The organism is Acidimicrobiia bacterium (assembly GCA_029210695.1).
GTDB lineage: Bacteria > Actinomycetota > Acidimicrobiia > Spongiisociales > JAHEDJ01 > JAHEDJ01.
The window spans coordinates 1-56,665 of the sequence record JARGFH010000002.1 but is presented as its reverse complement, the minus strand read 5'-3'; the positions used below and the strand labels follow the sequence as shown (position 1 = coordinate 56,665).

Here is a 56,665-nt window from a genome sequence, read left to right as displayed (position 1 = left end):
TTCACGGAGATCTTCGTCCGGCGAGGATTGACGGTCGACTTCGGGGGAACCTGGCTGCTGCCCCGGCTGGTCGGACTCCAGAGAGCCAAGGAACTAGTGCTGAGCGGTCGTATCGTCGGGGCACGAGAGGCAAAGGAGATCGGCTTGGTGCTGGAAGTCGTCGATCCGAGCGACCTCGTCGACAGAGCCCGGGAAATCGCGGAATTGCTCGCCTCCTCCGCCCCGATCCCTCAGATGTTCGCCAAGCGAACGATGAACCGCTCCTTCGAGCTCTCATTCGAGGAAGCGCTGGAGGCCGAGCACCAAGGTCAGCTGATCTGCTTCCAGACGGAGGATGTGACCGAAGGAGTCGCGTCGTTTCTCGAGAAGCGCCCGCCGGAGTTCAACGGCAGATGAGAAGCGTCAGGTTATGGCGGGCCGGGGTCGGATGGGCGGCAAGTCGTGTTCAGTCCTCGTCGACGTGGCCGGGGGCCCTGGGGATCTGGGCGAACGCTCGCCGGCGCGCCTCGACGATCTCACTTGCGATTTGATCGAGGCTGTCCATCAGCCATAGGTAAGCCGCTTCGCCCTCGCGATAATCGGCTTTGGCCATCCCCTGGATTCGTCCCTGCTCCTGGAGCCGCTTCACTTGTGGGAAGTTGTTGGCCGGTTCGGTGTTGTAGACCCCGAGGGTCTTGCCGCCGTGCTGGTTGAGGATCGAAAACACCGGAACATCGCTTGGTCCATCGGCTATGTAGATCATGTGGGTGAACGGAACCCGGCGCTGTTCCTCGGACATCCGCGAGTTCACGTCGACCTGCGGGTTTTTGTTGACCCCCTTGTTCACCTCGAAGACCGCCTTCGTCTTGCCGGTGTTGTCGAGGGTGTATCCGAGGCGCGTGATCTGGCTCTCCGTATCGCGAATGTCGAGGCGATCGAGGTAACCGGGCGGTGCCGGGGCCTCGATGAAGTCGTTCGCCCAGATTCCGTCGATGTGTCCTGCAATCGGACAGCCCTCGATCATCGATCGGATCCCGGTCGACACGACATAGTGTTCGACCGTTATCCCTTCCCTGGCAAAGGCGGGGGTTTCGGCTACGTAGGCTCTGGTTGCTTCGAAGAACTCCGGTATGCCGGGCGACACCTCGATGTCCGCACCCAGTTCGTGGAGTTTGGCTCGATTGAGGCCCTGGAAGATGCCGGCGTCAACATAGGTGAGGATGTGGTTCAGGTAGGCAGTGTCTCGGGCGATGCCGATGCCTTTCGACTGATAGTGGTCGACCAGGCCTTCGACCTCTCGCCAGAAGTTTCTGCCGTCGACGCCGAACGCGGCGAAAAGAGAATCCTGTTGATTGCCCGGGATCAGCGTTCTGTCGAAATCCCAGATGAAGGCGATGACGGTCTGAGTGTGGAGGGACGGAGGCATTGCTCAGGGAATCTCTGGCCGCCCGAAGTGCACAAACCCTCCGTCGTACCACCACGGCTGAATCGTGATCGGGGTTCCGCGCAGTCGGCGATGGGCCGTTCCGATCTCCGAACTGTGCACCAGGAGCCGGACCGTCCACTCCTCACCCACCATTCGCAGAAAGCCGGGTAGGTAGTCGGCCGGATCAGCCCGATGGGGCAGAACGCATTCGATCGTACGGGTGGAGCGGACAATGACGGTGGGCGTTCCCGGCGTCTGGTGGATCGACTCACCGAGGAAGAGACGATTCCAGGTCATCAGGTCGGCCACCTCTCCAGTCGAGCGATAGACGTCGAGACACGCCTCTGCCACCGCGTCGATGCCCGTGAGTTCTCTGGTGAGCGTGAGCGCCACAGTCCGTCCTTCATCCGTTGACTTACATCAGTGTAATTCACGGCCAACCTTCGAACGGTTCAATCGACTGTGGCTAGTCAATCGAAGTGCACGCAAACCACCCTTCAGTCTGCTCCGGCGGCGCCGATGAATGACAGTGTTGTCATTCGGAGGTTCGACCGTGCCAGGCAAGCATCGAAAGGAAACCGTCAGGGTCGACTGGTGCGAATGGAAAGCGCACCGGTTCGAAGCAGACGCCGACCGAAGAGGCGCGGTTGGTTGCCAACGATGCGGGCGGAGCTGGCACTCGAGACTGCTCCAGCCGCAACGGCCTCACCTTCAACCCGATCCCTGGACTGCCCGAACTGTGTGAACGCGCCGTCCATCCGCTCTAGTCTCAGGGTTTCTCCTCATGGAAGGCAGGTCATGGAATATCGCCGGCTCGGAAACTCGGGACTGAAGGTCAGCGTTCTGTCGTTTGGGTCCTGGGTCTCGTTCCACACTCAACTGGGATTGGAAACGGCGACAGCCTGCATGCAGGCCGCGTTCGATTCGGGTGTCAACTTCTTCGACAACGCTGAGGTTTACGCCGGAGGAGAGTCGGAGCGGATCATGGGCCAGGCGATTCGGGACCTCGGCTGGGAGCGATCCTCCTACATCCTCTCCACCAAGTTCTATTGGGGAATCACCGACGGTGTGAACACCCGCAACACGCTCAACCGCAAGTACCTCATGCACGCGATCGACGGTTCGCTCGAACGACTCGGGCTTGATTTCGTCGACCTGGTCTATTGCCATCGCGCCGATCCCAACACTCCAATTGAAGAGACCGTATGGGCAATGCACGACATCATCGCGTCCGGAAAAGCCCTGTACTGGGGCACCTCTGAATGGCACGCGGACGAGATTCGCGCCGCCTGGGAGATCGCCGAACGCCACCATTTGCACAAACCGCAGATGGAGCAACCCCAGTACAACCTGTTACACCGCAAGAAGGTCGAGAAAGAGTATTCCCGTCTCTACGCCGACCTCGGACTCGGCACCACCATCTGGAGCCCGCTCGCCTCCGGACTGTTGACCGGAAAGTACCTCGACGGCATCCCCGAAGGCAGTCGCGGGTCACTCGAGGGATACGAGTGGCTTCGCGAGTTCCTAACGGACGAGGCGAATCTGACGAAAGTCCGGAATCTCAAGACGGTCGCCGACGATCTCGGTTGCAGCCTTGCTCAGCTGTCGATCGCCTGGTGTGCGAAGAACCCGCATGTGTCGACCGTGATAACCGGCGCGAGTCGCGCCGAGCAGGTCCACGAGAACATGGTCGCTCTCGAGGTGATGGACCGTCTCGATGACGAGGTGATGGAGCGCATCGACGGAATTGTGATGTAGAGAGCCGCGGCCCTTTCTGTCCCTCCCCGGGCATACGGTGCTCGTATGTTCGCTTCAGTTACCTCCGTTGCCCTGGTTGGGGTTGACCCGCAACCGGTCAGGGTCGAAGTTCATATCAGTGCATCCAAGCCGTGCTTGACCGTTGTCGGGTTGCCCGATACGGCAATCCGGGAAGCCCGCGATCGGGTGCGAGCGGCGCTCGCATCTTCCGGCTATGCCCTACCGGGCCGGCGGGTGACCGTGAACCTGGCTCCGGCTGATCTTCCCAAGGAAGGTTCAGCGTATGACTTGCCGATTGCGCTGGCTGTTCTGGCCGCGGCGGGACAGGTGCCGTCGGGAGTAGGTCGTGTGGTTGCGCTTGGTGAACTGGCGCTGGACGGTGGGGTGCGACCGGCCAGGGGAGGCCTGGCTGCGGGTTTGCTGGCCAAGCACAAGGGACTTCCGTGCGTGGTCGCTTCGGAGTCGGCCGCAGAGGCAGCTCTGGGCGGCTGCCGCCGGGTCTTCGGGGTTGGTTCGCTGGCGGAGGCCGTATCCGCCGCGCTTGGTGAACTCCCGGATCGGCCGTTGTTGGCTTTGCCGGAAGAGGACGTGGTCCCCGAAGTCGACATGGCGGAGATACGGGGGCAGATGCTGGCGAAGCGGGCTCTGGAGGTGGCGGCCGCGGGTGGCCACCACCTTCTGATGTGGGGTCCGCCCGGGTCGGGTAAGACGATGCTGGCGAGAGCATTGCCGGGGATCTTGCCGGATCTCACCGATGGTGAGGCGCTCGATGTTGCGCAGGTGTGGTCGGCGTCCGGTCGCGGACGACCATCCAGGACCAGACCGCCGTTCCGGTCACCGCATCACACAGCGACGGTGGCGGCCATGGTGGGGGGTGGCAGTGGAATCCCGGTGCCCGGCGAAGTGTCCCTGGCCCACCGCGGTGTGCTGTTCCTCGACGAGTTGGGCGAGTTTCCGGCCAACCTCCTCGATGCGCTTCGGCAACCGCTGGAAGACCAGCGCGTCACTGTTGCGCGCAAGGGTGCCACCGTGCAGTTCCCGGCCGCTCTCCAGACTGTGGGGGCTACCAACCCGTGTCCCTGCGGCTTCATGGGCGATCGTCTGGTTGCGTGCCGCTGTTCGGTTTCGCAACTGGATCGGTACCGTCGCCGCCTCTCCGGGCCGATAATCGATCGTTTCGATTTGCGGGTTCCGGTTCCCCGGATTGATCGTCCGTCATTGCTGGGACCCCCCGGCGAGTCGAGCGAAGCAGTGAAGGAGCGGGTAGCCCTGGCGCGACGGCGCCAGGTCGATCGAGGGTCGCTGAATCGCGCTCTCCGGCGCGATCGATTGGACGTCCAGGTTTGGGAGTCCGGTGCCCGACACCTGCTGGAGCGAGCTTTCGATCTTCAGGAGATCTCCGGGCGCGGGTTCGACCGAATTCGGAGGGTGGCTCGCACCGTCGCTGATCTGGCCGGGTCCGAGGTAATCACGGAACCACATGTCGCAGAAGCGCTCTCCTATCGGGGGGAATGGACATGAACGACGAGCGGCTCAGGCTGGCCTTTGTGGGGATGCACCCAACCAGACGGAATTTGCTACTCGAGAAGTACGGGTCGGCCCGACGCGTCCTATCGCGAATCGAACAGGGCGCCGAGAAGGTTCCCGATCACGCCCGCCATGCCGCGCTAGTGCCTGCAAGCGATCGGCGTGAGGAACTGGCGGCGGCCGGAATACAGATCGCCTATCGGGAGGACCTCCCCGACCACCTGGCTTCGCTTCCGGACGCACCAGATGCGCTATTTCTCCGTGGACGGCTTCCTTTCGATCGCGGTGTGGCTGTTGTTGGAACCAGAAGGGCCACCACCTACGGCCTGCGTCTTGCGGAGCAGTTCGGTCACGCACTGGCAGTGGCCGGTTGGCCGGTCGTCAGTGGCCTGGCTAAAGGCGTCGATGGGGCAGCCCACCGGGGAGCGATTGCGGCTGGAGGGGTCACGGTGGCGGTGCTCGGTTGTGGCCCCGACCGATGGTATCCGGCGATGCACCGTCGGCTCGGCGAATCCATCCTGGAGGCGAACGGAGCAGTGGTCTCGGAGTATCCGCCCGGTACGCCCCCATCTGGTTGGCGGTTCCCGCCCCGCAATCGCATCATCTCCGGGCTCTCCGCCGTCACGGTTGTTGTCGAGGCGCGTCGGGACGGAGGAGCGTTGATCACGGCCAGGTCGGCAATCGAGCATGGGCGTGAGGTGCTGGCCGTGCCCGGGGACGTCGACCGGCCAGCCTCTGAGGGGTGCAATCTCCTCATCAGAGACGGAGCCATACCCGTCCTGGGGGCTCAAGACCTGGTTGCCGCGGTCTCGCTCGTGTTGGGGCCGCCGGCCGGCGCGACGGTCCGCAAGTACAGCGATCTCGTTGCATTGATCGGACCGATCGGCCGAACGGTCGACTGGATCGTCGAACAGACCGGCCGCCGGGTAGCCGACGTCCTCGCCGACCTGGCTCGCCTCGAAGCTGCCGGAGAGATCCATCGAACCAACGGCCTGGTGGTTCCGGGTTCCCGGGTCGGTGGATGAACCGGGCTGAGGGCAGGTCGTTGACCCAGGTGCTGCCCGCAGCGAGGATGGGGTGGTGGCAAAGATCCCCCCGATGCCCGGATGGGCAGCAGCCGACGTCGCCGCCTATCTCGAAAGGAAGGCGAGTCAGCGCGGCGCCTCTCCGCACACGATTGATGCATATCGACGCGATCTGACGCAGTTCTTCTCCTTCTGCGATCGCGCCGGCATCTCCGCCCCGTCAGAGGTCGATCGTCGAATCGTGAGGCGATACCTCGCCTATCTGGACACCGTCGGTTATGCCCGGCGATCCATTGCCCGGAAAGCCTCAGCGGTCCGAGCGTTTTTCGCCGACCTGACCCGACGGGGCGCGCTGCCGTTCAATCCGGCCGAGCAAGTGGCGCGACTCAAGCTGCCCAGGACGCTGCCATCGGCCCTTCCGCAACGAGCGATGCTGGGCGTGCTGGACGCGCTCGATGGTGATGATCCGCTCGAGATTCGGGATAAGGCCATTCTGGAGGTGCTGTATGCCTCCGGACTCCGCGTCGCCGAACTGGCCTCACTGCGCGTGAACGACGTCGAGGGGCGTGACATGATTCGAGTCGTCGGCAAAGGCGACCGCCAGCGTATTGTGCCGCTCGGCGATCCTGCAGTTCGCGCCGTCGACCACTACCTGAGATCCGTGCGAGGTCAGCTGGCGGGTAATGGGGCCGGCGAGGCGCTGTGGATCGGTGCTCGCGGCGGCCCGCTCGATGCCCGGGGAATCAGACGAATCGTCCGCCGGCGGGCTGGCACATTCCCTCACGCATTTAGACATTCTTTCGCAACGCACCTCTTAGAGGGTGGCGCTGATCTACGATCAGTGCAGGAATTGTTGGGGCACATTGATCTGTCAACGACCCAGATTTACACTTCGGTAACCAGGGACCACCTCAAGGCGACATATGAACGAAGCCATCCGCGAGCCTGAACAATCCTCAGACGACCACGTAATGGGGTTGTGGCGACGCTTCAAAGAGTCGGGTGAGGACAAGGTCAGAGACGCGCTGATCCTCCATTACTCGCCTCTCGTGAAGTTCGTTGCCGGTCGTGTCGGTGTGGGTCTGCCACGCAACGTTGAGCAGTCCGACCTCATCTCATACGGCATCTTTGGGTTGATCGATGCCATCGACAAGTTCGACCTCGAACGGGGCTTCAAGTTCGAAACCTACGCCATCAACCGAATCCGAGGTGCCATTCTCGATGAGCTCCGGCAACTCGATTGGGTTCCGCGTTCCGTCCGCGCCAGAGCACGCGAGATCGAACGTTCGCTCGTCGAGCTCGAACACCGGTTCAAGCGGACGCCGAGCGAGGAAGAGCTGGCGTCCCACATGGACATGCCTCTCAATGAGTTGCAGGACAACCTCGCTGAGATCTCAACTCTCGGTCTGGTTGCTCTCGACGAGTTGCTGGGCAGGGATCGGGACTCATCCACCGTCGGCGATGTGCTCCCGGACCCGCGCGGCACCAGCCCGGAAGCAGCGTTCCAGATCGAAGAGATGAAACGGGTCCTGGCCGACGCCATCAACCGGCTGCCCGATCGGGAACGCCTGGTCGTGACCCTCTACTACTACGAAGGGCTCACCCTCTCCGAGATCGGAGACGTCCTCGGAGTCACTGAATCCCGTGTGTGTCAGATCCATACGAAGTCGGTGATGAGTCTGCGCAATCGGATGACCGAGCCCAGCTATCGGTGATTAATCAGGTTCTAGGTTTTGGGTTTTAGGTTGGCGGCTGCCGGGCCGATTGCTCATCGCCTGGTCTCTCCTGGTACGCTTTCGCCAACTACGCACGCCTCGTGTGAGCTCCCACGGTCGAAGCCGATGCTTCGCGGGAGCGGTCATCGCCGGGGCGGAGGAACAACCACAAAGGAGCAACTGTGTCAGCAGTGACAATGAAGCAGTTGCTGGAAGCCGGCGTCCACTTCGGTCATCAGACCCAACGGTGGAACCCCAAGATGCAGCCGTACATCTACGGCGAGCGCAACGGGATCCACATCGTGGATTTACGCCAGACCCTCCAGCAAGCCCTGCATGCCCACCAATTCGTGCGCGGAATCGTGCAAGCGGGTGGAACCGTTCTCTTCGTCGGAACGAAGAAGCAAGCCCAATCAGCCGTCGCCGACAACGCCGACCGGGCGGAAATGCCGTACGTCAACTTCCGCTGGCTCGGCGGCATGCTCACCAACTTCCAGACGATCCAGAAGCGGATCGCCTACATGAAGGAACTCGAGCGCATGGACGAGACGGGCGAAATGGATGCCCGTCCCAAAAAAGAGCGTCTGCGGCTGCGGCGCGAGCGCGACAAGCTCGTCCGCAACCTCGGCGGAGTCCGCAATCTGAATGGACTGCCGGATGTTGTGTTCATCGTGGATGTCAACACCGAGGCCACTGCCGTCAAAGAGGCGAGCAGGTTGGGTATCCCGATCGTCGCCCTCGTAGATACGAATTGTGATCCTGATCTCATCGACGTCGTGATCCCCGGAAACGATGACGCGATACGCTCCGCGGACCTGTTTGCTTCGGTGATTGCGGATGCATGCCGGGAGGGACGTGACCTCGTCGGCAAGGATTCGATGCACGACGTTGAGCCGGCGTTTGAGAAAGAGATTGAGCCGGCCTCAGAGGAAGTGGTTACGCCGGCCCTCGAGGATGCAGTTGTCGCGACCGCGACGGAAGAAGGCTAAAGGTGGCCGACTTCACTGCCAAAGACGTACAACAGCTCCGGCAACAGGCGGGAGTGGGAATGATGGACGCCAAGAAGGCTCTCAGCGAGTCCGGAGGCGAACTCGACCGTGCCTTCGAGTTGCTACGCGAGCGCGGGCTAGCCGCCGCGGCCAAGCGGGCAGACCGCGAGGCCTCTGAAGGAGCCATCGGTTCCTACCTTCACATGCAGGATGATCGTCCCATCAGCGGCGTTCTGGTCGAACTCACATCCGAGACGGACTTCGTCGCCAAGACGCCTGAGTTCGTGGCCGTGGCCAAAGACATCGCAATGCACGTTGCCTGGGGCAAACCGTCCTGGACGACCCGGGAAGAGGTTCCCGAAGAGATGATCGCCAAAGAAACCGAGATGATCTCCAAGCAAGCTCTGAACGAGGGCAAACCGGAGCACATCATTCCCAAGATCATTGAGGGCCGCCTCGAGTCCTTCTACAAGGACCACGTACTCTTGGATCAGACCTTTGCGAATTCGACAAAGTTCGAGGGGACGATCGGCGAGATGGTCACCCAGTTGGCCGCCAGGATGGGTGAGAACATCTCGATTCGTAGATTCGCGCGGCTGACCATCGGAGAGGAGTGACATGACGGAGGCAGCACCGCGGCGAGTGGTTCTGAAGTTGTCGGGTGAGTCCTTCGCCGACCCGGTGATCGGATACGGCATCGATCCGGTCACGGTTCGCCGGGTTGCCACGGAGATCTCGGAAGCTCACGCGACCGGCGTCGAAATGGCCGTCGTGGTGGGTGGTGGGAACATCTTCAGAGGCGTGTCCAAGGCCGCCGAAGGCATGGACCCGGCCAGCGCCGACTACATGGGCATGCTGGCAACCGTCATCAACGCTCTGGCGCTCCGAGACGCACTCGAAAAGATCGACGTGCCGACCCGGGTGCAGAGCGCGATCAGCATGCGCCAGCTCAGCGAGCCCTATATCCGGTTGCGCGCTATCCGGCACCTCGAGAAGGGTCGGGTCGTCATCTTTGCGGCAGGTACCGGGAACCCATTCTTCACAACCGACACGACAGCCGCATTGCGGGCGGTGGAGATCGGGGCTGAGGTTGTGCTGAAAGCGACCAACGTCGACGGAGTCTACGACGCCGATCCGAGCACACATCCCGACGCCGCGCTTCTCGATGAAGTGACCTATCTGCGGGTCATCGCAGAAGATCTCCGGGTGATGGACTCGACTGCGATTACCATGTGTAAGGATCACAATTTACCAATCACGGTGTTCAACATTTCCAAACCGGGGAACATCGTTAGGGCGGTCCGGGGAGAACGCTTCGGCACGCTGGTTCACTGAGGAGGCTGAATGATCCGGGAATTGCTGTCCGACGCCGATCGGCGGATGGATCAGGCGGTTGAGCACACGCTCGGCGAGTTCGGCACGGTTCGGACCGGACGTGCGAACCCCGGCATACTTCACAAGGTCATGGTGGATTACTACGGAACACCGACGCCGCTCCAGCAACTCGCGTCGTTCTCCGTTCCGGAGCCACGATTGCTGGTGCTGCAACTCTTCGACAAGAGCGCACTCCACAACATCGAGAAGGCGATCCAAGCTTCCGATCTCGGGTTGAACCCTTCAAATGACGGAAATGTGATCAGGCTGGCCTTTCCCCCTCTGACCGAAGAGCGCCGAAGGGATCTCATCCGGGTGGTGAAGCACATGGCGGAGGACGGCCGGGTGGCCATCCGTCAAATCCGACGCCACACCAAAGACGACATCGAGGCTTTGGAGGGCGAGGTGTCGGAAGATGACATTCGCCGGGGCGAGAAGGAACTCCAGGAACTCACCGATCAGCACACCAGGCGGATCGACGAACTCACGGAGCACAAGGAGCAGGAGCTGCTCGAAGTTTGAGTGATTCTGATGACACCGATCGGGACGATGAGGGTGGCGACGTCCTCCCCTTCCCGACGGATCGAATGCAGCACGAGGACGAAGTGCCAGATGAGCGAGACGACCTGGATTCGTTGACCAACGGCTCGTCGGCCCTCGACGACTTCACTCATGAGGACTACATCGCAGCCACCACCCGGGAATACCAGGGTCTGGCGGAGGCAATCTCCGAAGCAGAACGCGAAGACCATCAGCTTGCTGCCGTATCGGCGAGCATGCCTGGCCTCGAGACCGGAATGGTCGGTTTCGAGGACGTGACCGGCGAGATCGAACCAACAGACCTTCCGGATCAAACTCCGTCAGATCTTCCGAGCAGGGTCATCACCGGTCTGGTTCTGGCGGTCGCCGTCATCGCTTCGCTGTTTGCAGGTGGCGGTTGGTTGATGCTCCTGGTGGGAGCGCTTTCGATCATCGGACTCATCGAGTTCTACACGGCGATGCGCCGGGTTGGGTTCGCCCCATTGTCCCTCTTCGGGATCGTCGGTGCTGTCGGAGCCCTGGTGGGAGCGTGGGTGGCCGGTCCGATTGCTGCCGCAGGGTTCACCGCCGGCACCGCCGTCGCCATCTTGCTGTGGTACTCGCTGCTGGTGCGCAAGAATCCACTCGGAAATGCCGCGATCACCATGCTCGGCGTGCTGTGGATCCCGGTCATGTTCTCGTTCGCGGCGCCCATCGCCCGCCATGCAGATCACCGGCCGTTGATCATCGCAGTCGTAGTCGCCACCGGCATCCTGGACATTGGTTCGTTCTTCGCAGGCAAGCGCTGGGGGCGTCGCAGATTGTCACCTCAACTCTCGCCGAATAAGACGGTTGAAGGTCTGCTCGGAGGAATCCTGCTTGCGACTGCGGTGACCGTGCTTCTCACCTTCATCCCGTGGTTTGAGCCACTCGACTGGAAAGCTGGGTTGGGACTGGCGGCTGTCGTCGCGGTATTCGGCCCGGTGGGGGACCTCGCCGAGTCGCTCATCAAGCGCTCCCTCGGCATCAAGGACATGGGGGCGATCCTTCCCGGTCACGGTGGAGTCCTCGATCGGGTGGACGGGTTCCTGTTCACTATTCCGGTCGCCTACTTCTTCTTTCGATTGGCCGGACTTCTGGCGTGAATCCACCGCTCGTCGTCCTCGGCGCGACCGGGTCGATCGGGCGCCAAACACTCGATGTGGCTTCCCGTCTCGGTATCGACGTCCAGGGCATTGCCGCCCGACGTGGGTCCGACGATCTGGCAGCACTGGCCGGCGATTGGCCTGACGCACGGATTGTGGCGACCGCGCCGACCGGAGAAGAGCGCGAGCGCCTGTCAGGCTTGCTGGGAGACCGGCTGGAAGTCGGGTCGGAGGCTCTTGAGGCATTGGCGTCCCGTCAGGGCGTGACGGTTGTCAACGGCGTTGTTGGAGCCGCCGGGTTGCGGGCCTCGATCGCCGCGCTCGAGGCAGGCAACCGTCTGGCGCTGGCCAACAAGGAGAGCCTGGTGGCCGGTGGCCCCGTTGTCTTGCGGGCGCTCCAACGCGGTGGAGGGAGCTTGTTGCCCGTGGACTCGGAGCATTCTGCTCTGTTTCAGTGCCTCGTCGGCGAGCAGATCACAGCAGTGCGGCGGCTGGTACTCACCGCCTCCGGGGGCCCGTTCCGTGGATATTCGATCGATGACCTCGAAAAGGTCACGCCGGCACAGGCCCTCGCCCATCCGACTTGGAAGATGGGGAAGCGGATCACGGTCGATTCGGCGACGCTGTTCAACAAAGGTTTGGAGGTAATCGAGGCCCACTACCTCTTCGACATGCCCTATGACCGGATCGAGGTTGTTGTGCATCCGCAGAGCATCGTGCATTCACTCGTTGAGTTCGTGGACGGCTCGCTCAAGGCGCATGTCGGGGAGCCCGACATGCGGGTGCCGATCCAATATGCCATCACCTACCCGGATCGTGCTGTGGGAGGGCTGGAGGCGTTCGACTTCTCGGGACGCTCGCTCACGTTTGACCCTCCGGATCGCCGGTCCTTCCCGGCGCTCGATCTCGCATACGCAGCCGGGCGGATCGGACGTTCGGCTCCGGCGGTATTGAATGCAGCAGATGAAGTCGCCGTCCACGCCTTCCTGGATGGCCGGCTCGGGTTCATGGGTATCCCGGAGGTGGTGGAGCGCACGCTCGAACAGGTCCCGGTGGTGGACCTCGTGACGGTCGACGACGTTCTCGAGGTAGATCGGGAAGCGAGAGCGGTTGCCCACAGCCTCCTTGGAGGCTCGTGTTGATCGTTCATCCGTTTTCTCCGCAATACTGTGCATTGTCACGCGCCACTGCATTGCTGAGAAAAATATTAACCCCCCGCTGGGGTACCGTGGTGGTTGACATCAGGGAGTCGAAATGACCGGTGCCGTATCGATGCTGGCCGCGTTCGTGGTCTTCATTCTCGCCCATGAGGCGGGCCACTTCTTCGCGGCCAAGGCGCTCGGGATCAAGGTGAGCGAGTTCTTCGTCGGCTTCGGACCGCGGATCTGGTCGGTCCAGAGGGGCGAAACCGAATATGGCGTGAAAGCCATCCCGGCCGGAGGTTACGTACGCATCGTCGGCATGAGCGTCCTGGAAGACGTGGATCCCGAAGACATGGGACGCACCTACCGCGAGAAGGAGTTCTGGAAGAAGAGCGTCGTCGTCCTATCCGGGATTGCCGCCAACTTTGTGATTGCCTATCTGATCTTTTTCGGCCTGCTGGCGGTCAACGGCAGAGTCGAGATTCAACCTGTAGTCGAAGAGGTCCGGGCTGAGATCGCGGGAAGCAATGAGATTGCCCCCGCCGCATTGATTGGACTCGAGTCCGGCGATGAGTTCGTCTCGATCGACGGCGAGACAGTCGAGTCGTGGGACGAGGTCTCCGCGGTGATTGCCGATCGGCCCGGCGAGCAGGTCGATATCGTAATTCTGCGGGACGGCCTGCAGAAGACCTTGACGGCCACACTCGCGTCGATCGACACGGGTGGATCAGAGCCGAGCGGATATCTCGGCGTCGCTCCGGTCATCGAGCGGGTCGACGTCGGGTTCTTCTCGGCAGCAGGTCTGGCCGGTCGAGAGGTCATCGATATCACCGGCGAGGCCTACAAGACCCTCTGGAACGTTTTCAAGCCGACTTCGATCGCTCAACTCGTCCAGGGCATCTTCGGTGAGCCCGTTCCCGACGAGATCCGCCCCGTCAGCCTGATCGGCGTTGCTCAGGTGGGCTCCCAGGTCGACGTCCTGGGAGCGAGCACACTCATCGCCTTCCTGGCCGTGTTCAACATCATCCTGGGAGCATTCAATGTGCTGCCGCTCCTTCCGCTGGACGGCGGGCACTTCGCCATCGCCCTGTACGAGAAGATCACGCACAAGCAAGCAGACATTCGCAAGTTGATCCCGGTCGCGGCCACAGTGATCCTGCTGATGGTGTTCATCGGGTTTGTCAGCATCCTCCTCGATATCGTCCAACCCATTCGGTTCTGATGATCGAGCGACGCCCGACTCGCCAGATTCAGGTCGGTTCCGTCCCGGTTGGGGGAGGAGCACCGGTGACGGTGCAATCGATGACCACCACCAAGACCGCGGACGTCGACGGCACGCTCGCTCAGGTATATGCACTGACGGGCGCTGGTGCGGATATCGTGCGCATCACCTGCAACGACGTCGACGCTGCGCAGGGACTGGCGGAGATCGTGCCTCGTTCCCCGGTCCCGATCGTCGCCGACGTCCATTTCCAGTACAAGCTGGCGCTTGCTGCTTTGGAAGCCGGCGTGCACGCACTTCGGCTGAATCCCGGCAATATCCGAAACGAAGCGCACATCAAAGAAGTCGCCAGGGCGGCGGGGGAGCGTGGAGTGCCGATTCGTATGGGCGTCAACGGGGGTTCACTCGACAAAGACCTGCTGGCTAAGTACGGGTCGGCAGTCCCGGCGGCCCTCGTCGAATCCGCCGAAACTGAGATCCATTACCTGGAAGATGTCGGTTTCTACGACATCAAGATCTCGGTGAAGCACTCCCACGTGCCGTCGATGGTCGAGTCGTACCGACTGCTCAGCGAGAAAGTCGAATACCCCCTCCATCTCGGTGTTACCGAAGCAGGACCGCCGCCCGGGGGTCTCATCAAGTCCGTCGCCGGAATCGCCACTTTGCTGCTCGAAGGGATCGGCGACACGATCCGCTTCTCGCTCACGGCCGACCCGGTTGAGGAGGCGAAGGCGGGCAGGCAGTTGCTCGAGTATCTCGGCCTGCGTGAGCGGGCCGGATTGGACCTCATCGCCTGCCCATCATGCGGCCGGGCTGAGGTCGATGTCATCGAGGTGGTCAAGGAAGCCCAACGACGACTCGAAGAGGCCGATCTGCCCATCCAGGTAGCGGTGATGGGCTGCGTGGTCAACGGACCCGGCGAAGCGAGAGAGGCCGATATCGGTATCGCGGCGGGGCGTGGCAAAGGACATCTGTTCATCAAGGGAAACGTGGTGCGGGTGGTCCCGGAGGCGGAGATGGTCGACGCCTTGCTCGACGAGGCGCGGAAGCTCGTTGAAGAGGGGGTGGAGGCCCGTCTTGCCGCGGCCGACGGAGTCGCAGAGCAACTTGCTGCCGAGGCGGCCGAGGAGATACTCCAGATCCAGGGTGATGCGAACCACACCGAGGAGCGCCGGGCTCGAGTCGCGGAGGTCGCGAAAAGCAGCCCTTGAAGCCTATTGTCCCTTGCCCTCCCGGCCGGGTGACTAACCTCCCATATCCCAACTCGAGAGAGATATGCGCTGGTCGCAAGCCTTCATTCCCACCCTTCGTGACGATCCCACAGACGCAGAAGCAATCAGTCATCGCCTTCTGGTCCGCGGCGGATACCTGCGCCAACTGATGGCGGGGGCGTACTCACTGCTGCCGTTGATGATTCGGGTTCGTGCGAAGGTGGCGGCGGTGATCCGTGAAGAGATGGATCGGATCGGCGGTCAGGAGTTCCTCCTACCGGCCGTGCATCCTGCCGAGATCTGGCAGAAGAGCGGCCGCTGGGAGATCATGGGCGATGAGATGTTCAGACTGCGAGACCGCAAAGGCGCTGATCTCGCTCTCGGAATGACCCATGAGGAGATCTTCAGCACTCTGGCACTCGAGTTGCGGAGCTATCGGGACCTACCTCAGTTCTGGTATCAGATACAAACGAAGTTCCGTGACGAACCCCGGCCCAAGGGCGGCGTGCTCCGTACCCGTGAGTTCACGATGAAGGACTCCTACTCGTTCGATATGGAATCGGCCGGCCTCGATGCTTCATTCGATCGCCACTTCGAGGCATATGAGCGTATCTTCGCTCGTCTCGGCCTCGATGCCGTGCCGGTGGAGGCTTCCTCCGGAGCCATGGGAGGGAGCGACTCGATCGAGTTCATGGTGCGGAGCAAATCCGGCGAAGACGATGTCGTCTTCTGCGGCGCCTGCGGATATGCCGCCAACATGGAACGGGCAACGTCCAGAATCGACGCAATCGAAGACGGCGCGGTCCATGCCGAGGTTGAGAGGTTCGCAACGCCCGGGGTTCGCACGATTCTCGACCTGGCCACGTTCGAGGGCGGTGCGGCAAAGGAGTCCCAGGTCAAGTCGCTCGTCTACATGATCGGCGGTGAACCTACGCTCGTCTTGCTGCGAGGCGACCATGCATTGGTCGAACAGAAGCTGCAAGATGGCACGGGTGCGATCGACATCCGACCTGCCCATCCCGAGGAGATCCAGGCCGCCCTTGGTGCCAACCCGGGAAGCCTCGGGGCAGTGGGAGTCAAGGGAATCCCGATCCTGGCCGATCAAGCCCTCGCCGGCCGCTTCAACATGGTCACGGGAGCCAATCAAGACGAGTTCCACCTGCGGGGAGTCGATGTCGAACGCGACATCGAGGTCACCACCTGGATGGATATGCGCGAGATCACGGACGGGGAGGCCTGTGTCACTTGTGGCGAGCCCCTGGAAGTCTTCAAAGCGATCGAAGTAGGCCACATCTTCAAGTTGGGGACCAAGTATGCGGAGGCTTTCGGTGTTTCGGTTCTCGATGAAGAGGGAGCGGCGAAGACCGTGATCATGGGCTCCTACGGGATCGGTCTCGAGCGGAATATCGCCGCCGTCGTCGAAACTCACCACGACGAGAAGGGAATCGTCTGGCCGGTTGCCATCGCTCCGTACGTCGTGGTCATTACTGTCCTGCGCGCCGACGTCGCCGAGGTGCTCGAAGCAGGCGAACGCCTCTACCGGGACTACCAGGAGGCCGGTATCGACACGATTCTGGACGATCGGGTAGAACGTCCAGGCGTGAAATTTGCCGACGCGGAACTGATCGGCATCCCGTACCGGGTGACCGTGGGTCCCCGCGGCCTCGAAAACGGCATCGTGGAAATCCAGGACCGGGCCGGCGGCACAGCCGAAGAAGTCGCGGTCGGGGACGCGATTTCCCATGTGATTCGACTGATCGCGCAGTAGCAGCGGTTTTCGGCGTACACGTGGCGCCGGGTGCCGTCGCGTGTCGGGTTATACTTAGTGGGACAAATGAGGACGCTACTGCGGAAGTGGGCGGCCGTGCCCGCTTTCTTTGTGTGTGGAGATTTAGGTGAACGACGTATCCGCGAGCTTGGAAAAGCTCATCGGCGATTATCTAGGAGCGGAACGCCTCGAACTCGATGATCTAGAGATGCTGGGTCAAGAGCGGGGCCGAATTCTGCGCGTCGTTATCGACGGTCCGGATGTCGGCGTGGATCATCTCGCCGAACTCTCAAGAGGGATCTCGCGGTTGCTCGACCACGAGTCCGACCTCGATGGGTCGTACACCCTCGAGGTGACATCGCCGGGACTCGAGCGAAAGCTCCGTCGCCCGGCGCACTTCGCCAAGTCGATCGGAAAAGAAGTCGCGGTCAGGACTCGCATCGAGATCGGCGGCGAACGGAACCACGCCGGCTTCCTCGTCGAGTCGGACGACAACGGCATGGTGATGGATGTCGACGGCGAAAACCGGCGGATCGAATTCGAGCAGGTGAGGTCGGCACGAACGGTGTTCCGCTGGGAGCGGAAGCCGAAGCCCGGGAAGAAGGCCACGAGGAGTTGATGGTATGAAGATCGACGAACAGGTGATGGAAGCGCTCGAACTGCTCGAGCGTGAGCGCGGCGTTCCTGTCGACACCATCCTCGACGCCCTGGCCAACGCGCTCGTATCGGCTTACAAACGGAGCCCGGGAGCGGCCGAAGAGGCTCGCGTGGTGATCGACTCGGGAAGTGGCGACATCGTCGTCTATGCCCAGGAACTCGATGAAGACGGCAACGTAACCAAGGAGTGGGAAGATACTCCAGAAGATTTCGGTCGTATTGCCGCACAGACTGCCAAGCAGGTCATCGCCCAGCGTCTGCGTGAGGCCAAGCGTGATCAGGTGTACGACGTCTATGAGGGCCGCGAAGGCGACCTAGTGACGGGCATCATCCAACAGGTCGACTACCGCTATTCGATTCTGGATCTCGGCGATGCCGAGGCATTGCTTCCCGGCTCCGAACGGATGCCGTATGAGCGGTTGGAGCGCGGCAACAGGGTCAAGGCCTTCGTGCTTGAAGTGCGGAATGAGGCAAAGGGTCCGCAGATCGTCGTTAGCCGCAGCCACCCGGATTTCGTCCGCCGGCTGCTGGAACTCGAGGTCCCCGAATTGCTCGACGGAACTATCGAGATCAAGGCTATCGCCCGTGAGCCGGGCAACCGGACGAAGATCGCGGTTTCGTCGAACGATCCAAACGTCGATCCCAAGGGCGCCTGTGTGGGCGCTCGCGGAGCGCGGGTTCGGCAGGTCGTCAACGAATTGAGGGGCGAGAAGGTCGACGTCGTGGAGTGGCGAGAGGATAAGGCCCAGTTCATCGCCGAGGCGCTTGGTCCGGCCAAGGTTCAGGAAGTACGTATCGACGAGGAGACCGAGACGGCCGTTGTGATCGTGAGTGATCACCAGCTGTCGCTGGCGATTGGAAAAGAGGGTCAGAACGCTCGTCTCGCCGCCCGTTTGTCCGGCTATCGGGTCGATATCCGTTCCGACCTCGAAGAGGCGGGCAAGGTTGCCGACCTGGCTGTGGCGGAGGCGGCGATCATCCCCACCGAAGTCGCCGATGCGAGCGGACCGGATCCTATAGAGGAACCGATCGAATCTGCCGAATCTGCCGAATCTGCAGAGTTGGACGCCGGCGACGAACCGGCGGCGGACGTTGCCCCGGTGGTCGAAGCGGCGGACGTGGAGGCCATCTCCGACGAGGAGAGCGTTGAAGAAGAAACCCCGGAAGAACCCGGTGAGGGCGATGAGTTTGGCGAGATCGCACAAGACGGCGACACTCCCACCGAAGACGAATAGCGCGGAGAGATAGTGGCGAAGATTCGGGTATATGAACTGGCTCGTGAACTGGGCCTCGAGTCGAAGGATGTGCTGGCGCGCGTCCATGAACTAGGCATCGAGGCCAAGACGGCCTCTTCGGGACTTGAACCCGTCGATGCCGGCACGGTGCGGCAGTCCTACGCGTCTACGGAAGAAGTCCAACCGGTGTCGGAGCCCGAGGTGCTTCCGGAGCCGGAACCGGAGCCGGAGGCTGAGACCGCTGCGGAGCCGGAGCCCGAGCCGACGGAGACCGAAGACGAGCCGGAGGCAGAGCAGTCGGTGGGGGTGACGGTTGAATCAGGGGTGACGCCGGAAGGCCTCTCCCCAGTTATCAGTAGGCCGGTGACTGAGATCGTCCAGACGCTCATCCAAATGGGCGAGATGATCGGTGCCGTCACACCTATCCCCGACGATGCGCTCGAGTTGCTCGCGGATCATTTCAACTTCACGATCGAAATCACCCGCCCGGCTCCTTCCGCCAAGACCGGCTCCCGAGTCCGGCCGAAGAAAACCTACGATGACGATCCCGCCACTCTGGTGCAGCGACCGCCGGTCGTCACGGTGATGGGTCACGTGGATCACGGCAAGACAACCCTGCTGGACCACATCCGCCACACCAACGTCGTTGAGGGTGAGCACGGTGGCATCACTCAGCACATCGGCGCGTATCAGGTCGACGTCGGCGGCAACAAGATCACCTTCCTCGACACGCCGGGCCACGAAGCCTTCACCGCCCTGCGCGCCCGCGGCGCCGAGGTCACCGACATCGTCGTGCTAATCGTGGCCGCAGATGACGGGGTCATGCCCCAGACCATTGAAGCGATCAGCCATGCCAAGGCGGCTCGCGTTCCGATCATCATCGCCATCAACAAGATGGACAAGCCGGGGGCAGATCCGACCAATATTCGTGCTCAGTTGACCGAGTACGAGCTTGTCGCGGAAGAGCTCGGTGGCGACATCACCACAGTCGAACTCTCCGCAAAGACCGGCGAGGGTGTCGAGCATCTGCTCGAGATGATCGACCTAGTTGCCCAACTCGAGGAGTTCAAAGGCAATCCCAAGCCGGCAGGGGAGGGTGTCGTGGTCGAGAGCCAGCTCGATATCGGTCGCGGACCGGTGGCGACGGTGATCGTTCAGCGTGGCACCCTTAGACAGGGTGATGCCATCGTGGCCGGACCGGTTTCGGGTCGTGTGAGGTCGATGCTCGACGAGGCAGGTGCGAAGGTCGAGGCGGCTGGGCCGTCGACTCCGGTCCTGGTCATGGGTTGGTCCGACGTTCCGACTGCCGGCGATGCATTCCAGGCAGTCAAGAACGAACGTACTGCGCGCAATATGGCTGCGAAGTCGTCGGAACTGCTCAAGGCCGACGAAATGGTCATCCCGACCGCTCGTGAGCGTCTCGCCCAACTGCTGGAGCAACTCCGGACCCAGGACGAGGCCGACCTCAGGTTGATCATCAGGGCCGATGCCCATGGATCTCTCGAAGCGATTCGTGAGTCGATCGCCAAGATCGGTCGTGAGGGCGGCAAGATCACCACGGTGCAGGGCGCCGTCGGCGGTATCTCGGAGAACGATGTCAGCCTCGCAGAAGTCACCGAATCGGTGATTGTCGGATTCAACGTGCGCCCTGATGCCAAAGCCCGTCGGGCGGCAGAGGACAAGGGCATCGAGATTCGCACCTACCGGGTGATCTACGAGATGCTCGATGAGATCGAACAGATGCTCGTCGGGAGGCTCGCTCCTGATGAGGTCGAAGCGGTTATCGGTTCGGCGGAGGTCCGCGCCTTGTTCAGGACGCCACGGGCGGGGACCATCGCCGGATCGTATATCACCGAGGGCGAGATCACTCGCGGGTCCCGGGCAAGAGTGTTGCGAGGAGGCATCGTCGTCCACGATGGACGCATTGGCTCTCTGCGACGATTCAAGGAAGATGTGCGGCAGGTATCGAGCGGCTACGAATGTGGCATCGGCTTCGAGACGTTCAATGACATCAAGGAAGGCGATGTCATCGAGGTCTACGAAGTCCGTGAGGTCGCTCGCACCTGAGTGCCATGCACGCCGCAGCCCTGCGGATCGAACTCCGTATCCCGGAAGCCAGGTCGCTGAAGGCGAAGCGGCGGGTTCTGCAATCGGCCACTGCAGATTTGCGGAACCGGATGTCGGTGTCGGTTGCCGAGATCGATCATCACGATGTTTGGCAGCGGTCTACCGTGGGAGTAGCACTCGTTGCGACCAATGCGTCTGAGCTGGAACAGCGAATCGCCACGGTGCGACGAATGCTCAGTGAACGAGTCGATCTCGAAGTGATCGGGATCGGCGTGAGTCATCTGGAGGATCGGGAATGAGTCGCGGAGATCGAATGCGGCGGGTCAACTCACTCCTCAAACAAGCGATTGCCGAGCATGTGGCCGACCTCAAGGATCCGCGCCTCGGGTTCGTGACGATCACCGGGGTAGAGACATCACCGGACCTACACAACGCCCGAGTGTTCTTCTCGGTTCTCGGAGCCCCCGAAGAACGAGACGAGTCTCTCGAGGCACTTCGAGCGGCGTCGTCGAAGATCCGTACTCAGGTCGGCCATGAGATTCGCCTCAAGTTCACTCCGCGCCTGGAGTTTGTGGCAGATCAAGCGATCGAACGAGGCGCCCACATTGCCGCCATCCTCCATGAGATCGAAGAGAAGGACGCGGCCGCCGGGGATACCGACGGTGATTGACGGGTTCGTACTCGTCGACAAGGGCGGCGGATGGACGTCTCACGATGTGGTGGCCAAAGTGCGCCGCCTGCTCGGCCAGAAGAAGGTTGGCCATTCCGGCACCCTCGACCCCATGGCGACGGGCCTGGTCGTGCTGGGAGTCGGTCGGGCGACCAGGATGCTTCGATACGTGCAGGAAACGACCAAGACCTATATCGCCACGGCCCAATTCGGAGTGGCGACGGATACGCTCGATGCCGATGGCGCTGTGCTGAGCCGCTCGCCGATGGAGTTCGAGGAAGGCGATCTGGCGATCGTCATTCCGAGGTTCATCGGCACAATCATGCAGGTTCCGCCGATGGTCTCGGCGCTCAAGATCGACGGGCGCCGTCTCTATGACCTGGCCCGGGAGGGCAAGGAAGTGGAGCGTCAGGCGAGACCGGTCACAGTGACTGAAATCGAGGTCCTCGATTTCGCCCCAGGAAGCTATCCCGAAGTGACGATGCGAGTCGAGTGCGGGAGCGGCACCTACATCCGGACCCTCGCCAGCGACATGGGTCGGGCGCTGGGCGGCGACGCCCACTTGATCGCGTTGCGCCGGACCAGGGTGGGTTCATTGCATGTGGAAGACGCCCACACGATCGACGACCTCGAAGATCTGGAATCGGCCGAGGCCGCCGTGCTTTCGATGAATCAGGTGCTCGGAGGCGAGCTGCCGGAGGTCGTGGTGAGCGGGCGTGATGCGCTTGGAGTTCGCAACGGACGATCGTTGTCCCTCGACCTCGTTCCGGCCTCGATGGGGGAAGTCCCGTTCTGCGTGTTCGACGAATACGGGGAGCTACTCGGCGTTTATGCATCGAACGGCGCGGTGGCCCGCGCCGAGGTTGTCCTGGCGTGAGAGTGCTCGACGGCGATCCGCGCGCCTGGCCGGAGCCAACGGCTTCCGGTTTCGCAGTCACGATCGGAAACTACGACGGTGTCCACCTTGGCCATCAAACGGTGCTCGCCGACCTGGCCGAACGCGCCGGCGCGCTGGGCGGTGTCGCCAGAGCCGTCCTGACGTTCGATCCCCATCCGATGGCGTTGATGGCTCCGGACCATGCCCCCCGTTTGCTGACCACGATCGAGCAGCGGATCGAGATCCTCGAGTATCTCGGTGTGGACACTGTTGGTGTTCTTCCCTTCGAACACGTACGAACGATGACACCGCAGGAGTTCGTCTCAAACGTCCTGGCTCGCGGTCTCGGCGCCCGGGTAGTGGCCGTCGGGTCCAACTTCCGATTCGGGCATGACCGGGCCGGCGATGTTGAAAGCCTGCGGACCGGGGGAGCAGCATTCGGGTTTGAGGTAGATGTTGTTCCGCTATTGGAGGGACGTGGCCCGGTGTCATCATCGAGTATCCGGACCATGATCGCTCAAGGTGCCGTCGACGACGCCCGCCAGGCGTTGGGCCGGGCATTCGAACTCCGGGGCGAGGTAATCGGTGGTGATCGCCGCGGCCGGTCGATCGGGTTCCCGACCGCCAACGTGCAACCTCCGTCCGGCATGGCGATTCCGCTACGCGGGGTTTATGCGGCCAGGGTCCGGGTCGGGGCACGGTTGTTTCCGGCGGTGGTGAACATCGGAGTACGCCCCACGTTCGACGGGGAGGAGGAGTTGATCGAAGCGCACCTCCTCGACTTCGAGGATGAGTTGTACGGCAAGGAGATCGGAGTGCTGTTCGAGCGCCGACTGCGGGATGAGCAGAGGTTCGCGGGAATCGACGCATTGGTGGCTCAGATCGGGAGTGACGTGGAGGCGGCCCGTACAGCGCTGGCCTAGGCGCGGATCACGGGTCGCTTGCTCTGCAGTCACACTACGTCCTGCGCGGTACACTGCTGCTCCCGGATTGTGGCGCTACCGCGCGCAGCTGTTACACTCTGGTCTATCCCTTCCAACCTCTGAGCGAAGCGTGAAATGAAGACGACCAAAGAAATAATTTCGGAGTACGGTCAGCACGACAGTGACACCGGCTCACCGGAGGTCCAGGTGGCCCTCCTGAGTGACCGCATCAATCATCTGATCGAACATCTCCGCACCCACAAGCACGATCACCACAGCCGGCGCGGGCTGCTGATGATGGTCGGCCAGCGTCGCAGGCAGCTCAACTACCTGAAGCGCGAAGACGTCGAACGATATCGACAGCTCATCGCACGACTCGGCTTGCGCCGATAGTTCTCGAGGAAGCGGCTCCGGCCGCTCCTCGCCGTTGATCCCACACGGACTCAACGATTCAGTACCGGCTTTCAGCCGGGATCATCTCGAAACACGACGGGGGCGTTGTCCAGTTGTCAGTGGCGACCGCTTCAGTGAAGGAGCGGCCACGACTGACCATTGGAACGCCTCCCATACAAGAGGAGACAGCGTGCCCGAATATTCGGTACGCGGAGTGATCGGTGACAAGGAAGTCACGATCACGACCGGCAAGCTTGCCGGCCAGGCCGATGGTGCAGTCACCATCCGCCTCGGCGACACTGAGGTGCTCGTCACAGCCACTGCCAACAAGAAGATGCGCGAAGGCGTCGACTTCTTCCCACTGACCGTTGACATCGAAGAGCGCATGTACGCGGCAGGAAAGATCCCCGGCTCGTTCTTCCGGCGCGAAGGACGCGCTACGGAAAGGGCCATTCTCACCTGCCGTCTGATCGATCGGCCTCTGCGCCCGTCGTTCAAGGACGGCTTCCGCTGCGAGACCCAGATCGTGGGAACCATCCTGTCGGTCGATAACGTCAATGCGTACGACATCATCTCACTCAACGGTGCTTCGGCGGCGTTGAGTGTTTCGTCGATTCCGTTCGAGGGGCCGATCGGTGCAGTCCGCATGTCGCTCAAAGACGGCGATTGGACCGCGCTACCAACCTACGAGGAACTCGAGGGCTCGGTGTTCGAGCTGACGGTCGCCGGCGGCCGAAATGCCAACGGCGAGATCGACATCATCATGGTCGAGGCTGGAGCCACCGAAGACGGCGTCCGACTGATCAACGACGGTCAGCCTGCCAGTGACGAGGTGACTGTGGCCCGCGGACTGGAAGAGGCGAAGGCCTTTGTGGCCCAGTTCATCGATCTTCAGAACGAGCTGGCCGCCCAGGTGGACATTCCGGAATTCGAGTGGCCGCTCCTCGTCGACTACTCAGATGAAATGGCCGCCCGGGTCGAAGAAGTCGCTCGTCCCAAGTATGCCTCGGTGGTTACGATCGCCGGAAAGCAGGAGCGCAACGCAGCTGAGGACGAGGCCACTGAGGCAATCCTGACGGAACTCGCCATCGAGGACGAAGCCGAACTAGCCACCGCCAAGAAAGCAGCTCGTAGCGTGCTGAAGAGGATGATGCGAGAGCGCGTTGTCAACGAAGGAATCCGACTCGACGGCCGTGGCCTGCGTGATCTCCGTGAGTTGACCGTTGACGTCGGCGTCGTGCCCCGAACCCACGGTTCCGGCCTGTTCCAGCGAGGCGAGACACAGGTGCTCAACCTGGCGACACTGGGCATGTTGAAGATGGAGCAGATGCTGGACACCCTCTCGATCGAGGAATCCAAGCGGTACATGCACCACTACAACTTCCCGCCGTTCTCGACGGGCGAGGCCGGCTTCATGCGCGGTCCGAAGCGTCGCGAGATTGGCCACGGCGCACTTGCCGAAAAGGCCGTGCTGCCGGTGGTGCCGACCGCCGACGAGTTCCCCTATGCGTTGCGGCTCGTTTCCGAGGTGTTGTCGTCGAACGGTTCGAGTTCGATGGCTTCGGTCTGCGCGTCGAGCCTCTCGTTGATGGATGCGGGTGTTCCTATCGTCGCCCCGGTGGCGGGTATCGCCATGGGCCTGATCGCCCACGAGGGCGGCTTCGTCACCCTGACCGACATCCTCGGCGCCGAAGACGCGCTGGGCGACATGGACTTCAAGGTGGCGGGAACGGCCGACATCATCACGGCATTGCAGCTCGACACGAAGATATCGGGTCTGCCCTCTGAGGTACTGGCGGCAGCGCTCGACCAGGCCAAGGAGGCCCGTCTGGCGATCCTCCAGGCCATGAATGATGCCATCGACGGGCCCCGCCCGGAGCTGAACGCCTGGGCGCCCCGCATCGAAGCCGTGAAGATCCCCAAGGACAAGATCGGTGAGATCATCGGCCCGAAGGGCAAGAACATCCGTGAGCTCGAAGAAACCACGGGTGCCACCATCGAGATCGAAGAGGACGGAGCCTTCGGCATCGTTCGCATCGGCACCAACGATGCCGATGCCTTGGCGGCAGCCAAGGAGAAGGTGATGCAGATCGCCTTCCCGCCGGAGGCCGAAGTCGGCGAAACGTACGACGGTGAGGTGGTGAACATCACCAGCTTCGGAGCGTTCGTCAACATCCTGCCCGGGCGTGACGGCCTCATCCACATCTCGAAACTCGACGCAGAGCGCCGGGTGGAGCGAGTTGATGACTACGTGACCCTCGGTGACAAGATCAAGGTGATCGTTCGTGAGATCGACCGGGCCGGCAAGGTCAACCTCGACCTGGCGGCGCCCCTGGAGCCGAAGGAAGGCGCAGGCGAGCGTCCGGCCGCAGTTGAACGGGATCGTGGTGGCCGTGATCGTGATGGCGGCGGTGACAGTCGTGATCGTGGTGGCCGTGACCGCGGCGGCCGTGACCGTGAGCGCGGATCGAGTCGAGGCGGCGAGAGTCGTGACGGACGCGATCGGGATCGCAACCCAAGTCGGGGCGGCGAGAGCCGCGATCGCAACCCGAGCCGTGACCGCGGCAGTGAGAAGCGTGATCAGGCCGGCGCCGACAAGCCGGGCCGTCGGGTGGTCTCTTTCGAAGACCAGTTCGAGTCAGGCCTCGACGACTGAACGAACCAATCATCTGAAGACAAGGGGTCGGCCTCCGGGCCGGCCCCTTTCTGTGTCCTGCCATACTCACGGGATGCCGCACGAGGTCTACACCCACTCCCACGACCAGGTGGTGGTGGATGCGCACGGGCGCCGGACGGCCGAGGAGGCAGCCGACTTCGTTCGTCCTTACATACGGCCGCAGATGCGAATCCTCGACGCCGGGTGTGGACCGGGTTCCATCACTTGTGGTCTCGCTCGTTGGGTCCCCGATGGTGAGGTGGTTGGAATCGACGCCGCGGCTTCGGTGCTCGAGCACGGGCGAAGCCGGGCCAATACGGAAGGCGTGGATAACGTGTCCTTCCAGTTGGGCGACGCCTACGATCTGGCGTTTCCGGATGGTTCATTCGACGTCGTGTATGCCCACCAACTCCTGCAACATCTCGGGCGCCCTGTCGATGCACTGGGGGAATTCCTCCGGGTGCTGAAGCCCGGTGGTCATGTGGCGGTAAGGGACGCCGACTACGGGACGATGACGCACCATCCCGTCGATGCAAGGGTGGTGCGGTTGTTTGAGATCTACGGACAGGTTGCGCGGTGCAATCGGGGAGAGCCCGACGCCGGGCGACGGTTGCTCTCGTGGGTCCAGGCAGCCGGATTCTCCAGTCCCGTATACACCACTTCGAGTTGGCAGTTCGCGACGCAGGAAGGTCGCACCTGGTGGGCCGATCTGTGGGCAGGCCGGACCGGGGTCACGAAGTACGTCGAGCGGGTCGAGGAGCTTGGGTTGAGCACCGCTGAAGAATTGGCGGAACTCGGAACAGGGTTTCAGGACTGGGCGACGAATCCAGGCGGCGTATTCATCTTCATCAACGGCGAGGTCGTGGCGCGGGCGTAGTTGCGTCCGCAGACCCACCCGACGGGCCTTCGGCACGGCTAGCGTCCACTGCGATGCCCGAACTGCCCGACATCGTCGTCTACATCGAGGCACTCGAAACGCGGGTGGTTGGAGAAGTCCTGCGACGTTTTCGAGTGACGGCGCCGCAACTCTTGCGCACTTACGATCCGCCGATGTCTGCAGTCGAGGGACAGAGCGTGCGGGCACTCCGGCGGATAGGGAAGCGCATCGTCTTCGAATTCGACGAAGAACTCTTCCTGGTTGTTCACTTGATGATTTCCGGCCGGCTGGCCTGGGCGAAACCCGGGGCGGTCATTCCCAGGAAGGTGGGGCTCGCCGCCCTGGATTTCGAGGCGGGAACGCTCCTCCTGCGCGAGGCGGCCACCAAGAAGCGGGCCGGTGTGTGGATCGTGAGAGGAGAGGAGGGCCTCGCCGAACACGACAGAGGCGGCGTCGAGCCACTCGATGTTGACCTCGGTGGATTTGCCGATGCCCTCACTCGTGAGAACCGCACGCTCAAGCGAGCGCTGACGGACCCGCGCATCTTTTCGGGCATCGGCAACGCCTACTCCGACGAGATCCTCCACGCCGCCCAACTCTCGCCGGTCAAGAGGACGAGCGGGTTAGCCGGTGATGAGATCGAACGCCTCTTCACCGCAACGCAACGAATGCTCATCGAGTGGACCGATCGGCTGCGTGAGGAATCCGCCGGTGGATTCCCGGACAAGGGAGTCACGGCTTTTCGGGTCGATATGGCCGTCCACGGCAAGTACGGCCAACCGTGTCCTGTGTGCGGGTCGAAAGTCCAGCGCATCGTCTACGCCGCCAACGAGACCAACTACTGCGCGACCTGCCAGACCGGCGGAAAGCTCCTGGCTGATCGGTCGCTGTCGCGGCTCTTGAAAGGCGACTGGCCGAAGACGCTGGAGGAGCTGGAAGAGCGCGAGTAAGGCGCAGTCGCCCACGAGCGGTTGATCGGCGCCGACGGACAGCCGCTAGCCCTTGAACTACTTTCTCCCGAGTGGTGCCCACATCCCGAAGGCTGCACCGAGGATGAGCCCGATGAGTGGCAGACCGAAGACACCGAAGCTGTCTAGTGGTCTGAAGCCAAACTGTTGAAGGTCGAGGGCGACGAATAAGCCGAGAAACAAGCCGGAGACGGCTCCCAGGAATGGACGTCCGGTCATGGGCGCCTCCTTCCTGCCGATAGGACACCGAGTCCGGCGAGGACCGTCCCGGCTGCGGCTCCGGCGCCGACCGGGTTGACGAGCGGGTTGCCCTCGAGCAGCACCATGACGGATCCGTCACAGTCCCCGCCTTCGCCGCGATGGAATCCGGACACTTCGTACAAGCCGACGAGGTTGATGGGAAGAACGTCGCGAGCCTCATCTATGAAGTAAGAACCGCCCGATCCGGTCTCCAGATTGGCGTTTGCACCACTCCAAGAGGCTATGTCGATCGTCGCCGGGCCAACCACCACGCCGAGTTCCCCTGTGTAGTCCGTGATCGGCACTTCTGTCGAGCCTTCCCAGAAGGCGATCAAGCCGTCTTCGTCTGGGATGACGATCGGATCGCCGGCGTTGTCGTTCGCTTCTGAATAGACGACGCCGTCTATCGTCACCGTCCCGCTGCATGGTCCATCAACCGCGGCCCCGGCTCCGAGTCCGACAAGCAGGAGGCCGCCGAGCACCATCAACGTCATGACCGTCCGTGTGACACTGCGCCTGTATCTCATGTGTGCGAAGCTAGTCGATCGGGGTGCAGTGGGGCGGATCATTCCAACACGAAGATGTTCCTCGCAACCCCGAGTTCTTTGAGGACGTCGGGCCACACGGTGACGCTGACCTCGCCGAGATGAGCCTTGCGCAGAAGATACATGTACGTGCGCGACTGGCCGATGCCACCACCTATCGAGAGAGGAATCTCATCGTTGAGGATGGCCTGGTGATAGGGGAGCTTCAGGAAATCGAGTTGACCGGTGATCTCGAGTTGCCGGCGGAGTGTCTCCTTCGTCACCCGCACGCCCATCGAGGTCAGTTCGTGACGCCGGTTGGTGATCGGATTCCAGACCAGGATGTCGCCGTTGAGACCGTGCATTGGACGCCCATCGGCCGACACCGTTTCAGTTACCCAGTCGTCGTAGTCGGCGGCTCGCATCTCGTGGGGATAGCCATCGGCGAGGGTATATCCGATTCCGTATATGAACACGGCCGGATACTGTTGCAGCACGGCCGTTTCACGCTTTTTGCGGGGGAGATCCGGGAACATCTCGAGGATCTCTTCAGCATGAAGGAACGTGAGTTCCTCCGGAATCCTCGGATACCCGTCCTTCAGTTGGGGGAACATGTCGGCAACGAGTTCGCCGGCTTCGTAGAGAACCTTCCAGATCTTGCTCACGACGCCGGTGAGGTAGTCGAGGGTGCGGTCCTCGGCGGTGATTGTCTTCTCCCAATCCCATTGGTCCACGTAGGCGCTGTGGTCGTGATCGAGGAAGTAGTCCTTCCGCACCGCCTTCATGTCGGTGCAGATCCCCTCACCGGGCGCCATGTCGAACTGCTGCAGCGCCATTCGCTTCCATTTCGTGGCCGCCTGGACTACCTGGGCGGTGATAGGTCGGTCGAGACCGAGCCCGCACGGGAATTCGATTGGTGTGCGGGATCCGTCGCGGTCCAGGTAGTCGTTGACACCGCTGGCCGCGTCGACGATCAAGGGAACCTGCACCATCGTGAGATTCAACTCGCGGCAAAGACCGTCCTCAATGGAGCGCTTGGCGGCGAACAGTGCTTCCATCGTCTCCCGGGGGGTGAGATCCGACTGGTATGAGTCGGGGAGTTCTCTGGCGAGATCGGCGTAGTTGCCGATGCCGGGGCCGGCGAGATCCGCCGTCTTATCGGCGTCCATCACGTCCTCCTTGTGGTCGACGTTCAAGGTCCACCCCACCTCGAACCTACACGACCTCAGGACCGCCGTTTACGAGTCTTGCGAGCATTCTCAACGTCGGTGGTGAAGGTATCGACATCGACGGCCCCAATCGTCTTGCCGATCAAGTCGAGGGGTAGATCTTCGAGTTTGCGGAACCGCACACACGACTTGCCCATGTCGTAGCGCTTGCCGGTTGCCAGGTAGGCGGCTTCGAACTCCTCGGCCTTGCCCGGCAGTGCGTAGACGCTGGTCAGGTAGACGGCCATGTGGTTTTTCTGCGAGGCCAGAGCTGCATACATCAATGGCTTGCCGTTGTACGTGTCGGGGAAGGTGTCGAGCGGCACCTGGTAGGTGATCATGCCCCAGTTCATTGTTTCTTCGTAGCCGGCGGGAAGGTTCTCGAGAATGGTGTTTCGAACGGTCTCGATAGCAATGCGGCGTTCTTCGGGCAGGCCGGCCAGATAATCGTCGATCGTGGTGGCTTCTGATTGCATAGGTCCCTCCGTGCGAAATCTTACGTCGCCGGAAACCAATGTGGCGAAAAGCCATAGACCATAGGCTGTAGGCCGTAGGTAGCACGCTTGCCTATTGCCTATTGCCTATTGCCTATTGCCTACTGCCTACTGCCTACTGCTGAGCTTCGGTCTTGATGTTCGGTCGGCGCGCTCGCGACCTCTTCCGCCAGAACCATACGATGCCAAACAGCGGGATCCCGATCGCCAGAAGGATCGGAAGTATCCCCAGAGCAACCCAGATGAGGCCGTCAACGATGGACTGGAAGGCATCGACCGTGGCGCGGAGCGCATCGCGGACCACGTCACCCGGCTGCCAACCTTCGTCGACGATCGGCGCACCTTCGTATTCAGGGAATAGGGAGACGTCGATCGTGGCGAGGCTGATCAGGTCGTCCAGCAGGCGCTGCCGGCCTTCGAGGCGCTCGATTTCGTCGCGTACCTGCCGGATCCGTTCGAAGACGCTGAGTAGTTCGTCGGCCTTGGATGTTGAGCTCTCGCGCACCTCGGTGAGGATCACGAGCAACTCATCCTCGTAGGCGGTCAGGTTTCTGAGCTGTGCCTCGATATCGGAGTATTCCTCCGTGACATCCTGGCTACCGATGGTTTTGGCAGTCACTTCATCGGCGAGGTCCTCGATGGACGACAGGGTCGACGTCATCTCGTCTGCCGGAATACGAATGGTCAGGTTGATGAATGGCCCACGGCCCTCGTCGTCCGAGCGGGTGAGTTCGGCAGATGCCACAAAGCCACCGGATCGCTCGACCAGCATCGTGATTCGACTGAACAGGCCTTCGGTGTCGTCATCGGTCAGTTCCAGTGTGGCCTGTTGAATGATCTTGCGGTTCTCGAGAACATCCCGCTGATAGGCGAGGAGCTGCTCATCCCGTGGGGCCTCCGCATCCACCGACTCACCGCCTACGTCGCCCATGTCGTTCATGGCGGGGGCTCCGGTGGCTCCATCGGACACCTCCAGATCGCTCGTGTCCTGCCCGGAGCAAGCACTGAGGAACAGGGTCATGGCCATGAGCGTGATGATGATGGTTCGCATAATGTGTTCCCTCCTGAGCATAGGACGCAACCAGATACCTCCAGGTTCCCGTTTGCCGATCGAACGTATGTTCGATACAATGCCGAGTCCTTTCCGAGGACGGCGCGGGTGGAGAAAACGGCGACGGCGCGGATGGCAACGAAGCCCGGAGATACCAGATGGGATCTCCGGGCGGAGCCCGGCCGAACCATCGGGCTGCTGGGAACCGCCGGTGGCGGCCTGACCAGGATCGGTCTCTCACTACTGGCCGAGCCTTCGCAGCGGGCTCCTGTTGCCGTTGTCGATGTGCGTGGCTGGCTTTCGCCGCTGGCTGCCTTCGAGGTCGGCATCGATCCCGGGCACCTGGTGATCGTGCGGAGTGCCGAGAGGCAGCAGTGGTCACAGGTGGTGGCAGCCCTACTCGAAGGGATCCAGGTGGTCTATGCCGAGGTGCCGGCTGGTATAGCCGATACCCACTTGCGGCGGCTATCGGCTCTTGCCAGAGCAAGGCGAGGAGCGTTGTTGCTGCGGCCGCTCGACGGCCGGCTTCCTCCCGGTGTGACCCATCTCACCCTGCAATCCGAACGGGTGGTGTGGGAGGGCGTAGATGCGGGTCACGGACGTCTCCGGCACCGGCACCTTCAGATGCGTGCCTGGGGCAAAGGGATGGGTGGAGCCGAGCGGTTATTCGAGGTGGAGGACGATGGCGAGAACACTATGCGTGTGGTGGCCGGAATGGTCGCTTCGTCGACAGGACGCGCCGCCGTATAGCCCCTCTTTTGTCGTGCAGCCGGGAGCCGGCGGTTTCCGCGTGGTCACGGCCGATACCGCAGCACGCAGCTCCGGTATCGCTCAGGGCATGACCCGTCGGGAGGCAGAAGGGCTATGTCCCGGTGCCGTGGTACTCGAACGAGATCTCGGAGCGGAGACCATTGATTTCGAACCGGTCGTGGTTGCCATCGAGGATCTGGTACCGAAGGTCGAGGTGGTCGAACCCGGCCTGGTCTTCGTTCCCATTCAGGGGGCGCTTCGCTACTACGGTGGCGAACCGCAGCTCATCGAACGGATAGTGGAACGTCTGGGGGCGTGGCCGGGCGGGCAGTTGGGCGTTGCCCGTGGTCCGTTCGCAGCCAGGAGAGCAGCCGCCCTGGCCATCGAATCACCGTTGTGCGTTGACGACGACGCTGCCTTCCTTGCTGCGCTTCCCGTTGATGTCCTTCCAGAAGAAGGCCTGGTGGCGACGTTTAGATGGCTGGGGATCGGGACACTCGGAGAGCTGTCGCAGCTGCCGAGAGGGGCAATGGCCTCGAGGTTCGGCGAATCAGGACTGGCTGCCCACCGGCTGGCGAGCGGAGAAGACCGGATGCTGGCTCCCCGCGGGATCAACGACGACGGTTCCGTCGAGCAGCGTTACGAGGAGCCGCTTCACGCGCTCGATCGGGTCGGGTTTGCCGCCAGGGCGCTTTCCGGACGGCTGATCGCAGCACTGGGGGAACGTGGAGCGGCTCCGTATCGCGTCGAGGTTTCGGCGTGGGCGGCCGACGGCTCAGAACGGGTCAGAGTCTGGAGAAGCGCCGAGCCCTTCACCGAGCATGCTCTCACCGAGCGGGTCTGGTGGCAGCTGCGGGCCTGGGTGGAGACGGCCGGGGTGCCGGGCGGAATTGTCAGACTCCGCCTCCAGCCTGCAGACCTATCAGACGCTGGCCGGCAGCTCGCACTCGAGGACGATTCGGCGTCGCAGCTCGAGGCAGCCAGGGCTTTCGCCCGCGCCCAGACCCTGGTTGGACCCGATGCGGTGCTGCAAGCCCGTGTGCAGGGTGGACGGAGGCCTTCTGAACAGGTGAGTTGGTTCCGGTGGGGTGAAGGACCACCCTCGCCACAACGGAGTCCCGACGCGCCGTGGCCGGGGGCTGTGCCGTCGCCGACACCGGTGCTGGTCCCACCCGAACCGCAAACCATCGAGGTCGAGTGGGATGGAGGAATGCCCATGCGGGTTCGTTTGCGAAGCCGGTGGGAGATGGTGACGGCCTGGGCGGGGCCGTGGCACCTGGCCGGGCGATGGTGGGAGGGAGAGGCATCGGTTGAGCGCTATCAGGTCGTGACGTCTGCCGCCGCGTTGCTGTGTGAGGTGCGAGACGGGAGGACCTACGTCGTTGGTGTTTACGATTGATCGCCCTTTGCGGATAATCTTTCTAGAATCGCCGTGCAGAGCCGGACCAGGGAGTGGTGTGTACGAGATCAAACCGGATGAATTCCGGTTATGGAGAGCATTTCTCGCCGCACAGGTAGCCATTGTTACCGGGATCGAATCCGAACTGGGCGGCCTCACCGATGTGTCTCTGGGGGATCTCGAGGTCCTCGCCTCAATCAACGAGAGCGGCGGGAGGATGCGGATGGCGGAGCTCGCCCACAGTATCAGTGCCAGTCGCAGCGGTCTCACCAGACGGGTCGATCGACTCAAGAGCCAGGGACTCGTCGAGCGCGCATCAGTTCCAAGCGACAAGCGGGGCGCCTACGCGGTTATCACGAGCGCCGGCCGACGCCACCTAGAGGACGTCATGCCGGGCTATCAATCCCTGGTAGCACGACGGTTCTTGTCCGTCCTCGAGTCCGAAGAGAGAGAAACGCTGCTGCGGCTGCTCGAACGGCTGAACACCGCCGCCGCATTCGACACGGAACAGGCGAACCGCCTCTAGCCGACCGCGCGGATCATCCGCTCGATCTCGTCCTTAGTCTGATCTCGTAGCATCGGTACGTCCTTGTGGACGAGCGCAGAGGTCTCGATTGGCTTCGAGATCATCACCGTGATCGGTCCACCGAGGATCGGATGGCGCTTCGGCCAGGCGAGGTGACCGCCGTTCACCACGACAGGAAGAATAGGCAGGCCGGAGGCGATGGCGATCGAGAATGCCCCCCGTTTGAACTGCCGGACCTGCCCATCGAGATAACGAGTGCCTTCGGCAAACACGAGGATCGAATGGCCACGTCGCATCACTTCGGCTGCTTGCGAATTGATTTGTTGGTGGACCACTGCCCCTGCGTGCCGGTCGACTTCGACGATGCCGATGGCTCGAAGGGCCGTGCCGAAGATAGGAATTCTGAAGAGCTCCTTCTTGGCGAAGAATCTGATCGGCATCGGCAGGGCGAGGAAGTGGGCGGGGATGTCGAAGGAAGACTGGTGATTCGAGACGATGACGTACGAACGTCCGGGTTCGATGTTCTCCACCCCGCGGACCGTCAGTGAAACGCCGGCAACAGCCAGGATGATGGTGCTCCATCGATTGATGACTCCTTCGATGAACGGCGACCCTGGATTCCGCCAGGCGACAACTGTGACCGTCCAGGCAGCCGTCCAGGTCGCCAGGAGGGCGACCGCAACGGCAACCACGGTTCGGAACGGCGAAAGCAAACGGCGGAGCATCATGGCAGCGTAGCGGCCGGGGTTCGGGCGAATACGTTCCGGTGACGCAGGAACACGGCGGCCGGGGCAACCAGCAGGGCCGCGCCCAGGGCGTTCAGGATGGGGTATCCGGCGATGGCCAGGATGAATCCTGAAGACAGGCTGGCGCCCGCCCCCGACAACCAGACGGAGGCATCGACTGCCCCCTGCAGGCGCAACCGCTCATCGATGGCCAGGCCCTCTGTCAGGATGGCGCTGCCTCCGATGAATGCGAAATTCCATCCGAGGCCGAGCAGGAAAAGCGCAAGAATGAGTGTTGCCGTGGCATCCGCCGGCGCCAGGCCGGCCAGGGTGACCGACACCAGCACGATCACCATCCCGGCGGCGGCCACCTGCGGACGACCGAAGCGGTCGCCCAGAATCCCTGTGATGGGGGAGAGGGCGAACATGCCGAGCGTGTGGGCAGAAATGACGATGCCGACGATCCCTAGCTTGGCGCCACCGTTCCGCAAGAAGATCGGTGTCATCGCCATGATCAGCACCATCACGAAGTGACTCGTCACCATGGAGACGACGGCAACTTGCACCCGGGGCCTCGCCAGCAACGTCGCCAGCGGAAGTGCTGGGGCGGTGAATTCTTCATCGGTGGAGACGACCATCCGGAGTGGATCGGGTCGGAGGAAGATCACGTAGAAGACCGCCGCGCTCAGGAAGGCGATGGCAGCCACCAGGTATGGACCTGCAAATGCTGCCAGTCCAGCCCCCTCAGCCGCATCTGCCGACACTCCCAGCAGATTGGGGCCCGCCACCGACCCGACGGTGCTTGCCCAAACGATCCAACCGATCGCGGCGGTCCGGCGGCTCGGCTGATGGAGGTCGGCAGCCGCGTAGCGCGTGAGATGGCTGGCACTGTTCCCGAAACCAAGTGCGAACATGGCGAAGATCAGCAGTGCGAACGAGGCCGATCCGATGGCTGCAGCAGCCACAGCTGCGGCCGTTCCGGCGAGCACGTAGGCGCCGATCAGAACCGATCGCCTGCCCAGCCGCACCGTCACTGCGGCGAGGACGGCCGAGCCGAGCGCCGTGCCGATCGTGGAGGCTGCGGCCGGGATGCCGGCAAGGCTCGATGAACCGGTCAGGTCCTCCGCGGCCAAACCGGCCACGGTGATGGCGGCGATGAATCCGGTGCTGGTGAGCCCCACCCCGCCGAAGAGCACGCCGGTGAGTTTTCGGCGGACGCGATCGGGACGATCGAAGCGGTTGGGCATCGGGCGAGTGTAGGAGGTCAGTGTCCGGGTGGTGAGCAGAGATCGAGTGCGGCGAGCACAGTGGGCAGAGCTGCATCTGCCCACACCCGGTGGCCGCGGCGGTTGGGATGGAAGCGATCGCCCGAAAAGAGGTCTTTGTCCGACCGGAACGTGGGGGTGGTCAACTCCCACATCGGGATGTGGAGGATGCGGTCATTTGAGGCTGCAGCCCGTGCATGGGTGACATCGGTCGCTCTAGCTCTGGTGGTGGCCATCGCATCAAGCGGAAAAGGCAATCGCGGCGCGGTACCGATGTCGCCGGCCCCGGCGAGCACGATTACGTCTGCTTGCTCGAGTGCACCGGCACAGATGGTGCTCAGCAGCGAACGCATCTGAAGCTGAGTCATGCCGCGCAGAGCGTCGTTCGAACCCGCCGAGATGAAGGCCACGTCGTATCGCCCGGTCAGCTGCGGGAGCTGGCGGGCCAGGACGTCTCGTAGACGGGCGCCGCCGAACGCGAAGTTGTCGATCTGGACGCGGTAGCGTTCTGTGAGTCGCGGCACCATCTGCCGTATCCAGATGTCTTCGGCAGTCTCCAGACCCGGTCCGGTGATGGTGCTGTCTCCGAGTAGAGCGATAGATCGCAGAGGGAGGGCTGGATCGCCGAAGAGCCCGGACGGGTCGAGATCTGGAAACGAAGGGAAGTCGTGGTGAGCCGCCCACTGCTGCTCCATCCACAGAACCACGAACAGCGCCGCTCCCGCATTGCGGAAGGTCCGTGTGAGTCTGCGCTCCGGCGTCATCATGTTCCACTTCCCGTGCACAACGTACCATGGACGCCGCGGAGGTGATGTATTGCGATTAGGACTCAACCTGGGTTATGCGGGCGTTGGTTCGATCGAACTAGTGGTCGAGGCTGAGCAACTGGGCTATGACTCGGTGTGGGCGGCAGAAGCGTGGGGCTACGACGCGGTAACGGTCCTGGCCTGGCTGGCAGCCAGGACCGAGCGAATCCACCTCGGCTCGGCTGTCCTGCAAATGCCGGCCAGGACTCCGGCCATGACTGCCATGACGGCCTATACGCTCGATGAGCTGTCGGGTGGGCGCTTTCGACTCGGTCTTGGACTATCCGGCCCGCAGGTAGTCGAAGGGTGGCATGGGGTTCCGTACGGAAAGCCGCTCGGAAAGACCCGCGAGTATGTCTCGATCGTCCGTCGGGTCCTTCAGCGTCGCAGGCGCCTCGAGCATGACGGCGAGCACTACCAGATCCCGTATAGAGGTCCGGACGCCACCGGGCTTGGGAAGCCCTTGATGCTCATCGGCCGTCCGCTCCGGCCGGACCTGCCGATCTATCTCGCTTCCATTGGCCCGAGGAATGTGGCGCTCACGGCCGAGATCGCAGACGGATGGCTTCCGGTCTTTTTTTCGCCCGATCATGCCCGCCGGGTGTTCTGGCCGAATCTCGAAGACGGATTTCGGAGGTCGGGGAATGCGCAGCGGTCATCATCGTTCGACGTGGCACCGACCGTCTCGGCGATCATCACCGATGACCTCGACTACGGACGCGCCCAGGTCAAACCGTTGCTGGCCCTCTACATCGGGGGTATGGGAGCCAGGAGCCGGAACTTCTACAACGATCTGGCGGGACGTTACGGATTCGAGCGGGAGGCCGTTGAGATCCAGGATCTGTACCTCGCCGGCAAGAAGAAAGAGGCAATTGCCCGCGTTCCTGATGCGCTCGTAGACCTGACCAGTTTGGTTGGGCCCCGGGAGAGAGTGCGGGACCGGCTCGAGGCATGGAGGGAGTCGGGGGTGACCTCGCTTCTGGTCGGAACGACGGATTTCGTGACCCTTCGAACTCTGGCGGAGCTTCTTCTGTGAGCGCGCCGCCGGCCCTCCTCCCGGAGGGCCGGCGGCTCCCGAGGAGGGACGGTTACTTGGCTTCGAGCACGGTGAAGGTGAAGGTCTTGGAATGGCCTTCAGAGTCGCCGATCGTCACGTTGAAGGCCGGGCCGGGGAGTGCACCCTCAAAGATGACCTTGAGGTCCCATTTCCCGAGATCGCCGGCGATCGTGCTGACGGCCCCGTACGGGGACTCCGCCCAGATCGTGGCTCCGGGCGTCGCCGTCCCGTAGAAGACGTCGTACGGCGGGTTCTCGCTGCACGACGCGTACTTCTGGGTGACGCTGAACTCGATCGGAGCCGGCGCATACATGAATGTGAACTCCCTGCGGTCACCTGCAGATGTTTCGACCACGATGTCGATCGTCTGCCCGGGCTTCAATCCCTCGAAGTGCACCTTGAGGTAGAACTCTCCGCCCTCGGCGACGGTCTCTGCCGAGCCGAAGTCCGAATAGGCTCCGATGACCGTGCCGGGCGCGGCCGTTCCGGTGAACTTCTCCCACGGGTCGGTGTTCTGATGGTACTTCTGCGTTATGGTGAACTCGTAGGTGGCGCCCGGGTTGTACTTGCTCTTGAACTCAAACGTCTTTGTGTGTCCGTCGGAGTCGGCGATTTCAACTGCAAACCACTCGTAATACGGGGCCGTCGGGAAGGTGACCTTCATCTCCCATTTCCCTTTTTCGTTGACCGTGGTCGAACCCGAACCGAAGTCCGACGTAGCCGTGATCGTGGCACCCGGTCGTCCCGTCCCGTAGAAGACGTCGTAGGGCGGGTTGGACGCAGACGTCTTGTATTGCTGGGAGGCAGAGAACGCATGCTCGCCCTCCGGTGCTTCGTAGAAGACCTTCACGGTTGCCTCGGAAACGTTGCCGGCCTCGTCGAATGCTTTGATCGTGGCGAGGTTTCCTCCCGGTTCGAGCATGAGGACGATCGACCAGAAACCATCGGGGGTGACCTCCGCCCGGTATCCGGCCGCCTTGACTGTTGCGCCGGGTTCAACGCTGCCTGAGAACTTCAGCTCTCTTGTTTTGACTACTGCTTCGTTGGCCGGCGAGGTGATGACGAGGTCGGGAGGATCGGTGTCGGTCACTTCTTCCTTCACGGGGGTTTCAGCGGCCTGCTTCTCCGGTGCCGGTGTCTCTTCGGCGGCCGAAGCTTCGTCCTCGACTTTCGTCGTCTCGGTTATATCCGGCTTCTCGGCCGGCGCCTCTGTGGTCGGGGAGTCCGGTTGGGTGTCGCCCGTATAGAAGATGCTGCCCGGGTCAATGGCGCCAACTCCGGCCGGGGCATCGTCGGCAGATGGTAGGTACTCGCCCATCTGGGCAAAGGCGATGCCGCCGGCGATCACGACGACGAAGGTGATGGCGAAGATGCCGAATCTGCGAAACACGTTGCTCCTCCTGGTGAGTGGGTTGTCACACATAGTGGCCATAAGGTCACATACGGTGGTTACTCGCAACAGGGCGAAGAAAGGTTTACCCACCGTCGGTGCCTTAGAGAGGTCTTGGCGTCTCGGACGCCTTGCCGTTTGTGACCGCAATCTACCGCTAGCCGATCGAACGTATGTTCGATATGATGACCGGGCGATTCAACCCATGTCATCCTCATACGCAGAACTTCACAGTCATACGAACTTCAGCTTCCTCGATGGAGTGTCACACCCGGAGGCTCTGGTCGAGCGGGCTGCCGCCCTCGATTATCGGGCGCTGGCGGTCACCGATCACGACGGCATGTATGGGGCTGTACGGTTCGCCAGAGCGGCCAAGGAAGTCGGCCTTCCAGCGGTGTACGGGGTAGAGATCGGTCTGAGTCGCGAGTCGCGAGTTGCTGGTCGCGAGTCAGAACCGATCGCTTTGGCGTCGCAGCGGGACATCGAGAGGCTCGCGACTCGCGGCGAGCTACCGGCGGCCCGTAGGGGTCGGACCCGGAAGATGCACGGCACCAAACCCGTCGATCCGCCGCCCACCGATCATCTCGTCCTGCTGGCCCCCTCGCCGGCGGGTTATGCAGCGATCAGTCACCTCGTCACCAGAGCCCAGTTCCGGGGCGAGAAGGATCGGCCCGTCTACTCCTGGGCAGATCTCGACGAAGCCGCCCGGGTCGGCCACCTGGTGGCGCTCACCGGGTGCTGGCAAGGTGCGGTCCCGGCCGCGGCGAGAAGGGGCGACCTCGACGCCGCCCTGGCGGCAGCACGGCCCCTCCGTGAGATCTTTGGCAACCGTCTGCACCTCGAACTCTGGCATCACCGCCTGCCAGAGGATGATGTCCGCAACGACGTGTTGTGGGAAGTAGGGCGACGGTTACGGCTTCCGATGGTGGCGACCAACAATGTTCACTACCACGATCGGGGCGAGGCAGCCCTGGCGGATGTTGCTGCAGCCATTGCCGGACGGCGGTCGCTCACCGAACAAGACGGCTATCGACCGGCCACCGACGAACGCCATCTCAAGCGTCCGGTCGAGATGATCGAACGCTTCTCCGCCTACCCCGGTGTGGTGGAACGTTCTGTGCGGTTGGGAGAATCGCTGGCCTTCGACCTCAACCTGGTGGCGCCGCAACTACCGGACTTTCCGATGCCGGGCCACTTCCGTTCCGAGATGGAATACCTCCGGCACCTGACCTTCGAAGGCGCCAGGGAGGTCTATCCGGACGGGGCGGGAGGAGTTGATCCCCGGGCAGTGCAGCGACTCGAACATGAACTGGCGGTGATAGGCAAGCTCAACTTCCCCGGATACTTCCTGGTCGTCTGGGACATCGTGCAGTTCGCCAGGAGCCAGGATATCTACTGTCAGATCCGGGGTTCGGGAGCCGACTCGGCAGTGTGTCGATGTATCGGTTTGACCAGGGTTGATCCGATACGGCTCGGACTTCCATTCGAGCGATTTCTCACTGAGGAACGCGGACGACCACCCGACATCGACCTCGACCTGGAGGCGGACCGCCGGGAAGAGGTGATCCAGTACTGCTATCGACGCTACGGGCGGGAGCGGGCGGCGATGGTCGCCAACGTCATCACCTACCGGGCCCGGTCGGTTTTGCGTGATGTCGGCAAGGCCTTCGGATTCACCCAGGCGCAGGTCGATGGACTTTCGAAGTACGTCGATACGCGAAACCCGGCAAAGCTGCGCCTCGAAGCTCCGCTTCCGGAAGGGATGACGGCTGAGTTCGTCTACGACGTCTGCCACCGCATGGATGGGTTCCCCCGTCATCTAGGGATTCACTCCGGTGGAATGGTGATCGCCGATCGGCCGTTGTGGCAGGTCGTGCCGGTGGAGTGGGGACGGATGGAAGGCCGATCGGTTATTCAATGGGATAAGGACGATTGTGCCTCGATCGGGATCGTCAAGTTCGATCTGCTGGGATTGGGGATGCTCAATGCTCTGCACCTCACCGCAGACATGATCCAGTCGGCCCACGGTTTGTCGATCGATCTGGCCACGATCCCGCAAGAACCGGCCGTTTACCGGATGTTGACCAAAGCGGACACCGTCGGCGTGTTTCAGGTCGAGTCCAGAGCGCAGATGGCGACGCTGCCGAAGATGAAGCCGAAGACGTTCTACGATCTGGCCGTCGAGGTAGCTCTGATTCGGCCGGGGCCGATCCAGGGGCAGTCGGTACATCCGTACCTACGACGTCGAAACGGTGAGGAGGAGATCCGATTTCCTCACCCGCTCACAGAACCGGTGCTGCGCAAGACACTGGGCGTTCCCATCTTTCAGGAGCAATTGATGGAACTCGCCAGGGTGTGTGCAGGTTTCGACGGCAATCAGTCAGATCGACTGCGCTCTGCCATGACCCACAAGCGGTCAGACGAGGCGATGGGACGTCTGCGTGACGAGGTGTTCGATGGGATGGCGTCCAACGGGATCATCGGGCCGGCAGCCGATGAGATCTGGGAGAAGCTCCAGGGGTTTGCCTCGTTCGGGTTTCCTGAGAGTCACTCGGTGAGTTTCGCATACATCGTCTACATGTCTGCCTGGTTGAAGTATCACTGGCCGGCAGAGTTCCTGGCCGGCCTGCTCAACGCATACCCGATGGGCTTCTACAGCCCGAATAGCCTGGTACAGGACGCCGCCCGCCATGGGGTGGTAGTTCGCAGTCCCGATGTGAACGCCTCCTGGCACGACTGCACGATCGAACCGCACGATGCGGACCCCGACGACCTGGCCGAGTACTACGGGCAGGCGTGGCGGCGGGGGAGGGGACCGGTTGAAGATCCGCTGCGGCCTTCCGTCGCCGTGCGACTCGGCTTGCGATATGTCCGTAACCTCGGAGAGGCCGAGATCACCAGGGTGGAGGCAGCCCGGCAGGCCGGCGGCCGGTTCCAATCACCGCAGGACCTCGCTCATCGAACGGGGTTGAGGGTAGATGCACTGGAAGGACTAGCGGCTGCCGGGGCGCTCGAGTCGTTGGGTTTGACCAGGCGGGAGGGTTTGTGGGCGGCGGGGGCTCTCGCCGAGATCAGTCCAGACCGATTGCCGCTCTCGCCGGGAGCAGAGGCGCCCCAACTCCCGGGGATGAGCGAAGAGAATGAGGCAGAGGCCGACCTGTGGGCAACCGGGATCTCGGTTCGACATCCGGTTGAATTCGTGCGGGACCGCCTCGACCGGTTGGGATGTCGCACGGTCGCTCAGGCATTGGCGACCGAACGCAACGGTGTTCGCGCTCGGATTGGAGGCATCGTTACCCACCGGCAACGTCCGTCTACGGCCAATGGGGTGATCTTCTTCAACCTCGAAGACGAGACCGGCTTGCTCAATGTGATCGTGCTGCCCGATATCTGGACGGCCAATCGTGACGTCGCCAGAAGGAATCCCGGTCTGGTTATTGAAGGTGTCCTCGAGTTTCGGGACGGTGTCACGAACTTCGTTGCCAGATCGTTTACCCCGTGGCCGGCCATGGGGGTCACGTCACGGGATTTCCGGTGACATTCCCGCTGGAGAGTGTGCCGAACCACTCCAGCTGCCCGCCGGCGAGACGACTGCAGAGCTAGCGGCTCGATGTCTGCAGTCGAGGTGCAGGCCGCAATTCGAAACCCTTCCCCCTGATCGACCAGGCGGGTATGCTGACATACCATGAAGCGAACTACGGTCAAACTCCCCGACGAGCTCGACGCCAAGCTCCGCCACGAGGCTGAGCGACGCGGAATAACCGTCTCCAACCTGACCCGTGAAGCCATCGAACACCACCTCGGCAGCCGACCACGTCACCTGCGAGCAGCCGGTGCGGGTCGCAGTGGCCGCGAGGACATCTCCGAGCGCATTGAAGAGATCCTGGCCGCCGAGGTGGCGAGATAGCCACTCTGGTCGACGCCGGACCGCTCTACGCCTACGTCGACGCCGACGACCGCCACCACGGCCAATCTCTTGAGCTTCTGCTCACCCACCCTGGGCCGCTGATCATCCCGACGCTCGTCATCACTGAGGTCGTCTACCTGATCGGAAGTCGTCTGGGCGCAGACGCTGAAGTCCGGTTCCTCGGCGACCTCGCTGCGGGGGAGTTCACTGTCGAGCCGGTGAGGGCCGGCGACTGGCTCCGAATCGCCGAGTTTGTGCACCAGTACCGGGATCTTCCCCTTGGATCCGTTGACGCATCGGTGGTTGCAGCGGCCGAGCGCCTCGACGTAACCGAAATCGCAACCCTCGACCGGAAACACTTCTCAATCGTCCGCCCCGCTCACGTCCACAGCTTCGAGCTTCTCCCCTAGAGCAACACCGCCGTGCTGGAAATCCCCCTCCATCGGCGGCGGGCTGGGAGCATGGACCTGTGATCGGAACACTCAACGAGGGGTCGCTACACGCCCAACTCAAGGAATGGTATGCCGTCGATGGAGACATCTTTGAGCAACCCGTCGATGGCTATGTCATCGACTTGGTCCGTGGGGAGCTGCTCATCGAGGTCCAGACAGGTGGATTCGCCTCCCTCCGCACGAAGCTGAGCAACCTGCTTGAGTCACATCCAGTCCGGCTGGTGGCTCCCATTGCCACCGACCGTCGCATCGTGAAACTCGGCACCGGTGGCGAGATCTTGTCTGCCCGTCAGTCCCCCAAGCACGGCCGGCTCGAGGACATCTTCAGCCGGCTGGTGAGCATCCCGGGCCTCATACAGAAAGACCGGTTCGAACTCGAGGTGTTGATTACTTCCGAAGACGAGTACCGGGTGCACGAACCTGGCAAGGCATGGAGGCGTAAAGGCTGGGTCGTTGTAGGTCGGGCGCTGCACAAGGTCGATGAGTCGGTGCTGATCAGATCTGTAGAGGACCTGGCCGGGTTCCTGCCGGCCGACCTGATCGAGCCGTTCACGACCTCGGATTTGGCGGAGAAACTCAACGTCTCCCGGCGCCTGGCGCAACAGATGACCTACTGCCTGCGGGAGCTGTCTGTGCTGGACATGGCGGGAAAAGACGGCAACTCGGTCCGGTACGTCCGACGCTGACGATCAGCCCCCGAGTTGCCCGTCGGCCCACGCATCGCACCACGGCCACGGGCTCCACCCGCTGGACGACCAGAGCAGATATGCGGCCGCTGTGTTGGCTTCAGCATCGAAAATGCTGGCTCCGGGGTAACCGGCTGCCGCAGCTCTGGAGTCCCAGGCTGCCTCCAGGTGCTGATAGAGCCCTCCGTATGGTCCGCTCGGGTTGTACGCGCTCGGATTCAGTCCAGATTCACACTCGGCGATCAGCACGGCCTTGTCGACTTCTTCGGCGGGGAAGAACCCGGCGGCGAGCTCACGCATCTCCGCTTCAGTCAAAGGTCCGGTCGGCGGGAGGGTGGTGGTGGTCGTCGTCGTGTCCGGGAGGGTCGTTGTCGTCGTTGTGGGGGCCACCGTCGTCGTGGTCGACTCCGCCACCGTGGTGGTGGTCGTGGTCTCGGGCAGTGTTGTTGTGGTCACAGGTGGTGCGGTAGTGGTCGTCGAAGTTGTCGAGGAGGGGGGGGGTGGTGGTGGAGGAGGAGGACGAGGAGGACGAGGAGGACCTGGGGATAGTCGTGGTTGCTGCTTCGAGGATCTCCACGCGATTGCCCGGTACCGGCGACGCAGCCATGAGGCTGCCGCCGCCGGACTGTATCTCGACGCTCGATGCCACGGCCGTGAACGACATGCTGGCCAGGCGTCCCGCCGCCAGACCTCGCCCGTCTGGAAGGTCTATCTGGACTGGGATTTCGGGCGCGTCGACGGCAACCGGTGCAAAGACTGCGAAACCGGCGAATGACAAGGCAACGAGTGTGATGCCTGCGAAGATGAGGTAAGCGGCACGGCGCATGAAGGAGAAACTCCCGGCCGGATGGTCCAGCCCGGAGCAGGGTATGCCGATTGATGGGCTAGGACAAGTCTCGACCTGGCAGATAGTGGTAGGGGGCGGAGTACCGGGCAGCGCCCGGGCTGTTTCCCGACCGGAGTCTCACCGACCCGCCTGCGCGTCGGTGATCCCAATCGAGGCTTTCAGGTGTTGAACTCGACCGCATAGTCCCGCGTGATCACGATGTCTGCTCGTTCGACCTGTGGGCCGATGATGGCGTGCTCGATCTCCAGCACTTGTTCGATGAACGGATCCATGGCTTCACGTCCCCGATTCTGCCTGGCGGCCAGGGTCTCGAGACGGTTGCGAGCGATGAAGATCCGCGTGTCGACGTTGGCGAGCAGGCTCGTGTAGGTGCCTTCGGCGATTACAACCTCCAGTCCGGCGAGCGACATCACTTCGGTAGTGATCGAATCGTCTTCATAGATCACCAACGGCTTCTCGAGTGAGGTCGCTCCTGCGCGGGCGGAGGCCAGGTGTTCATCGAGAAGATCGAGGTGAACCTCATTGGCACCCACCCAGGAGATATCCTCTACCCGGGCCTCGTGGTTGGTGCGTGGCGGATACACGAAGTAGTCGTCCTGTTGCAGGATGCCGGCGTTGACACCGTGCCGGCCGAGTTCCTCTTCGAGCGCTTTGGCCGTTTCGGACTTGCCGCTTCCCGATTCGCCCGCCACGGTGATGGTGTAGCGGTCGTGTCGCGCACGAATCGCCGGGAGGAGATGGGCGACGATGTCCGCGGCGGCGGCCCGGTGGTGCTCTTCCACAATGATGATGTCACCGCGCATGTTCGCGCTCCTTTTGTCGTCGACGGCCGCCAGGGTAACCGGGCGGAATGCAGCCGGATTCCAGAATCGAACGGCCGGATATCATGGATACCGTTCGCCAGATCCAGGAGACGACAACATGCCGATCAGCACGAAACTCGAAGCCGCCTTCAACGACCAGATCAATCTGGAGTTGGCTTCCTCCTACGCATACCTCCAAATGGCCGCCTTCCTGGACGAGGAGAATTTGCCGGGTATGTCCGCCTGGATGCGACTCCAGGCTGAGGAAGAGCGAGTTCATGCGATGAAGTTCTTCGATTTCGTGCTCGACCGGGAGGGCCATATCGAACTGGAAGCGATCGCCGCCCCGGGGCTCTCTCTGACCACCGCCCGGTCGGCATTCGAAGCGTCGCTCGGGCATGAGCAGAAGGTCACGGCCGCCATCAACAACCTGTACGCACTGGCCACCGACGATCGGGACTTCGCCAGCTATCCATTGCTCAACTGGTTCGTAGAGGAGCAGATCGAAGAAGAGGCAAACGTCGGCTTGATAGTGGAGCAACTCAAGATGATCGGTGACGATCGAACGGCGCTGCTGATGCTCGATCGTGAGCTCGGAGCCCGCCAGCCGTCGGCCGAAGGCGAATAATCAGGTCCCGGCCGTCCAGGCCAGCACCAATTGGGCGGCGTAATACAGCGGCAGGCCCCACACCCGATTTGTGATCGATTCGACTACGAGATTACGAGCGACGGCCAGATCTGATAGGAAGAACCCAACCGCACCGACCAGGATCAAGCCCGTGGCGCCACCTTCGACTGCGAAGAACGCAGTCAACACCATGACCGTGATGACGAGCACGTACGCCAACACCGGGCTGCGCATATCGTCCGATAGGTGCGGCTTCAGCCATCTGAACACCACGTAGGAGACGGCGGCGATCGGCAAGCTCACCGCCGCCGTCCAGATGAAGTCGATGTCTGTGCCGTGCCGTAGCCCAAGGGTCGAAAAGGCAACCCCATACGCCACGTGACCGAGCAGGAAGCTGACCAGGCCGGCCAGGAACATCCGGCGAGTCGAGCCGAGCAGGAGAACGTCGCCGATTGCAGCCAGCACCAGGCCGAGTAGCAGGATCCTCCCGTACGTCGAATCGAAGGCTCCCCGTTGGAGTGCGGCGGCAACGAAGCCGGCGGAGGCGAGTGGCTTGGCGATCAACCGGATCTTCGAGTGCTTCCATTCAGCCCAGACCAGCACCGCCATGGCCACTGCGGTAGTCGCCGCCAACGCTGGGAACATCAGAGCGTGGCTAGTCGCTCGACTACCGCAGCCCAGGCAGGTCCTGTCGGTGCGATCGGATCGAAGTGGTCGGCACCGTTGATCTCGATGAGCTCCACTTTGGTGCCCGGCCGGCGAGCCGCCTCGACGTAGGAGTGCGCGAACGAGATCGGCACCCGGTCGTCTTTCGTGCCGTGAACGATCAGGTGCGGCCGGTCCGCGGGCAGCGAATGGAGCGGGGAAGCCACCCGGTACGCTTCGTCACGCGGCGCCTTGCCCAGGAAACCGTCCACCGCCCCGTCACCAAGGTTCGTTGTTTCGGCGGCCTCAAGGTCTGTGACTCCGGCCAGCGAGACTGCCGCTTCGGGCAGCACCCGCGGCCCGGCACCCGGATCATCCTCTTTGAGGCGGTGGCGGTTGGCCGCCCAAAGAGCGAGCTGACCACCTGCCGAATGGCCGAGCACGACGACGCGTTGCAGATCGAGGTGATACTCAGCCGCCAGCTCATCGAGATGATCGATGGCGGCCGCCACGTCCTGCAGGGTGGCCGGATACCCGCCACCCATGCCGACGCGACGGTATTCGATGTTCCACGTTGCGAATCCCCTGGCGGCAAGATCGACTGCGAGAGCGTCCAGGGTGTCGCGGGTCCAATGGTGCCGCCAGAATCCACCATGAATGAGAACGGCGACAGGGTGCGGGCCCTCGCCATCCGGCAGGCGAAGGTCACCGACGTGGCTGTCGCCGGTCGCGTATTCCAGTGCTCTGGGCGGTCGCGTCTCCCGGTGGACGAGATGGTCGATCGCCCAGCGGTAGCCGTCGACCCCGCGACCGTAGATGGTGTGGACGCAAGCCGGCGTGACCACCGAATGGGCGCGCCATGACTCTCTTTCCTTGATATTCGAGATGTGGACCTCAACGACCGGTAGTCCAATCGCCTCGATTGCATCGTGCAAAGCGTAGGAGTAGTGCGTGAGCGCTCCGGGATTGAGAACGATCCCGTCGATGTCTTCGCGAGCCTGGTGCAACCGGTCGATCAGAACACCCTCGTGATTCGACTGAAACGTTTCGACGTCGAGACCGTGAAGTGCACCCCACTCGGTGCACAACCGATCGAGCTCACCGAGTGTGGTGGATCCGTACATTTCGGGTTTCCGGGTCCCAAGGAGATTCAAGTTTGGGCCGTTGAGGATGAGGATGCGACGCATGGTGAGAACAGGCTACCGGCCGTTGCAGGTGAAGGCTGCCGTGCGGACCTCGGGAGGTCATCCCCAGCGGAACCCGGGGACCCCGAGATCGGCGTCTCCGGGTACGCCGTACCTGATCAGGGTAAAGCACAGCAGCGCGGTTGCGAGCGGTATCGGGTGGCTGGCATACATGGAGTGCGAGCCGAACCTGCCGAGTTCGGTTTCGTGCTCCCGGAGCGACCATCTGCGCAAACCGGCTTGGCTAGCCGGGTAGATGTTGTAGGCATAGGCGCGGCCGTTTATGCCGTAGGACCGTTTCCCGTGAGGTGCGGCCACCGCCAGCTTGCCGCCCGAGCACGTCACCATGGGCACTATGCAGGAACCGGCTCCAGTCGCCGTCACCCGCCAGGCAGTCCCGTCGGGGAGCTCAACCCGGCGGCCCCTGCCGAAGAACACCTTGAACCATCCGCCCCGGCCAAGGCGGGCGAGCACGTGCCCATCCTCACCCTCGACAATTGAGACCGGGAATCGCAACACTCCCACGCGCCGCACCGATGCCGCGCCGAGAACAAACTCCATGGGCGAATGGTACGCCGACTCAGAACCTGCGGAAAAACGGGTGGCTAGAACGGTGAGCGCCTGCCGGGCCGGTCAATTCCGTTAGGTAAACCTTTCTCGACGCCGATACGAGTTAAGGGTGTCACGACCCGTAGGGAAGTAATGCGACGAGAGAGAGGCGTACCGCGTGGTGCGGCACGTGAACGACATGCAGGTCATTGCACGGCCGGAACGGTTCGACGTGTTTTATCAGCGTGAGTTCAGGGCCGTTGTCGGACTCGCCTACGCCCTGTCCGGGAGTCGGCTGGCGGCGGAGGATCTGGCGCAGGATGCTTTCATGACGGCACACCAGCAATGGGAGAAGGTCGGGCGTTATGAAGCTCCCGGTGCCTGGGTGCGCCGAGTCGTTTCGAACAAATCCGTGTCTCTCTACCGTCGGAAGGCGGCGGAAGCACGAGCATTGGCGCGAGTGGCGTTGGACCGCCAGATCCCGCTGCCGGAGCTCGAGCCGGCCGACGCGGACTTCTGGCGGGCCGTCCGATCATTGCCGAAGCGGCAGGCCCAGGCCATTGCATTGCACTATCTCGAGGACCGGCCCGTGGCCGAAGTTGCGGAGATTCTCGGCTGTACGGCCAGCACCGCCAAGGTCCACCTCCACAAAGGTAGGAAGAACCTCGCCGACCGACTGGTGGTGCCGGAATGAACCTAGATCAGAGAGCGGGGCGGGCGGCGGACGGACTCAAGTCGAGCATATCCGGTCATCCGCTGCTCATGATGACCTCGTCGCCCGGGCCGCTTCCGCTGTTCCCCAAGGTTTTGTCGTTCGCAGGCGCCTTCGGTCTGGTCATCATCGTTGGTCTGACGGTGTTCCAGACCAACATGTTTGCATCTGATGAGGCGGAAACCGCTGAAACGACGCCGACCACGGTGGCGAGCACGTCGACGACCGAGCCGGCCACTGTGACCACAGTGGCCGCCATCCCATCCGTTCCACCCGAAGGTGGAGAGCCGGGGCCAATCGAGCAGAGCGGTGAGATCCCGCCGGTCGCACCGCCGGACACCGTACCTCCCGAACTCGTGGTGACCTCACCGGCCGACGGAGAGCACCTGAAGGACACGGCCGTCGCCTTCGCGGGGCGCACCGAACCGGGCGCCATCGTGATGGCCGGCCCGTACGAGGCGACCGTTTCTGAGGATGGCGAGTGGTCGATTGTCCTGATCCTGGGAGCGGGCGGCAACAAAGCCTCATTCTCTGCCACCGATGCCGCGGGCAATACGTCCGAGGCTGCCATCGTCGTCTTCTACGACCCGCCCGAGACGACGACCACCACCAAGCCGGAGGCTCCGCCGTCTGAGTGGGTCTTCACGGCCTACGCCACATACGGTGAATGCGCCGAGATCCCTCCCTACGACGAGTACTCCGGCACTGCTGCACCCGGCACGACCATTCTCGTTCTTTCCGACTACGGCTCAGGCTCGACCGTAGCCAATGCCGAGGGGGCATATTGGGTCAGAGTCGAGTTCCCGACGGCGCCGGCCGGCAAAGCATTTGTCGTCAAGGTCAAGAACGAGACGACGTACGAGAAATACACGTTCGAGTTCGTGAGCGTTGCCAAGTAGGCCTATTGCCTATTGCCTACTGCATGCGCCGGCTCTAACCCTTTGGCTCGGGCCAGCACCGCAGCCGGGATGGCCGCCGGGGCAATGTCGGCGATCTCCGCGAATGATCCCAGCACTGCCTCGTGAACCTGTGGCCAGGTGAGACCGGGGACACCGGAAGCCAGGTCACCGGATGTGCCGGGGTCCCACTCGAGGCCGAGATCGCGATAGACCGGGACGAGAACCTCCGCGATCCGGTCACCTCGATCGACGACGATCACGCCGCCAAGGTGTGCCGCTCCGGCGATCAGTCGTTGACCGACACCCATGACCTTGGACCTACCGCCGAGGTTGATGCTGAATTCGCCCGGGCAGTACTCGCCGGGGACCTCGCCGATTCGGGCGTCGGCCCCGAGCGCTCGGAAGGCGCCCAGCAGGAGATCCGACAAGCGCTCGAACCGCTCGTTGATGCCGGCGCGAGGCGATGGTGCGGGCATGGTCCAGGCGAAGGCAACTGTGTCGCGATGGAAGACGGCAGCCCGCCCGCCGGCCAACCGGATGATCGAATCGAAACCCGCCTTCCCCGCCGACTCAACTGCCTGGAGGAATCCGTGGGTTACCACGTCTCGCTTGCCGAAGGCGACGACATCATCTGGTCGATACAAGCGCAGAGATTCACCGCAGTCGCCGTCGGCCACCATTCGCAGCAAAGCATGTGAGACGGCAGTGTCGAGTGACGGGGAGAAGGACTCGGCGTAGACGGACAACATGGGAACTTCTCGCAATCCGGGAGCGTCTGTACTGTAGACGACCGGGTATATCCTCCAGGTGGAGGGGGGTCATGACGAGTCGAGGGATATTCATGTTGCTCGTCGCCTGCGCGATGTTTGCCACCGCGTGCTCTGAGAACCCGTTATCCAACGTCGGCGAGGCGACCAACCACTGGATCGGTGAGCGAACCGCCGGCGAGGGCAAGACGACGGTGTCAACGGAACCGGCACCCACGCTGCGGCCGGTCTCAGAGGTGGCCTGGTCCAACGACTTCCTTGCCCCCGACCCGGTTGCTCCCGAAGAAACGATTCAGGCTGTGTGGAAACGCAGGGAGGCCGGGGACAAGTTCGTGCAGGCGGCCCGCACCGAAATCGTCGGCGCACTACCCGGGATTGCCTTTCCCGAGTTTCTTCCCGACGACATCGAATTCGTCTCTTCACAACTCCTCTTCGACGGGGATGGGAGCCTGTCCGACGATTTCATCGCGGCATTCGGTATGTGGACGGCGGAGCCATACACGATCAGCCGGACGGTCGGTCAGTACGGCGTGCTCTGGGTGACCTATCCGGATCCCGAGAAGTCCGGATGCGAGCGATTCGACAACCGGGATTTTGATTCCTGCGAAACCGTCGCGTTCGCCGGCTTGGTAGCCTGGCGGCTCATGTCCGGCGGTGACGAGACTCTGGCCTGGATTCCCGGTGATTACCAGTATGAGCTGTTTCATCGATCGCAGGTCGACTCCAAGATGGCTCTCGAGATGGCCTCGGCGATGATTCCGCTCGCCACCGTGACCACGTCCACCGGCGCCGACTCTCTGCTGCCGGCTGACGGCCAGGCTGCGCCTGCCGCCGCCGAAGGATAGGTAGACGGAGGTGCCGGCCTAGTCTCTATGCCGAGCAACCAGGGAGATAGGCATTTTCCACTCCGGGGGCTGGTACGCCCGGCTGACCTACGACGAAAACCAGGACCGCCCGCAGGTCGATCGCGCCCTTCTGCGCAGAGTCTTCGCATACGGGCGTCCCTATCAGACCTGGATCGTTGGTGTACTCGGCACGATCGTGGTGATCTCGGCGCTGAGTGTCGTTCCGCCGATCCTCATTCGGTTTCTCGTCGACGATGCGATACCGAACCGGGACCTGGCACTGCTGTCGTGGCTCGGCGCCGGGATGATCGCGGTGCCTCTGGTCAATGCAGTCCTCGGCACCCTGCAGCGCTGGCTCAGTGCCAGAGCAGGGGAGGGGATCATCTTCGACCTGCGGCGGGAACTGTTCGCACACATCCAGGGGATGTCGTTGCGCTTCTTCACGGCCACCCGCACCGGTGAGCTGATCTCTCGCATCAACAACGACGTAGTCGGAGCGCAGCAGGCAGTGACCGGCACGTTCATCACGATCGCCTCGAATGTGATCTCTGTGGTGTTCATCCTCGTCGTCATGCTGCAAGCCGAGTGGCGTCTGACGCTATTGGCCATCGCCGCACTTCCGCTGTTCGTGCTGCCGGCGCGGGGCGTGGCCAAGATCCTTCGACGCGTGGCGGAAGCTCAGATGGAACACAACGCCTCGATGTCGGCCATCTTGCAGGAGACGTTCAACGTGAGCGGAGCGCTACTCGTCAAGCTCTTCAATCGGAGTGACGACGAGCAGGTCCGCTTCAACACGGAAGCTGCCGCAGTGCGAGATCTCGGAGTTCGGCGGGCCTTGATCGGAAGATGGTTCTTCGCCGCCCTTGGGCTGGTCGGCGCGGTCGGGACGGCGGCAGTGTTCTGGGTGGGAGGCTGGCTCGTCATCAACGGCGATCTGAAAATCGGTGTGGTCGTGATGTTCTCGGCGCTCCTGGCCCAGCTATACGGTCCGCTCTCCGCGCTGTCCAACGCCCGGGTCGAGTTCGCCACGTCGCTGGTCTCATTCGAACGGGTATTCGAGGTGATCGACCTACCCCAGGAAATCCGGCAGGCAGACGGAGCCGTTCACCTTGACCACGTCGAAGGTGCCATCCGGTTCAACGACGTGTCGTTTCGTTATCAATCCGACGGACCGGAGGGTCTGACCCAGGTGAAGCGATTTGGCCGGGGTGCTACCTTCGAGCAGTCGATTCCTGAGACCGCAATGGTGGCCACCAGAGAGTGGGCGATCGAGCGGATCTCGTTTGACGTTGCTCCCGGGGAACTCGTGGCGCTGGTCGGGCGGAGCGGAGCCGGCAAAACGACCATGAGCTACCTGCTGCCCCGCATCTACGATGTGACGACGGGAGCGATCGAGATCGATGGGCACGACATCCGGAACCTGACGCTCGACACGCTCGCAGATGCCATTGGAGTTGTCACCCAGGAGTCCTACCTGTTCCACGACTCGATCGCCGCCAATCTGGCTTACGCCCGTCCGGAAGCTACTGCGACCGAAATCGAAGCCGCCACCAGGGCTGCCAACATCTATGACTTCATCGCCGATCTCCCGGATGGGTTCGAGACCGTCGTCGGTGAGCGCGGCTACCGGTTGTCGGGAGGTGAGAAGCAACGCCTGGCGCTGGCCAGAGTGATCCTCAAGGACCCGCGGATCCTCATTCTCGACGAAGCGACCTCGCACCTCGACTCACAATCCGAAGCACTGATCCAGGAGGCGCTAGAACGGGTGATGAAGGGCAGGACATCCGTGGTGATCGCACATCGTCTGTCTACGATCCTGGCCGCCGACCGCATCCTCGTGATCGATGGTGGGCGGCTGGTCGAACAGGGCAACCATCGAGCGCTCCTAGAGAAGGGCGGTCTCTACGCCGACCTGTTCGAGACACAGTTCCGAGGCGAGGAATCCCAGCTCAGTCGCGGAAGTTGATGAACTGAAGCGGTATCCGGTAGTCGAGATCTTTCAAGGCGGTGATGGCTTCCTGAAGGTCGTCCCGCTTCTTTCCTGAGATCCGCAACCGATCTCCTTGGATTTGCACCTGGACCTTTAGTTTCAGGCCCTTCACGTGCTTGTTGAGCTCGCGAGCCGCATCCTGGGCGATACCCTGATTCACAGTGAAAACGGAGCGATACCGGCCGCCGCCCACCTCCTTGGGCTCGCCACCTCCGAGTGATTTGAGTGACACGGTCCTTCGAATGAGCTTCTCTTTGAGGACCTCGACCGCGGCCCGCAGTCGATCTTCGGTCGACGATTCGGTGACTATCTCATCGCCCTGTAGAACAACAGTGGTGGCAGTGCCTTTGAAGTCGTACCGGGTGGCCGTCTCACGAGCGGCTTGATCAACAGCATTGCGAACCTCCTGGAGGTCCACTTCAGAGACAACGTCGAAAGTAGGCATACCGAGAGCTTAGCCTGGATCCACCGGTCTGATCGGTGTCTGACGGTTGGGATTGACATAGAAAATGCCTTCTGACCTGGGAGAATGACGCTGTCAGAGGCAGTCAGATACCCAGATTCGGAAGGCACTTTCAGTGAGCACCACGATAGCAAACCTCGATCGTGTCGAAACGGTTTTTGATGACCCGAATCTGGTGGCGAACGCCGGGTTGTTTCCGGTAGCGACCCTGGTATCGCGGCTGGGTTTGAAGTCTTTGATCGACCAGACGGTCAAATTGACGGGCCGGGTCGGTGGCGCCAATCCAGCATCGAAGTTTCTCACACTGGTCTTGGCGTTGATCGCCGGGGGTTCTCATATCGATCATGTCGAGATGTTGCGGACCGGGGATACCGCCCGGGTTCTCCCGTTTGGAGTGTGTCGCCCGCCAGCGGGATGGGACCACCTTGAGATGAGTTTCGCCAGGGGGATGGGACCACCTGCTCGCCAGTGATGGGACCACCTTCCGGGGTCCGCCGGATCCGGTGCTGTTGATGCTGTGCTGGCCGCCGTTCGTATTGACAGGACCATTAGGAGGCGGCATGGCGTTCCGGGAGGTTCCCGTGTTTGAAGTTCGTGAGATTCTGCGGTTGTGGCTGGGTGGTGAGGGGCTGCGCTCGATCAGCCGCCTGGTGAGCGTGGATCGTAAGACGGTCCGCCGCTACGTCGAGGCCGGCGAAGGCCTGGGCTTGGATCGTGACGGCGGTGAGGACCAGTTGACCGACGAGTTCGTCGGCCAGGTGCTGGAGCGGGTCCGTCTGAACCGCCCTGGGTTTGATGGAGACTCGGTTGTTTGGTTTCCAAGTCATCCGGTAGTGGTCAGTTGAGCGTAGTGAGCCTCCTCATGCTCGATGGGTGGAACGTCGCCGAGGGCCCCGTGGAGCCGAGTCCGATTGAACCAGGTCACCCATTCGAGGGTGGCGAGTTCGAGTTCGTCGACGTCGCGCCACGGCCCCTTGTTGCGGACCAGTTCGTCCTTGTACAAAGAGTTGGTCGCCTCGGCCATCGCGTTGTCGAGTGAGTCCGCGACCGAGCCGATCGAGGGGACGGCGCCGAGCTCGGTGAGCCGCTCCCCGTAACGAATCGACGTATATTGACTGCCGGCGTCCGAGTGGCATACCAGCCCTTCGAGCCGGGTGCCCCGGGACCATCGTGCCATCTCCAATGCGTCGAGGACCATGCTGGTTCTCATGTGGGTAGCGACCCGCCAGCCCACGATCATGCGGCTGAACACGTCGGTGATGAAACACACGTACGCCATCCCCGACCAGGTCGCCACATACGTCAAGTCCGTCACCCACAGAGCGTTCGGCCGGTCAGCAACGAAGTGACGGTCGACCAGGTCGGGCGGTCGGGCCGCTTGGGGATCCGAGCGGGTGGTCCTGGGTTTCCTGCCTTTCCGCACGCCCCGGATACCCAGTTCTGCCATGAGACGGGCGGTCTGGTCCCGACCGATGTCGTGGCCGGCCCGCAGCATTGCCTTCCACAGCTTGCGGGCCCCGTACACCTCGAAGTTGACCTGCCACAGGGCCAGGATGATCGGCATCAACACTTGATCCCGCAGCGTTCTCGCCGAGGGGACCCGGGCCTTGGCGGCGTAGTAGGTGGAAGGGGCGAACTGCAATGCCTTGCAGATGACGCCGCTCGCTGAAATTCCCCAGGGTTGCTCATCGAAATTCCTCACCTTGGGTTGGGTTTGGATGCTAGTTGTT

At 62.5% G+C, this 56,665-nt stretch carries 61 protein-coding genes (1 of these 61 cut by a window edge); 41 read left to right on the top strand and 20 right to left on the bottom strand.

Features of this window, described 5'->3' with window-relative positions; all coding sequences use genetic code 11:
• Positions 1-396 carry the 3' portion of an enoyl-CoA hydratase/isomerase family protein gene (locus P1T08_00985; GenBank protein ID MDF1594658.1) on the top strand. The gene continues 372 nt to the left of window position 1, outside the view, so the window shows 396 of its 768 coding nt (coding positions 373-768); the start codon falls outside the window, past its left edge; it ends in the stop codon at positions 394-396.
• Positions 397-445: 49 nt separating this feature from the next.
• On the opposite strand, the gene P1T08_00980 is transcribed toward P1T08_00985, so the two are convergent.
• The gene (locus P1T08_00980; GenBank protein MDF1594657.1) at positions 446-1,405 is read right to left on the bottom strand and encodes an HAD family hydrolase; all 960 of its coding nucleotides are present in this window, start codon (positions 1,403-1,405) and stop codon (positions 446-448) included.
• Positions 1,406-1,408: 3 nt separating this feature from the next.
• Complete coding sequence (locus tag P1T08_00975; GenBank protein ID MDF1594656.1) at positions 1,409-1,798, bottom strand: hypothetical protein; 390 nt, start codon at positions 1,796-1,798, stop codon at positions 1,409-1,411.
• Between the two features lie 405 nt (positions 1,799-2,203).
• Between P1T08_00975 and P1T08_00970 the strand changes: the two genes are divergently transcribed.
• The 25 genes from P1T08_00970 (at position 2,204) to P1T08_00850 (ending at position 28,105) form a co-directional block, all read left to right on the top strand.
• Entirely contained in the window at positions 2,204-3,163 is a 960-nt protein-coding gene (locus P1T08_00970; protein ID MDF1594655.1) for an aldo/keto reductase, read from the top strand.
• A 45-nt stretch (positions 3,164-3,208) separates the two neighbouring features.
• Positions 3,209-4,684, top strand: coding sequence for a YifB family Mg chelatase-like AAA ATPase (locus tag P1T08_00965; protein ID MDF1594654.1), 1,476 nt, complete (start codon positions 3,209-3,211; stop codon positions 4,682-4,684).
• Entirely contained in the window at positions 4,681-5,715 is a 1,035-nt protein-coding gene (gene dprA / locus P1T08_00960) for a DNA-processing protein DprA (GenBank protein MDF1594653.1), read from the top strand. Before P1T08_00965 ends, dprA begins: the two co-directional genes overlap by 4 nt.
• 55 nt (positions 5,716-5,770) lie before the next feature.
• Entirely contained in the window at positions 5,771-6,664 is an 894-nt protein-coding gene (locus tag P1T08_00955) for a tyrosine-type recombinase/integrase (protein ID MDF1594652.1), read from the top strand.
• Entirely contained in the window at positions 6,639-7,430 is a 792-nt protein-coding gene (whiG, locus tag P1T08_00950) for an RNA polymerase sigma factor WhiG (GenBank protein MDF1594651.1), read from the top strand. The genes P1T08_00955 and whiG overlap by 26 nt, the downstream gene beginning before the upstream one ends.
• A gap of 182 nt (positions 7,431-7,612) precedes the next feature.
• Positions 7,613-8,419, top strand: a complete 807-nt coding sequence (rpsB, locus tag P1T08_00945; GenBank protein ID MDF1594650.1) for a 30S ribosomal protein S2 — start codon at positions 7,613-7,615, stop codon at positions 8,417-8,419.
• A gap of 2 nt (positions 8,420-8,421) precedes the next feature.
• On the top strand, positions 8,422-9,036 hold the full coding sequence (locus tag P1T08_00940) for a translation elongation factor Ts (GenBank protein ID MDF1594649.1): 615 nt from the start codon (positions 8,422-8,424) through the stop codon (positions 9,034-9,036).
• 1 nt (position 9,037) lies between these two features.
• Positions 9,038-9,754, top strand: a complete 717-nt coding sequence (gene pyrH / locus P1T08_00935) for a UMP kinase (protein MDF1594648.1) — start codon at positions 9,038-9,040, stop codon at positions 9,752-9,754.
• 9 nt (positions 9,755-9,763) lie between these two features.
• Positions 9,764-10,315 (top strand): ribosome recycling factor, encoded by a 552-nt coding sequence (gene frr, locus P1T08_00930; protein ID MDF1594647.1) that lies wholly within the window; start codon positions 9,764-9,766, stop codon positions 10,313-10,315.
• Positions 10,312-11,457 carry a phosphatidate cytidylyltransferase gene (locus P1T08_00925; protein ID MDF1594646.1) on the top strand — a complete coding sequence of 382 codons (1,146 nt, stop codon included), beginning with the start codon at positions 10,312-10,314 and terminating at the stop codon, positions 11,455-11,457. The genes frr and P1T08_00925 overlap by 4 nt, the downstream gene beginning before the upstream one ends.
• Entirely contained in the window at positions 11,454-12,599 is a 1,146-nt protein-coding gene (gene dxr / locus P1T08_00920) for a 1-deoxy-D-xylulose-5-phosphate reductoisomerase (GenBank protein MDF1594645.1), read from the top strand. The genes P1T08_00925 and dxr overlap by 4 nt, the downstream gene beginning before the upstream one ends.
• 112 nt (positions 12,600-12,711) lie before the next feature.
• Positions 12,712-13,821, top strand: a complete 1,110-nt coding sequence (locus P1T08_00915; protein ID MDF1594644.1) for a M50 family metallopeptidase — start codon at positions 12,712-12,714, stop codon at positions 13,819-13,821.
• On the top strand, positions 13,821-15,032 hold the full coding sequence (gene ispG / locus P1T08_00910) for a flavodoxin-dependent (E)-4-hydroxy-3-methylbut-2-enyl-diphosphate synthase (protein ID MDF1594643.1): 1,212 nt from the start codon (positions 13,821-13,823) through the stop codon (positions 15,030-15,032). The genes P1T08_00915 and ispG overlap by 1 nt, the downstream gene beginning before the upstream one ends.
• A 64-nt stretch (positions 15,033-15,096) precedes the next feature.
• Positions 15,097-16,800, top strand: coding sequence for a proline--tRNA ligase (locus P1T08_00905; protein MDF1594642.1), 1,704 nt, complete (start codon positions 15,097-15,099; stop codon positions 16,798-16,800).
• Positions 16,801-16,927: 127 nt separating this feature from the next.
• Positions 16,928-17,419 carry a ribosome maturation factor RimP gene (locus tag P1T08_00900; protein ID MDF1594641.1) on the top strand — a complete coding sequence of 164 codons (492 nt, stop codon included), beginning with the start codon at positions 16,928-16,930 and terminating at the stop codon, positions 17,417-17,419.
• A gap of 4 nt (positions 17,420-17,423) precedes the next feature.
• On the top strand, positions 17,424-18,692 hold the full coding sequence (nusA, locus tag P1T08_00895) for a transcription termination factor NusA (protein MDF1594640.1): 1,269 nt from the start codon (positions 17,424-17,426) through the stop codon (positions 18,690-18,692).
• A 12-nt stretch (positions 18,693-18,704) separates the two neighbouring features.
• Positions 18,705-20,759: a translation initiation factor IF-2 gene (infB, locus tag P1T08_00890; GenBank protein ID MDF1594639.1), complete on the top strand. Its 2,055-nt coding sequence runs from the start codon at positions 18,705-18,707 to the stop codon at positions 20,757-20,759.
• Positions 20,760-20,764: 5 nt separating this feature from the next.
• Positions 20,765-21,058: a DUF503 domain-containing protein gene (locus tag P1T08_00885; protein MDF1594638.1), complete on the top strand. Its 294-nt coding sequence runs from the start codon at positions 20,765-20,767 to the stop codon at positions 21,056-21,058.
• Positions 21,055-21,429, top strand: coding sequence for a 30S ribosome-binding factor RbfA (rbfA, locus tag P1T08_00880; GenBank protein MDF1594637.1), 375 nt, complete (start codon positions 21,055-21,057; stop codon positions 21,427-21,429). Before P1T08_00885 ends, rbfA begins: the two co-directional genes overlap by 4 nt.
• Positions 21,422-22,306 carry a tRNA pseudouridine(55) synthase TruB gene (gene truB / locus P1T08_00875; GenBank protein ID MDF1594636.1) on the top strand — a complete coding sequence of 295 codons (885 nt, stop codon included), beginning with the start codon at positions 21,422-21,424 and terminating at the stop codon, positions 22,304-22,306. Before rbfA ends, truB begins: the two co-directional genes overlap by 8 nt.
• Positions 22,303-23,229, top strand: coding sequence for a bifunctional riboflavin kinase/FAD synthetase (locus P1T08_00870; GenBank protein MDF1594635.1), 927 nt, complete (start codon positions 22,303-22,305; stop codon positions 23,227-23,229). The genes truB and P1T08_00870 overlap by 4 nt, the downstream gene beginning before the upstream one ends.
• Before the next feature lie 135 nt (positions 23,230-23,364).
• Positions 23,365-23,622, top strand: coding sequence for a 30S ribosomal protein S15 (gene rpsO / locus P1T08_00865; protein ID MDF1594634.1), 258 nt, complete (start codon positions 23,365-23,367; stop codon positions 23,620-23,622).
• A gap of 190 nt (positions 23,623-23,812) precedes the next feature.
• On the top strand, positions 23,813-26,278 hold the full coding sequence (locus P1T08_00860; GenBank protein MDF1594633.1) for a polyribonucleotide nucleotidyltransferase: 2,466 nt from the start codon (positions 23,813-23,815) through the stop codon (positions 26,276-26,278).
• Positions 26,279-26,351: 73 nt separating this feature from the next.
• Positions 26,352-27,155, top strand: coding sequence for a methyltransferase domain-containing protein (locus P1T08_00855; GenBank protein MDF1594632.1), 804 nt, complete (start codon positions 26,352-26,354; stop codon positions 27,153-27,155).
• Positions 27,156-27,208: 53 nt separating this feature from the next.
• Positions 27,209-28,105, top strand: a complete 897-nt coding sequence (locus P1T08_00850; protein MDF1594631.1) for a formamidopyrimidine-DNA glycosylase — start codon at positions 27,209-27,211, stop codon at positions 28,103-28,105.
• 57 nt (positions 28,106-28,162) lie between these two features.
• Here the strand turns inward: P1T08_00850 and P1T08_00845 are convergent, their stop codons facing one another.
• The 5 genes from P1T08_00845 to P1T08_00825 form a co-directional block, all read right to left on the bottom strand.
• Entirely contained in the window at positions 28,163-28,342 is a 180-nt protein-coding gene (locus P1T08_00845; GenBank protein MDF1594630.1) for a hypothetical protein, read from the bottom strand.
• Positions 28,339-28,890, bottom strand: a complete 552-nt coding sequence (locus P1T08_00840) for a hypothetical protein (protein MDF1594629.1) — start codon at positions 28,888-28,890, stop codon at positions 28,339-28,341. The genes P1T08_00845 and P1T08_00840 overlap by 4 nt, the downstream gene beginning before the upstream one ends.
• Positions 28,891-28,928: 38 nt before the next feature.
• Positions 28,929-30,056: an aspartate--ammonia ligase gene (locus tag P1T08_00835; GenBank protein MDF1594628.1), complete on the bottom strand. Its 1,128-nt coding sequence runs from the start codon at positions 30,054-30,056 to the stop codon at positions 28,929-28,931.
• Between the two features lie 56 nt (positions 30,057-30,112).
• The gene (locus P1T08_00830; GenBank protein MDF1594627.1) at positions 30,113-30,571 is read right to left on the bottom strand and encodes a DUF1801 domain-containing protein; all 459 of its coding nucleotides are present in this window, start codon (positions 30,569-30,571) and stop codon (positions 30,113-30,115) included.
• Between the two features lie 133 nt (positions 30,572-30,704).
• On the bottom strand, positions 30,705-31,640 hold the full coding sequence (locus P1T08_00825) for a DUF4349 domain-containing protein (protein MDF1594626.1): 936 nt from the start codon (positions 31,638-31,640) through the stop codon (positions 30,705-30,707).
• A gap of 108 nt (positions 31,641-31,748) precedes the next feature.
• Here P1T08_00825 and P1T08_00820 point away from each other — a divergent pair, with 108 nt between their 5' ends.
• The 3 genes from P1T08_00820 to P1T08_00810 are packed head-to-tail and all read left to right on the top strand — an operon-like array spanning position 31,749 to position 34,315.
• Positions 31,749-32,390, top strand: a complete 642-nt coding sequence (locus tag P1T08_00820) for a hypothetical protein (protein ID MDF1594625.1) — start codon at positions 31,749-31,751, stop codon at positions 32,388-32,390.
• The gene (locus P1T08_00815) at positions 32,323-33,789 is read left to right on the top strand and encodes a DNA polymerase Y family protein (GenBank protein ID MDF1594624.1); all 1,467 of its coding nucleotides are present in this window, start codon (positions 32,323-32,325) and stop codon (positions 33,787-33,789) included. Before P1T08_00820 ends, P1T08_00815 begins: the two co-directional genes overlap by 68 nt.
• A 58-nt stretch (positions 33,790-33,847) precedes the next feature.
• The gene (locus P1T08_00810; GenBank protein MDF1594623.1) at positions 33,848-34,315 is read left to right on the top strand and encodes a MarR family transcriptional regulator; all 468 of its coding nucleotides are present in this window, start codon (positions 33,848-33,850) and stop codon (positions 34,313-34,315) included.
• Here P1T08_00810 and P1T08_00805 read toward each other — a convergent pair.
• Genes P1T08_00805 through P1T08_00795 form a run of 3 tightly spaced genes read right to left on the bottom strand, consistent with a single transcriptional unit; the run spans position 34,312 to position 37,072 of the window.
• Complete coding sequence (locus P1T08_00805; GenBank protein ID MDF1594622.1) at positions 34,312-35,043, bottom strand: lysophospholipid acyltransferase family protein; 732 nt, start codon at positions 35,041-35,043, stop codon at positions 34,312-34,314. The genes P1T08_00810 and P1T08_00805 overlap by 4 nt on opposite strands.
• Complete coding sequence (locus tag P1T08_00800; protein ID MDF1594621.1) at positions 35,040-36,287, bottom strand: MFS transporter; 1,248 nt, start codon at positions 36,285-36,287, stop codon at positions 35,040-35,042. The genes P1T08_00805 and P1T08_00800 overlap by 4 nt, the downstream gene beginning before the upstream one ends.
• Before the next feature lie 17 nt (positions 36,288-36,304).
• Complete coding sequence (locus P1T08_00795; protein MDF1594620.1) at positions 36,305-37,072, bottom strand: GDSL-type esterase/lipase family protein; 768 nt, start codon at positions 37,070-37,072, stop codon at positions 36,305-36,307.
• Between the two features lie 49 nt (positions 37,073-37,121).
• Between P1T08_00795 and P1T08_00790 the strand changes: the two genes are divergently transcribed.
• Positions 37,122-38,147 (top strand): LLM class F420-dependent oxidoreductase, encoded by a 1,026-nt coding sequence (locus P1T08_00790; protein ID MDF1594619.1) that lies wholly within the window; start codon positions 37,122-37,124, stop codon positions 38,145-38,147.
• Between the two features lie 52 nt (positions 38,148-38,199).
• On the opposite strand, the gene P1T08_00785 is transcribed toward P1T08_00790, so the two are convergent.
• Positions 38,200-39,558: a hypothetical protein gene (locus tag P1T08_00785; protein ID MDF1594618.1), complete on the bottom strand. Its 1,359-nt coding sequence runs from the start codon at positions 39,556-39,558 to the stop codon at positions 38,200-38,202.
• A 205-nt stretch (positions 39,559-39,763) separates the two neighbouring features.
• On the opposite strand from P1T08_00785, the gene P1T08_00780 reads away from it, so the two are divergent.
• The 4 genes from P1T08_00780 (at position 39,764) to P1T08_00765 (ending at position 44,603) form a co-directional block, all read left to right on the top strand.
• Positions 39,764-43,096: an error-prone DNA polymerase gene (locus tag P1T08_00780; GenBank protein MDF1594617.1), complete on the top strand. Its 3,333-nt coding sequence runs from the start codon at positions 39,764-39,766 to the stop codon at positions 43,094-43,096.
• A 147-nt stretch (positions 43,097-43,243) separates the two neighbouring features.
• Positions 43,244-43,465 carry a ribbon-helix-helix domain-containing protein gene (locus P1T08_00775; protein MDF1594616.1) on the top strand — a complete coding sequence of 74 codons (222 nt, stop codon included), beginning with the start codon at positions 43,244-43,246 and terminating at the stop codon, positions 43,463-43,465.
• Between the two features lie 5 nt (positions 43,466-43,470).
• Positions 43,471-43,875: a PIN domain-containing protein gene (locus P1T08_00770; protein MDF1594615.1), complete on the top strand. Its 405-nt coding sequence runs from the start codon at positions 43,471-43,473 to the stop codon at positions 43,873-43,875.
• A 59-nt stretch (positions 43,876-43,934) separates the two neighbouring features.
• Positions 43,935-44,603: a hypothetical protein gene (locus tag P1T08_00765; GenBank protein ID MDF1594614.1), complete on the top strand. Its 669-nt coding sequence runs from the start codon at positions 43,935-43,937 to the stop codon at positions 44,601-44,603.
• A gap of 3 nt (positions 44,604-44,606) precedes the next feature.
• Here P1T08_00765 and P1T08_00760 read toward each other — a convergent pair whose 3' ends face one another.
• The 3 genes from P1T08_00760 to P1T08_00750 form a co-directional block, all read right to left on the bottom strand.
• Positions 44,607-44,903 carry a transglycosylase family protein gene (locus tag P1T08_00760; protein MDF1594613.1) on the bottom strand — a complete coding sequence of 99 codons (297 nt, stop codon included), beginning with the start codon at positions 44,901-44,903 and terminating at the stop codon, positions 44,607-44,609.
• A gap of 7 nt (positions 44,904-44,910) precedes the next feature.
• On the bottom strand, positions 44,911-45,429 hold the full coding sequence (locus tag P1T08_00755) for a hypothetical protein (protein MDF1594612.1): 519 nt from the start codon (positions 45,427-45,429) through the stop codon (positions 44,911-44,913).
• Positions 45,430-45,608: 179 nt separating this feature from the next.
• The gene (locus tag P1T08_00750; GenBank protein MDF1594611.1) at positions 45,609-46,253 is read right to left on the bottom strand and encodes a hypothetical protein; all 645 of its coding nucleotides are present in this window, start codon (positions 46,251-46,253) and stop codon (positions 45,609-45,611) included.
• Positions 46,254-46,371: 118 nt separating this feature from the next.
• Here P1T08_00750 and P1T08_00745 point away from each other — a divergent pair, with 118 nt between their 5' ends.
• Complete coding sequence (locus P1T08_00745; protein ID MDF1594610.1) at positions 46,372-46,881, top strand: ferritin; 510 nt, start codon at positions 46,372-46,374, stop codon at positions 46,879-46,881.
• Here P1T08_00745 and P1T08_00740 read toward each other — a convergent pair whose 3' ends face one another.
• Genes P1T08_00740 through P1T08_00730 form a run of 3 tightly spaced genes read right to left on the bottom strand, consistent with a single transcriptional unit; the run spans position 46,882 to position 49,271 of the window.
• Positions 46,882-47,526: a lysoplasmalogenase gene (locus tag P1T08_00740; protein MDF1594609.1), complete on the bottom strand. Its 645-nt coding sequence runs from the start codon at positions 47,524-47,526 to the stop codon at positions 46,882-46,884. It abuts the gene before it with no gap.
• The gene (aroQ, locus tag P1T08_00735; protein MDF1594608.1) at positions 47,526-48,713 is read right to left on the bottom strand and encodes a type II 3-dehydroquinate dehydratase; all 1,188 of its coding nucleotides are present in this window, start codon (positions 48,711-48,713) and stop codon (positions 47,526-47,528) included. The genes P1T08_00740 and aroQ overlap by 1 nt, the downstream gene beginning before the upstream one ends.
• 57 nt (positions 48,714-48,770) lie before the next feature.
• Entirely contained in the window at positions 48,771-49,271 is a 501-nt protein-coding gene (locus tag P1T08_00730) for a hypothetical protein (GenBank protein MDF1594607.1), read from the bottom strand.
• Positions 49,272-49,458: 187 nt separating this feature from the next.
• On the opposite strand from P1T08_00730, the gene P1T08_00725 reads away from it, so the two are divergent.
• Both P1T08_00725 and P1T08_00720 read left to right on the top strand, forming a co-directional pair.
• Positions 49,459-49,953: a sigma-70 family RNA polymerase sigma factor gene (locus P1T08_00725; GenBank protein ID MDF1594606.1), complete on the top strand. Its 495-nt coding sequence runs from the start codon at positions 49,459-49,461 to the stop codon at positions 49,951-49,953.
• Positions 49,950-50,870: a hypothetical protein gene (locus P1T08_00720; GenBank protein MDF1594605.1), complete on the top strand. Its 921-nt coding sequence runs from the start codon at positions 49,950-49,952 to the stop codon at positions 50,868-50,870. Before P1T08_00725 ends, P1T08_00720 begins: the two co-directional genes overlap by 4 nt.
• 2 nt (positions 50,871-50,872) lie before the next feature.
• Here the strand turns inward: P1T08_00720 and P1T08_00715 are convergent, their stop codons facing one another.
• Entirely contained in the window at positions 50,873-51,619 is a 747-nt protein-coding gene (locus tag P1T08_00715; GenBank protein MDF1594604.1) for a lipoate--protein ligase family protein, read from the bottom strand.
• A gap of 71 nt (positions 51,620-51,690) precedes the next feature.
• Between P1T08_00715 and P1T08_00710 the strand changes: the two genes are divergently transcribed.
• Positions 51,691-52,482 carry a hypothetical protein gene (locus tag P1T08_00710; protein MDF1594603.1) on the top strand — a complete coding sequence of 264 codons (792 nt, stop codon included), beginning with the start codon at positions 51,691-51,693 and terminating at the stop codon, positions 52,480-52,482.
• Positions 52,483-52,678: 196 nt separating this feature from the next.
• Positions 52,679-54,448: an ABC transporter ATP-binding protein gene (locus P1T08_00705; GenBank protein MDF1594602.1), complete on the top strand. Its 1,770-nt coding sequence runs from the start codon at positions 52,679-52,681 to the stop codon at positions 54,446-54,448.
• Here P1T08_00705 and P1T08_00700 read toward each other — a convergent pair.
• Positions 54,432-54,917, bottom strand: a complete 486-nt coding sequence (locus P1T08_00700; GenBank protein ID MDF1594601.1) for a YajQ family cyclic di-GMP-binding protein — start codon at positions 54,915-54,917, stop codon at positions 54,432-54,434. The two genes, P1T08_00705 and P1T08_00700, sit on opposite strands and share 17 nt — an antisense overlap.
• A gap of 133 nt (positions 54,918-55,050) precedes the next feature.
• On the opposite strand from P1T08_00700, the gene P1T08_00695 reads away from it, so the two are divergent.
• A complete protein-coding gene (locus tag P1T08_00695) occupies positions 55,051-55,407 on the top strand; it encodes a hypothetical protein (GenBank protein MDF1594600.1) in 357 nt (118 codons plus the stop codon).
• An 88-nt stretch (positions 55,408-55,495) separates the two neighbouring features.
• Entirely contained in the window at positions 55,496-55,780 is a 285-nt protein-coding gene (locus P1T08_00690; protein ID MDF1594599.1) for a hypothetical protein, read from the top strand.
• On the opposite strand, the gene P1T08_00685 is transcribed toward P1T08_00690, so the two are convergent.
• On the bottom strand, positions 55,759-56,665 hold a 907-nt coding region (locus tag P1T08_00685; GenBank protein MDF1594598.1), incomplete at its 5' end, for an IS3 family transposase. The two genes, P1T08_00690 and P1T08_00685, sit on opposite strands and share 22 nt — an antisense overlap.

Excerpts from the sequence above, each read along its gene's own strand:
- P1T08_00980 (MDF1594657.1), bottom strand. The coding sequence starts at position 1,405 with ATGCCTCCGTCCCTCCACACTCAGACCGTCATCGCCTTCATCTGGGAT.
- P1T08_00970 (MDF1594655.1), top strand. The coding sequence starts at position 2,204 with ATGGAATATCGCCGGCTCGGAAACTCGGGACTGAAGGTCAGCGTTCTG.
- P1T08_00965 (MDF1594654.1), top strand. The coding sequence starts at position 3,209 with ATGTTCGCTTCAGTTACCTCCGTTGCCCTGGTTGGGGTTGACCCGCAA.
- dprA (MDF1594653.1), top strand. The coding sequence starts at position 4,681 with ATGAACGACGAGCGGCTCAGGCTGGCCTTTGTGGGGATGCACCCAACC.
- whiG (MDF1594651.1), top strand. The coding sequence starts at position 6,639 with ATGAACGAAGCCATCCGCGAGCCTGAACAATCCTCAGACGACCACGTA.
- pyrH (MDF1594648.1), top strand. The coding sequence starts at position 9,038 with ATGACGGAGGCAGCACCGCGGCGAGTGGTTCTGAAGTTGTCGGGTGAG.
- frr (MDF1594647.1), top strand. The coding sequence starts at position 9,764 with ATGATCCGGGAATTGCTGTCCGACGCCGATCGGCGGATGGATCAGGCG.
- P1T08_00915 (MDF1594644.1), top strand. The coding sequence starts at position 12,712 with ATGACCGGTGCCGTATCGATGCTGGCCGCGTTCGTGGTCTTCATTCTC.
- ispG (MDF1594643.1), top strand. The coding sequence starts at position 13,821 with ATGATCGAGCGACGCCCGACTCGCCAGATTCAGGTCGGTTCCGTCCCG.
- P1T08_00905 (MDF1594642.1), top strand. The coding sequence starts at position 15,097 with ATGCGCTGGTCGCAAGCCTTCATTCCCACCCTTCGTGACGATCCCACA.
- nusA (MDF1594640.1), top strand. The coding sequence starts at position 17,424 with ATGAAGATCGACGAACAGGTGATGGAAGCGCTCGAACTGCTCGAGCGT.
- P1T08_00885 (MDF1594638.1), top strand. The coding sequence starts at position 20,765 with ATGCACGCCGCAGCCCTGCGGATCGAACTCCGTATCCCGGAAGCCAGG.
- rbfA (MDF1594637.1), top strand. The coding sequence starts at position 21,055 with ATGAGTCGCGGAGATCGAATGCGGCGGGTCAACTCACTCCTCAAACAA.
- rpsO (MDF1594634.1), top strand. The coding sequence starts at position 23,365 with ATGAAGACGACCAAAGAAATAATTTCGGAGTACGGTCAGCACGACAGT.
- P1T08_00855 (MDF1594632.1), top strand. The coding sequence starts at position 26,352 with ATGCCGCACGAGGTCTACACCCACTCCCACGACCAGGTGGTGGTGGAT.
- P1T08_00850 (MDF1594631.1), top strand. The coding sequence starts at position 27,209 with ATGCCCGAACTGCCCGACATCGTCGTCTACATCGAGGCACTCGAAACG.
- P1T08_00845 (MDF1594630.1), bottom strand. The coding sequence starts at position 28,342 with ATGACCGGACGTCCATTCCTGGGAGCCGTCTCCGGCTTGTTTCTCGGC.
- P1T08_00840 (MDF1594629.1), bottom strand. The coding sequence starts at position 28,890 with ATGAGATACAGGCGCAGTGTCACACGGACGGTCATGACGTTGATGGTG.
- P1T08_00835 (MDF1594628.1), bottom strand. The coding sequence starts at position 30,056 with ATGGACGCCGATAAGACGGCGGATCTCGCCGGCCCCGGCATCGGCAAC.
- P1T08_00830 (MDF1594627.1), bottom strand. The coding sequence starts at position 30,571 with ATGCAATCAGAAGCCACCACGATCGACGATTATCTGGCCGGCCTGCCC.
- P1T08_00825 (MDF1594626.1), bottom strand. The coding sequence starts at position 31,640 with ATGCGAACCATCATCATCACGCTCATGGCCATGACCCTGTTCCTCAGT.
- P1T08_00815 (MDF1594624.1), top strand. The coding sequence starts at position 32,323 with ATGGCGAGAACACTATGCGTGTGGTGGCCGGAATGGTCGCTTCGTCGA.
- P1T08_00805 (MDF1594622.1), bottom strand. The coding sequence starts at position 35,043 with ATGATGCTCCGCCGTTTGCTTTCGCCGTTCCGAACCGTGGTTGCCGTT.
- P1T08_00800 (MDF1594621.1), bottom strand. The coding sequence starts at position 36,287 with ATGCCCAACCGCTTCGATCGTCCCGATCGCGTCCGCCGAAAACTCACC.
- P1T08_00795 (MDF1594620.1), bottom strand. The coding sequence starts at position 37,072 with ATGATGACGCCGGAGCGCAGACTCACACGGACCTTCCGCAATGCGGGA.
- P1T08_00780 (MDF1594617.1), top strand. The coding sequence starts at position 39,764 with ATGTCATCCTCATACGCAGAACTTCACAGTCATACGAACTTCAGCTTC.
- P1T08_00775 (MDF1594616.1), top strand. The coding sequence starts at position 43,244 with ATGAAGCGAACTACGGTCAAACTCCCCGACGAGCTCGACGCCAAGCTC.
- P1T08_00760 (MDF1594613.1), bottom strand. The coding sequence starts at position 44,903 with ATGCGTGAGCTCGCCGCCGGGTTCTTCCCCGCCGAAGAAGTCGACAAG.
- P1T08_00755 (MDF1594612.1), bottom strand. The coding sequence starts at position 45,429 with ATGCGCCGTGCCGCTTACCTCATCTTCGCAGGCATCACACTCGTTGCC.
- P1T08_00750 (MDF1594611.1), bottom strand. The coding sequence starts at position 46,253 with ATGCGCGGTGACATCATCATTGTGGAAGAGCACCACCGGGCCGCCGCC.
- P1T08_00745 (MDF1594610.1), top strand. The coding sequence starts at position 46,372 with ATGCCGATCAGCACGAAACTCGAAGCCGCCTTCAACGACCAGATCAAT.
- P1T08_00740 (MDF1594609.1), bottom strand. The coding sequence starts at position 47,526 with ATGTTCCCAGCGTTGGCGGCGACTACCGCAGTGGCCATGGCGGTGCTG.
- aroQ (MDF1594608.1), bottom strand. The coding sequence starts at position 48,713 with ATGCGTCGCATCCTCATCCTCAACGGCCCAAACTTGAATCTCCTTGGG.
- P1T08_00730 (MDF1594607.1), bottom strand. The coding sequence starts at position 49,271 with ATGGAGTTTGTTCTCGGCGCGGCATCGGTGCGGCGCGTGGGAGTGTTG.
- P1T08_00725 (MDF1594606.1), top strand. The coding sequence starts at position 49,459 with ATGCAGGTCATTGCACGGCCGGAACGGTTCGACGTGTTTTATCAGCGT.
- P1T08_00720 (MDF1594605.1), top strand. The coding sequence starts at position 49,950 with ATGAACCTAGATCAGAGAGCGGGGCGGGCGGCGGACGGACTCAAGTCG.
- P1T08_00715 (MDF1594604.1), bottom strand. The coding sequence starts at position 51,619 with ATGTTGTCCGTCTACGCCGAGTCCTTCTCCCCGTCACTCGACACTGCC.
- P1T08_00710 (MDF1594603.1), top strand. The coding sequence starts at position 51,691 with ATGACGAGTCGAGGGATATTCATGTTGCTCGTCGCCTGCGCGATGTTT.
- P1T08_00700 (MDF1594601.1), bottom strand. The coding sequence starts at position 54,917 with ATGCCTACTTTCGACGTTGTCTCTGAAGTGGACCTCCAGGAGGTTCGC.
- P1T08_00690 (MDF1594599.1), top strand. The coding sequence starts at position 55,496 with ATGGCGTTCCGGGAGGTTCCCGTGTTTGAAGTTCGTGAGATTCTGCGG.